This is a genomic window from Glutamicibacter protophormiae (genome assembly GCF_016894325.1).
GTDB classification, from domain to species: Bacteria; Actinomycetota; Actinomycetes; order Actinomycetales; family Micrococcaceae; genus Glutamicibacter; species Glutamicibacter protophormiae.
Map to the genome: position 1 here is coordinate 3,250,075 of NZ_CP069806.1, position 57,109 is coordinate 3,307,183.

Here is a 57,109-nt window from a genome sequence, read left to right on the forward strand (position 1 = left end):
TATCGGTTCGATACGACGGCCACTGCGCTTGAATTCATCGCGGTGATCGGGCTGGCCGCCGAACAGCTCAACCACCATCCGACCGTTGACTGGCGCTACGAGTCGGTCCACGTGGGAATCTCGCTGCGCAGCGTCCACGGGATCGCGGCGCGGGACTTCGAATTGGCCGCGCGGATTTCGGAGGAAGCTGCGAAGCTCGAAGGGCTGGCAGTAGAGGGTGACCCGCGCTGAGGCTCTGGCTTACAGGCGGGTGCTGCGCAGTTCGTCGATGCGGACCAGCACCACTCCGCCGACAATCAGCAAACCGCCGAGCAGCTGCACCGGGCCGGGAAGCTCGGAGAGCAGCAGCCAGGCCCACAGCACCGCGAAGAGCACCTCGGTCAGCGAGATGAAGCTGGCGACCTTCGAGCCCAGGGCCCGTGCGGCCATCACGCCGGTGGTGTAGGAGAAGACCGTGGAGATCAGGATCAGCCCGATGAGCGCGAGCCACCACGGGGTTTCATAACCTGCGAAGGAGCCGGAGCCGGTGGAGAATTCCATGGGCAGGATGCCGAAGGCGGCCACCGCCACCATCGACAGGGCGCCGATCGCCATGCCGCCGGCGGAGAGCATGATCGGCGGCAGCGCACCGTCCACGCGGGCGCTGATGAAGAAGTACACGGTCAGGCCGATGGCGGCTCCCAGCCCCCACAGGACGCCGATCGGGTCGATGTCCGAGGCACCGGTCAAGTCCAGCACCGCAACGAGGCCGCCGAGGGCCAGCAGCGTGCCGGCGATCGTGGCCACCGACGGGCGTTTCTTGTGCCGCACCCACAGCACCAGCACGATCAGCACCGGCGCCAGGTACTCCAGCAGCAGCGCCACACCGACATCCAACCGCTGCACCGCCAGGAAGTAGCACAGCTGGCAGGCGCCGACCCCGAAAAGGCCGAACAGCAGGATCGATACCCAGTTGGTGCGCAGCAGCGTCCAGCGCCCGCGCATGGCGAGCATGGCCGGGATTGCCAGCACCAGGGCCGCGCCCGCCATCCGCGCGGTCACCGCGGCGACCGGGGACCAACCGGCCTCGAAGAGCCCTCGGGCGAAGGTGCCGGAAATGCCGAAGGCCGCCGAGGACGCCAGCGCGATCCATATTCCCCGGGCGGAGTTGGACATGCGCGGCGCAGCGGCGGTCTGGGCAGGTGAATCCAGCGGATCCGGGGTGTGCGTCATAAAGTATGCGATACCTTCAAAGAGCTTCCGCCGGGTCAACGGCGACCCGGCGGAGATGGAACATCTGATCCAGACGATACGGTTAGGCTTGAAGCACAGTCAATCCGCTAGCTCGTTCAGGACTGAATTATGACTTTTGCGCCAGATATCGAAGCCTCGTTGAAGGTCATCGTGAACCTTTTGAACACCGAGGTGCAGATCGTCGATATGCTCTCCACCGTGGCGGATCTGGACGAATTCCTGGATTCCCAGCACTTCACCGCAGACCGGGCCCACAACCAGGCCGAGCTGCGATCCATCCGCCAGCTGCGCTCGCAGCTCAAGAGCATCTGGACCGCTTCGGAGGAAGACGCGGTGTTCCGCGTCAACCAGATCCTGCGTACCGCCAATGCCCAGCCACAGCTGATCAAGTCCGCGAAGCACGGCTACAAGCTGCATGCGACCACCACGAGCAGCCCGCTCTACGACCGGTTCGCGGTGAACGCCGCCATGGCCCTGGCCGAGGTCGTGCTGTCCGGAGGGCTGGATCGCCTGCGCATCTGCGCTTCCACCGACTGCAGCAACGCCTTGCTGGATCTCTCGCGGAACCGTTCCAAGCTGTACTGCGACGCGGGCAACTGCGCCAACCGGGAGCACGTGCGGGCCTACCGCGCCCGCAAGGCCTCCGGCGGCAGGTAACTTTGAAATATTGGGGGCGCACCTATTCGCCTTTGACGATGCCGAACCCTAAGATGAAGACATACCCGGCACGCCGAGTGTCATCTCGAAAGGACAGGTCATGACCGAAGAAACACATGCATCCTCCGGTTACGAGGCACGTTTGGAAGCCGTTAAGACCGGCCCTTTGCGTGCTGCCGGACGCTGGGTTGTGGCCCTGGCATCCGCGACCTTGGGCGACGCCGAATTCGAAGCCAACGAACCACAGGTCGTGGTGCATTCCCGCCTGGATGATTCGGTACTGCTCAGCCTGCACACCTCAAGCCTCGAAGAGGCCGAACGGCTGATTGTCCAGATCCGCGAGGACCTGGACTCGATGACCGTCGAGGAATTCAAGAACGAGTGGCTCCCGGCCAACGACGACCGCTGATCGCACCCGCCTCGTTTTAGTGCTGGACGAGGATTCCGTCGATGTCGGCGTAGACCATGGCTCCGGGACGGATTTTCACGTCCCCGATGCTGATGACTTCATCCACGGTGCCGTGCCCGCGCTTCACGGTCTTGCGCGGGTTGCTCCCGATCGCCTTGATGCCAAGCTGCAAGCTGGCCAGTTCCGCACGGTCGCGCACCGCCCCATGGATGATGATGCCCGCCCAGCCGTTCGTCTCGGCGTTCTTGGCAATCATGTCGCCCAGCAGCGCAAAGCGCAGCGACCCTCCGCCGTCCACCACGAGCACCGCGCCGTTGCCCGGGAAGCTCAAGGTTTCCTTGATGAGCCCGTTGTCCTCATGGCATTTAATGGTGCGGGCCGGGCCGTGGAACGACAGCCGGCCGCCGAAGTCCTGGAACTGGACCGAGATCGACTGCAGGTCATCCCCGTGCTCGTCGTAGAGGTCGGCGGTGCTGATTGGGTCTTGGTGCATGGGGTCCTCCCGGTCAAGGAATCGTTGGTTTCCGACACCACACAGCCTAGCTGGAGATGCGGAGAACCCCTGAGGCATCCGCTGAGTGTTACTTCAGGCTGTGCTCGGCCTTGTAGTGGACCTCGGCCAGTCCGCCGAGCCGTGAATGGCGGCGGCCGTAGGCCAGGTAAACCAGCGCACCGATCAGCATCCAGATGCCGAAGACCACCCAGGTGACGCCGGCCAGGTTGAACATGAGGTAGAGGCAGGCGGCGATGCCCAGCAGCGGCACGGCCGGATACAGCGGCACGCGGAAGGTGCGCGGGGCGTCGGGCTGGGTGCGGCGCAGGTAGATGACCGAGACGCCCACCAGCGCGAAGGCGAACAGGGTGCCGATGCTGGTGGCTTCGGCCAGCTGGCCCAGCGGGATCAGCGCCGCGGTCACCGCGACCACCGAACCGGTCACCAGGGTGCCGACCACCGGGGTGTGGGTTTCGCTGGAAACCTTGCCGAAGAAGCGGGGAATCAACCCGTCGCGGGCCATGGACAGCAGGATGCGGGTCTGGCCGTAGAGCACTGTCAACACCACCGAGACGATCGCGACCACCGAGGCGAGCGCGAAGAAGAACGCAAGCCATGGCTGGCCGGTGATCTCGGAAACGATCTGCACCAGGGCGGCCTCGGACTCGCCGAACCATTCCCAGTTGCGGGCGCCCACGGCGGCCACGGCCACCAGCACGTAAATCGCGGTCACCAGGGCCATGGCGATCAGGATGGCGCGCGGCAGGTCGCGCTGCGGGTTCTTGGCTTCCTCGCCTGCGGTGGAGGCGGCGTCGAAGCCGATGTAGGAGAAGAACACCATCGAAGCTGCGCCGCTGACGCCGGCGATGCCCATGGGCAGCAGCGGTTCGAAGTTGCCCGAGTCGAAGGCGGTGAAGGCGACGATCACGAAGAAGACCAGGATGGCGATCTTGATGATCACCATGACGGTGTTGGCCACTGCCGATTCACGGGCGCCGCGCACCAGCAGGAAGGTGGCGAGAATAACGACCAGCAGGGCCGGCAGGTTGACCAGCCCGCCGTCGGCCGCGCCGCTGGAAAGGTAGTCGGGCAGGGACAGCCCGAAGATTTCCAATGTCTGGTTGACGTAGGCTCCGGCGCCGACGGCGACCGCCGCGGCGGAGACCGCGTATTCGAGCACCAGGCACCAACCGCAGATCCAGGCGATGCCCTCGCCGAGTGTCACGTAGGAATAGGAGTAGCTGGATCCCGCGACGGGAACCATGCCGGCCATTTCGGCGTAGGACACCGCCGAGAGCAGCGCGGTGATGCCGGCGATGACGAACGCAATCCAGACGGCCGGGCCGGCCTTGGGCACTGCATCGCCCAGGATCACCAGGATGCCGGTGCCGAGGGTTGCGCCCACGGAGAGCATGACCAGCTGGAAGACTCCGAAGGTGCGTTTGAGCTGGCCCATGCCGGCGTTGTCCGCCGAGTCCCTGGCCATGGCGGCAATAGACTTCCGCCGCATTAGCTGGCGCCCAAGCGGGGTTCCGTCTACGGACGTACTCTTGCTGGTACTGCTCACTTGAATCCTTAGTTAGTGCACGGAATGTGCGCTGGGGCACGTTCGGCTCCACCAAACGACAAAGCGCCGGGACTTCCACTGACGGAGAGTCCCAGCGCGTCGCGACGCTTGGTCAAGTTTTATTATCAGTCTTTTTTGAACTTCTTGTCCGGGTTGGCCGAAGAGCGGTTCACTCCGGTGCCTTTGCCCAATTCCGGGTCATTTTCCTTTGACGCCATGGTCAAGACGGAAATCACCAGCAGACTGGCGACGAACGCGATGCCAAAGCAGGCAAATCCGACATCCAGTCGGACCTCGTTCTGCGATCCGCCGGTCGAGGTGATCATGCCGACGCCGCCTGCGACGAGGGCCAAAATCAAAGAGAAGCTCAGTGGGCCCTTGATGGACTGGCTCCACGGCTGCTTCTTCTTCGGGTTGTTTCCCACCGGGAACTCCGTTTCTACTTTTGCTGAGGTCGTCAAGGCTAGTTGGTCCCGTCGGTGCCGGGATTCGAGGTGCCGCCGGCTTCGAGACCGTCAGTGGCCGCGGTGGCCTTCATTTCATGTCGATGGCCGAAACCGGCAATCAGAACGAACACGGCGAGCACGATGGCGCCGCCGCCAATGACGCCGAACATTGCGTGGGCGTCCATATTAAATCCGAAGAGCGTCGCAGCGGCCAGGATCAGTCCGACAACGCTGGTGACCAGCTGGTTGCGGAACGGCGGGAACTGCGTGCGCAGGGTGAAGAAGACATACAGCTCGACCAGGCCGGTGACCAGGAAGGCGAAGGCCGCCAGGATGCCGATCCACATGGTGGTGGTGGCGAAAATGGTGGCGATGCCGGCAATCAGCATCAGGCCAGCGCCCAGCGCGTACGGGCCGCGCGACTTCTCAGGAGCGCTGTCCACGGTCACGTATTGCCACATGAACACGCCGGTGACCACGAGGAACGCCGCGGTGGAGTAGGACAGGACCTTCTCGTCGGCGCCCACCCAGAAGATGGACAGCAGCGCGTAGATCGCCGCGGTCAGGCCACGCAGCAATACGGGGCGGAAGACATCTTGGGCTTGAACTGGGGTGGTTTTTGGTGCTGGCACGCTTTCCATTCTACCGCCGATAGAACTATCCGCCACTTCGGCCGGGCTTAATCACACCGGCCCGCGGACCATCCCCCCAGGGGGAGGTCCGCGGGCCGGTGCCGCGGCGGCGATGCCTGCTAGAGCACGACGTTGCGCCGGCGAATCAGCGCGGGAGTCAACTCCTTGATACTGGCTGCCCCCATCAACTGCATGTTGACCTCAACTTCCTTGGCCAGCAACTCGATGGCGCGGGTGACGCCCTGCTCGCCGCCGGCCATCAGGCCGTACAGGTAGGCGCGTCCGATGAGCACAAAATCCGCCCCGGCGCACAGGCTGGCCACGATGTCGGCGCCGGACATGATGCCGGAATCCATGATGATTTCCATCTCCTCGCCGACTTCGGCACGCACCTCGCTCACGGCTTCGAAGGCGATCGGCGCGCGGTCCAGCTGGCGTCCGCCGTGGTTCGAGACGACCAGGCCGTCCGCGCCGGCGGCCTTCGCCTTGGCCGCATCCTCGGCGGTGAGCACCCCCTTGACGAAGAGCTTGCCCTTCCACAGCTCGCGGATCCATTTCAGGTCCTCGAAGTCCAGGGAGGAGTCGAACATCGAGTTGATGATGGTCGGCAGGTCCGCCGAGGTGTCGGACAGCGACGCGAATTTCAGCGAATCGGTGGTCAGGAAGTTGAACCACCACTCCGGCCGGTAGGAGGCGTCCAGCACGGTCTTCAGCGTCAGCTCGGGCGGGATCTTCATGCCGTTGCGGGTGTCGCGGAACCTCTGTCCCGCCACCGGGGTGTCCACGGTGACCAGCAGGGTGTCGAATCCTTCGGCCGCGGCGCGCTCAACCAGCGCCTTGGACTTCTCGCGGTCCTTCCACAGGTAGAGCTGGAACCACTTGCGCCCCTCGGGAGCCGCCTGCGCGACCTCCTCGATGGAGCGGGTGCCCATGGTGGAGAGGCTGAAGGGGATGCCTGCCTTCATCGCCGCGCGCGAGCCGCCGATTTCGCCTTCCGAGTGCATGAAGCGGGTGAAGCCGGTCGGGGCGATGCCGAAGGGCAGGGCCGAGTGCCCGCCGGCGATGGTGGTGGACAGGTCCGAGTGGGCGGTGCCGTGCAGGATGCGCGGCAGCAGCTCCACCGAGTCGAAGACCCGGCGGGCCCGGTCCGCGGTGATTTCGCGGCCGGCGGCGCCGTCCACGTAGTCGAAGGCGGCGGTGGGCGTCCGGCGCTTGGCGATCTTGCGCAGGTCCCAGAGGTCGGCAGCCGCGGCCAGGCGGACCGCGCGGCGGTCGGTGGATGGAACCTTGAACCTCATCAGGCTCACCAGTTCACCCAGATCCGGCAGTTGGCGCTTGAGGTTTCCCATGTCGTTGTTCCTTAGTATTCGTGGTTGTTGATAGTGACGCGGCGGGCGCGGCAAGCCTAGTACAGCTGGCGTTTGGTTGCGCGGGTTCCCAGGTAGATGGCGATCACCGAGGACAGGCAGCAGGCGGCCAGGTAGGTGGCGGGCAGGGTGATCGACCCGTTGCCCAGTTCCAGCAGCGCGGCGGCGATCAGCGGGGAAAGCCCGGCGACCAGTGCGCCGTTGAGTTCCCGGGCGATGGCGATACCGGAGAATCGCACCTTGACCGGGAATAGCTCGGTCAAGAACGCGCCCTGCGCCCCGGAGGTGCACGGGATGATCAAGGCGTAGCCGGCGGCCACGGCCAGCAGGCCGAACAGGAATTGGTCCGTGGCGAGCATCCAGAAGATCGGAAAGGCCAGCAGCACGCCGGAGACATTGCCTGCGGCCAGCACCCTGGACGCCCCGTAGCGGTCGGCCAGCCAGCCGCCCAGCGGGGTCAGCAGCACCGAGACCAGTGAGCCGAGGGTGACCGCCAGCAGCGCCGCGGAGCGGTCCATTCCGGAGGAGACCATCAGGCTGATGGAGAAGACGGCGATGATGTAGTTGACCGCGTTGTGCCCGGTGATGGCGAAGAATCCGAGGATGACCCGCGGGGTGTGGGATTCGAAGACCTCGCGCACCGGCAGCTTGGCGCCGTCGGCGTTGACCTTGGCCGCTTCCATGGTCTTGGCGTATTCCGGGGTTTCCTCCAGCTTGTTGCGGATGTAGATGGCCACGACGAACAGCAGGGCGGAGACCAGGAACGGGATGCGCCAGGCCCAGCCCAACAGCACCTCTTCACCGGGAAGCGAGACCAGGAAGAAGCAGATGGTGGCCAGCGCGATGCCCAGCGGCGGGGTCGAGAGCACCAGCGAAGTGTAGAAGCCGCGCTTCTTGGGTTCGGAGTACTCGGCGACCAGCGTCATGGCGCCGGTCAGCTCGGCACCGGCCCCGAAGCCCTGGACCAGGCGGAAGAGCACCAGAAGCCCCACCGACCAGGCGCCCCAGGACTGCGCCGTGGGCAGCAGCCCGATGCCCACGGTCGCAATCCCCATCAGGATGATCGACAGCAGCATCGCCGGGCGTCGCCCGTAGCGGTCGCCCAGGTGCCCGATCACGATGCCGCCCAGCGGCCTGGCGACGAAGCCCACGGCGAAGGTGGCGAAGGCCGCGATGGACGCGGCGGAGTCCCCCGCGCCGGAGAAGAAGAGGGGGCCGATCACCACGGAGGCGGCGGCGCCGTACAGCGCATAGTCGTACCACTCGATGGCGGTTCCGAAGACCGAAGCGACAAGCGCCCTGCGGCGGTTGCGCTGCGCTTGGGCGCTGCCAGCTTGCTGAAGTGTGGTCACGGAAGTGGTCTCCTTCGTCCGGATTTCAGATGTGAGATTCCTGAAATATATTTCAATCCAGACTAAGGTGTTCTCGGGAGCAGAAGTGAACTGGATCCCGAACATTACAAAAAGTTCCGGTCGCGAAGAGCACCGAGAAAACGGGGACTCATGGCCGGTTCTATCTCCGAGCGACTGACCGTCGCCTTGCGCGACCGCATCAACAGCGGCGTGCTGGCCCCCGGATCCATGCTCGTCGAACCGGCGCTGGCCCAGGAATTCAATGTCTCCAAGACCCCGGTGCGCGAGTCGCTGCGCCAGCTGACCAGCGAGGGACTGCTGCAGATCCTGCCCAAGAAGGGCTATCTGGTGCGTGCCATCTCCATGAACGACGTCTACGAGGTGCTGGAAATGCGCCTGTTGCTGGAACCATACGTGTGCAGCCAGGTGGCCCGGATGCACAGCGCGCAGCTGATCCAGACCCTGCAAGGCCATCTGGAGGACCAGGAACGGCTCGCGGTCAGCGATCCGATCGCCTCGATGCATGCAGCCCGGCTCTTCCACACCGAACTGAGCCACGCGGCGCGCAACTCGCGGATCGTGGCGGCGCTGGACAGCTGCTTCGCGCAGACCGCCCGCGCCCACTACGTGCTCCCGGCCATGCAGCCCTACATGTCGCAGTCGGATGAACTCGCCGAGCACCGCGCAATCCTCGACGCGCTGGCCCGGGCCGATGCCGACGGGGCCGCGCAGGCCATGCGCTCCCATCTGGCCTCGATCCGCTCCGCCATGCTGGGGCCAGCCCAGTTCTAGTCCCGCAGGATCAGGCGCCCAGGCGCATCCACGCCGTGCCGTGCGAACGCACGAACAGCGTGACGCCGCGCGAGGCCATGTAGCCCAGCGAGAAGGCGACCCAGATCCAGACCAGGGCGCTCTGCGGATCCTGCGCGAAGCGGTGCACCGCCCAGAGCATCGGGGCGTAGACCGCAAGGTTCAGCGCGCCCACCAGCCCCAGGTAGCGGGCGTCCCCCGCGCCGATCAGCACGCCGTCCAGCACGAAGACCAGCCCGCACAACGGCTGCGCCAGCGCCAGGACCCACAGCCCGATGGTGGTCAGCGAGCGGATCTGCTCATCGGTGGTGAAGACCATCGGGAACACCCACGAGGTGGCCAGCAGGAAAGCCCCGGTGGCGAGGCCGAAGTAGATCCCCCACCGGCTCATGATCCCGGTCAGCTGGCGCACCTGCTGCGCATCGCCGCGGCCCAGTTCCTTGCCGATCATCGCCTGGGCGGCAATGGCCAGCGCGTCCAGCGCGAAGGCCAGGAAGGAGAAGACCGTGAACACCAGCTGGTGGGCTGCCAGGGTCTGCTCCCCGGAGCTGGTCGCCACCACCACGGTGAGCAACAGGGCCGCGCGCATGGTCAGGTTGCGCAGCATCAGCCAGGAGCCGACCTGCCCGGTGGAGATGAACCCGGACCAGCTCGGGGCCAGCGACACCTTTTCCCGGCGGATGCGCGGCAGGATCATCCACAGGTACACCAGCGCCATGATCCACTGCGCGATGGAGGTGCCCAGCGCGGCCCCGGCCACCGACATCCCCGCGCCGTACACCAGCGCGAAATTCAGCAGGATATTCAGGCCGAAGCCAGCGGTGGCCACCACGAGCGGCGTTTTGGTGTCCTGCATGCCGCGCAGGATGCCGGTGGCCGCGAAGACCAGCAGCATGGCGGTCAGGCCCGGCAGCGAAAAGAGGATGTAGTCGACGGCGAACTGCGCGACCGCCCCCTCGGCGCCCATGCCCCGCACCACCGCATCGGCGCCGAAATACCCGGCGGCCGTGAGCAGCACACCCAGCGCTATCGCAAACCACAAGCCATCGCGCCCGGCGGCCATGGCGCGGGCCGGCTGCCCGGCCCCGAGCGCCCGCGCCACCGCGGGGGTGGTGGCATAGGCCAGGAAGATCATCAGGCCCACCGCCGTTTGCAGCACCGTGGTTCCCAGTGCGGCGCCAGCCAGCTCGGCGACGCCGAGGTGCCCCACGATGGCCGAGTCGGCAATCAGGAACAGCGGTTCGGCAATCAGCGCGCCAAGGGCAGGCACCGCCAGCGCCAGGATCTGGCGGGAAATGCTGCGGTTGGATTCAACGGGCATAGGTGAGCTCACGGTCTCAACTCTACGAAGCCCCACCCCCAATCGCTATTTGGCGCCGCGCCGCCGTGATTCCGGCCGCGGGCGGCGGGCCTGCGGGAAGGCTGCGGCCATGCTCTTCCGCCGCCGCGCACCGCTGGGCATACTGGGGAGCAGGAAACACACTGCTCCCCCGCGAAAGGCTCCACGGTGATCGGCGACAGTCCAGCTCCCGCTGCTTCGATGGATTCCGCGGCGCATTGGCAATGCGCCGGATGCGCCGTCGAGTTCCCGCCCGGCCCCGCCCCGTGCGGGGATTGCCCCATCTGCACGGACGAACGCCAGTACGTCCCCGGCGGAACCCAGCGCTGGGTGAGCACCGAGCAGCTCGTCGAGGCGGGCCGCGAACTGGAATTCGCCACCCTGGAACCGGGCCTGACCGCGCTGACCGCGCCGGGCGTGGGCATCGGGCAGAGCGGCCTGCTGCTTGAGACCGACGCCGGATCGCTGCTGTTCGATATCCCGGGCATCATCACGGACGAGCCGGTCCGGCGGATCCGGGAGCACGGCCCGCTGCGCGCCATTGTTGCCAGCCACCCGCACATGTACGGGGTGCAGCAGCAGTACAGCCAGGCCCTGGGCGGCCCGCCGATCTACGTGGCCCGCAAGGACGCCTCGTGGGTCCAGTATTCCTCGGCTGCGGTGATCGAATGGGAAGATCCCTTCGAGGTGCTTCCGGGCGTCTGGCTGCACCAGGTGGGCGGCCACTTCCCCGGAAGCACCGTGGCCCTGTGGACGGCCGGCGCAGAAGGCCGGGGCGTGTTGCTGGCCGGAGATGCAATCTTCCCCGTGGCCGACGGCAACGTGACGTTCCTGCGCAGCTATCCCAATCGCATCCCGCTCTCCGCCGCGGTGGTGCGCCGTGTGGCCGCCCGGGTCGGCGCGCTGGAATTCGACCGCCTCTACAACAATTTCGCGAGCGCAGTGCCCAGCGATGCCCACCGGATCGTCCAGTTTTCAGCCGAGCGCTATGCCCGCTGGGCCTCCGGGGACTTTGACCACCTGACCTGAACCGAGGACCGAAATTTCATATTCCATGCTCGGAATATAAGGTTTTGCTGCTGGTCAGCTGGTTTTGGCTGGTCTCAGGAACCAGGCCAAGAGCATTGCTGCCACCTGCAGGCCGCCGACGCACAGCACCACCACCGGCCAGCCATAGCCCATGAACGGGATGCCGATCAGCCACCCCAGCAGCGAGGAGCCGATGTAGTAGAAGAGGTTGTACAAGCTGGCGGCTTGCGCGCGGGCCTGCGAGGCCAAGACCGGAACCCATCCGCTGGCCACCGCGTGGGCGGCGAAGAAGCCCGCTGTGAAGATCAGAAGCCCGGCGATGATCAGGAGCAGGTTTTCGCTCAGCGTGATGGCCAGGCCGAGCGTGCTGGTAAGCGTGCTGCCCAGCAGGGTGTTTTTCCGGCCGAATCTGAGAACGAGCTTCCCGCTGGCGACCGAGGTGTAGGTGCCTGAGAGATAGGCCAGGAAAACCAGTGCGGCCAACGAGGTCGGGATCAGGAACGGCGGTGCTTCCAACCGGAAGGCCAGGTAGTTGTACACGGCGACGAAGCCGCCCATGAGCAGGAAACCCTGCGCGTAGACCAGCAGCATCCTCCCGCGCAGCGCTTGTCCGAACTTGGCGCCGATGGAACGCAGGTTCTGGTTGCGGATCGGAGTGAAGCCCTGCGCGGCGGGGGCCTTGGCGAGGAAAAACAGGGTTGCCAGTGCCGCCATGAGGCTGACCGCCGCGACGCCCCACCGCCAGCCGGCGGGTTCGCCCACGAAGCCGGCCAGCAGGCGCCCGGCCAGCCCGCCGAGCGTGGTGCCGGAGATATAGGTGCCGCTGGCCACCGCCACCGTGGTCGCACTCACCTCGTCGACAAGGTAGGCCAAGGCGCTGCCGGGCACCCCGGCCAGCGCGAGGCCTTCGAGGAAGCGGATGGCGACCAGCCATTCGAAGCTCGGCGCCGCGGAGCTGAGCAGTCCCAGGACCACCGAGGCGACCAGCGCGATGGCAATGACCTTGCGCCGTCCGATCCCGTCAGAAATGATCGCCCAGGGCGTGACTGCCAGCGCGAGGCCCAGGGTCGCAGCCGAAACGGTCAGCGCCGCATCCGAGGAGGACACCTCGAAGTATCCGGCGATGGCCGGAAGCAGCCCCTGCACCGCGTACAGCTGGGAGAAGGTGGCGACGCCGCCGGCGAAGAGCGCCAGCAGCATCCCCCGATAGGCCGGGGTCCCCTGTTCGTGGCCGCTGAACTCCAAAAGCTAGATCCCCTGTGGCAGCAGCGGGTAGACCAGGTAAACCATCAGCAGCGCGATGGCGTTGTTGATGACGTGGAGCATGTAGGCGTAGGCCATCGATTTTCCGGAGAGGATGTAGGCCACGGACATCATCACGCCCAGCATGAGATATGGAAGGATTTCGGTCCAGTTCCCGATGCCGGAACCGATGAAGTGGATGCTGGCGAAGGCCAGCACGGAGATGGCCGCGCACACCCAGACGTTGAGCTTGCGCGAGAGCTTGCCGATCAGCAGGTGCCTGAAGAGGTATTCCTCCACGAAGGGCCCGAAGAGGGCCGTCACCGCCAGCATGACCGGCAGCGGCACCGCGTTGGACATCTCTTCGAGCATGGCCTGGTTTTCGCTCGTGGCCACCTGCCCGACAAGCATCGAGATCACTGCGGTGGAGATGATGGTGACGAGCCAGCCGCCGGGCAGCATCAGCCATTTGGCCCAGGGGTAGTACCTCATGGTTTTGAACGAGTCGAAGAACTGCGGCCCGCACTGGATCATCGCCAGCACGAAGAATGAAACGTAGAGGATCAGGTTGATGCCGAAGAGCGCTTGCTGCTCGGTCTCGAAGGCGCCAACATAGCCGGGGATCAAGCCGATGAGCCCGGCTCCGCCGAGCACGAAGAACACGATGTAGGCTAAAACGGTGAACAGATCGCCGCGGGTGAACCGTCCGGCATCGAAAACACGCTGTCTGCGTCGTGGAACAACAGGATAGCTCGGGTACTCAGGCAGCTGGTGCATACTGCTTAGCCTATCTGGCGGCGCTGGGGATCCGCCGTGTTTGCGGGTCCGTAGATATTTCACCGGGTTTGCCGGGGTCCTGTCCCGCCCGGACGGTGCGGCTCCATGGCGCAGCTTCACAGTGGCTGGGTTCTTCGACGTGGCCCGCCGAATACATACCGCCTCGGAATTTGACGTTCAGTCGGAGGCAACTCGGCCGCCGGCGGCTTGGCCATAAGGCCCCGCGTACTGTTCCCGGGGCGGGAATACCGCTTTCTCATGATCCGATAGGCCTTGGCTAGTGCTCTGATGCCTGCGCTGCTTGGCTTGGATAGAATCTAGGAAGCCTGCGCCGCAGGAGAGATCACCGTTATCGAGGTCCATGAAAACCAACTCTTCCCGCTTTGAGATTTCGGTGCTTCTAGGCACCCAGACACTCTTCAATATCGGTTTCTATGCAGTTGTCCCTTTTCTCGCGGTTGTCCTTACGCAGGACTTCCTGCTGGCGTCCACGGCGGTTGGGCTGATCCTCGGAATCAGGACCTTCGCACAGCAGGGCCTCTTCCTGGCCGGCGGGAGCCTCGCCGACCGATTTGGCGCCCGGTTCATGATCCTGATCGGTTGCGCAGTGCGCGCTGCGGGCTTCCTCATGCTGGCGGCCTCGCTTTGGAGCGGGAGCCCAATGCTTTGGCTGTTCATCCTTGGAACCTTGTTCACCGGATTCGGCGGGGCGCTCTTTTCCCCGGGTCTTAACATCTTGGTAGCCGCCGCCCAGAGCGCCCGCGATCAGCAGCGAACCACCGAAGCCAAACGCGCTACGCTCTTTGCCTGGTTGAGCATCACCGGCGAGATCGGTGCCGTCACCGGACCGCTGGTCGGTGCCGTCCTGTGGGGTTGGGGATTTTCGACGGTCGCAGGTTTTGGGGCCGCCTTTTTCGTCGCCATCGGCATTTTCCTTGCACTGGCCCTGCGAAAGCCGGCGCCGGCAGGCCGGCAGCGCCGGCCCGCCGCGCACACATCCGCGGCACCACGCCGACCCGGCAGCTGGCGCCAGTGCCTGAAGGACCGGCGGTTTCTCGCATTCTGCGGGCTTCATGCAGCGGATCTTCTTGCATACAACCAGCTATACCTCGCTATTCCGCTGGAGCTTGAACGGTTGGATTACCCAGCTCAGTGGCTGGGAATGATCTTCGCGTGGATCTCCGTCCTGACCCTGACCCTGCAACTTCCGGTGTCGTGGATTGCGGCGCGGATCGGCGCTCGGGCCACGTTGCGCTGCGGCTATTTGCTCAGTGCGCTGGGGTTCGGAGTTTTTGCCTTCATTCCAGCCTCGCTCTTCGGACAGGACGCGGGAATGCCGCGAATTCTCTGTGCCATCACCCTGCTGACGCTGGGGCACATGAGCGTGCATCCCACGGCGCTTTCGCTGGTTCCCCAATTTGCCGGCGAGCGCCCGACCGGTTCATATTTCGGCCTGCTCTCCAGCTGCGGCGGCCTCGCCGTCCTGCTGGGAAATATCCTTATCGGCTGGCTGCTGGTTCAAGCAGGGCGGCAAGCTGTGCCCAGTTTCCTGCCGTGGCTTGTGCTGATCCTGCCCTTGTTGCTGGCTTCCTGGCGGGCGGCCGACGTTGTTCGCGGCTTGGGCACGGCAATACGCCGCTCGTGAACCGCGACACACTGTGCAGGTGGAGCGCAGAACCTCCAGATTCCATATCAACTTCGCACTACTCAATATGGTTTTCAAATGACCCCGGATCGACACTCGATCCGAGACCGGACGGTTCGCGGTAATGCGGCCCACCAATCGGGGTAATTAGGATAAGCTTACCAAGGCTCTATTGCATTAGAAGCCAATTCATCACGTAATGCCGAAGGACTTCCATGAAACTTGGACGACTGAGCGCAGCCGCAGCATTTGCGGCCTTTGCCCTCGCCTTGACTGCCTGCAGCTCTTCCCCCGCGAGCACCGATTCCGATCCGGTCGTGGACCACGAAGGCCGCGCGGTAGTAGCGAATTTCCGCGCCCCGGTCTCCAACTGGGCCTTGGAAAGCGACGACGCCTATGTGCTTTCCATCGCCGGATGCCTGGAAACTCTGGTCAAGTACGATTCGACCACGCAGAACATCGAGCCGATGCTCGCCGAGTCATGGAAGCAGTCCTCGGAAACCGCATGGGATTTCACGCTGCGCAAAAACGTCAAGTTCCAAGACGGCACCGCCCTTGATGCCAAGGCCGCGGCAGCCTCGCTTGACCACGTGCTCAAGGCGACCGCGCCGGCCCGCGCCGTCAACCCCAAAACCATCACCGAGGTGACTGCGGTTGATGCCAACACCGTACGAGTCACCACCCCTGCCGCCGATCCGCTGCTGCCCTACCGCATGGCCAGCGTAAACGCCGGCATTCTGGCCCCGGCGGCTTACACCTCCAAGGGCATTGATCCCTTCGGACACTGCACCGGCCCCTTCACCCCGGTCTCGGAAAAGGCCGGCCAGTCGCTGAGCTTGGACCGCAATGAGAGCTACTGGGGCGGGCAGGTCCAGCTTGCCGGCGGCGAAATCCGCTACATCACCGAAGGCCCAACCCGCGCCACCCAGGTGCAGACCGGCGAAGCCGACATCTCCATGTCCATTCCCGCCACCAGCCTGGCCGCCCTTGAAACCGACAGCTCGGTGACGGTGCTCAAGACCGACTCTCCGCGCACCGCGACCCTGTACCTGAACAATTCACGGGCGCCTTTCGACGACGTGAAACTGCGCCAGGCCGCGACCATGGCCCTGGATCTGCCGGCCATCGCCGCCAGCGTCTACGAGGGGGCCGCGCAGCCGGCCACCGGCCCCTTTGCGCCGAGCGAAAGCTGGGCCAACCCGGATCTTCAGGTGCCGCAGGTGAATCTCGAAGAGGCCAAGAAGCTGGTTGCCGACTCCGGCTACCAGCAGAACAAGCCGCTGGAAATCATCGCCATCACCGAACGTGCCGAGTTCGCAGGGGTGGGCGCCATCATCCAGGAGCAGTTCAAGCAGATCGGCCTGCAGGCCAATGTTGTCACTAAGTCCTACGGCTCGGTGGAGCCCGAGGTCCTGGCTGGCAACTATGACATGATCCTCAGCCAGCGCAACCGCATGATCGACATCGCAGACCCCATCGGTTTCCTGCAGTCCGACTACACCTGCGACGGCGGCTACAACCTGAGCCACTACTGCAGCAAGGACTACGACGCCCTGATCCAGAAGGCGTTGCCGGAAACCGACCAGGCCAAGCGCCATGACCTCTACCGTCAGGCGGGCGACATTCTGGCCGCGGATGCAGCCAATGTCTGGCTGGTCAACGAGCAGGCCATCGACGCACTGGGCAGCTCGGTCCAGGGGTACGTCCAGGATCCGCTGACCCGGTACGTGCTGACCAAGGACCTGGCGAAGACCAAGTAAATTGGTGCATTTCACCACCGCGCTGCGTCGAGTCCTCGGGCTCGGCGCAGCCGTGCTGCTTTCATCCTTCGCGGTCTTTTTGGTTCCCTTCGTCTCCCCCGGGGATCCGGTGCGTTCGCTGTTGCGCGCCCGTATGGACATCGGTACTGCCGACGAGGCAACCGTACAGGCCTATGCCGAGCAATTCGGGCTCCACGACCCCATGCTGCTGCAGTTCGGCCGCTGGCTCGGCCGCTTCTTCAGCGGAGACATGGGAATCTCCTACATCAGCGGCACTCCGGTAGCCGACCAGGTGCTGCCCGCCATCGGCATTACCCTCTCGCTAGCGGGATCCGCGTTGCTGGTGGCGGTGCTGGTTTCCATCGTCCTGGGAGTCATCGCCGCCCTGCGGGCCGAAAGATGGCAGGACCGGATGATTACTTCCGCCACCCATGCGCTAATCGCCATCCCGGAATACGCCTTGGCCCCGCTGCTGGTGCTGCTCTTCGCCGTGCGTCTCTCGTGGCTGCCCTCGGCAGGCTTCGACTCCCCCGCGTCCATGGTGCTGCCGGTAGTGGTTCTCTCGCTGCGCCCGATCAGCTTCTTCACCATTGCCGTGCGCTCGGGCATCTTGCAGGCGCTGGACTCCGAACATGTGCTGGCCGCCCGCGCCCGCGGGTTGAGCGCTAGGCGCACCCTGATCCGCCACGTCGTCCCGCACGGCCTGCTGCCGCTGTGGACCATGGTGGGCGTGTGGTTCGCCGGGCTGCTGGGCGGTTCGGTCATCATTGAAGTCATCTTTGCCATCCCGGGCATGGGCCGGCTGATCTTCGACGCCATCGTCGATGCAGACATCCCGGTGGCCCAGGGCGGCGTGGTGGTAGCGGTGGCCTGCGCGGTGCTGGCCACCGGAATCATCGATCTCCTGCACCGCCGCGGAGATCCAAGAGTACGGATAGGGGCTAGCCGTGGCTAGGAAAACGCTGCGTTCGATCTTTGTCAGCTGGCCAGCCGCCATCTTGCTGCTGGTGCTGCTCATGACGCTCCTGGCCCCGTGGATTTCGCCCTTCGACCCGGATGCCCAATCCCTGGCTGACCGGCTCCAGGCTCCCAGTTGGACGCACCTCATGGGCACCGATTCCCTCGGCCGCGACACCTTCAGCAGGGTCCTGCACGGCGGCCGCTTCTCCTTGTCGGTAGCACTCATCACCACACTGTTTTCGCTGCTGGTGGGCACCGTTCTCGGACTCCTCAGCGCGCTGCGCGGAGGCTGGCTGGACGAGTTGTTCCTGCGCGTCAACGACCTGTTGCTGGCCCTGCCGGAGATCGTGATTGCGTTGCTGGTCATCGCGGTGATGGGACCGGGATTTTCCACCATGGTGCTCTCCGTGGGAGTGGTGGCCTGGACGCCCATCGCCCGCCTGGTGCGCTCCATGGCGGCCCAGGCTCTGGCAACCCACCATGTCGAGGCCTCCAGGCATGCCGGGGCTTCGCGCTGGTTCATCCTGCGCCACCATGTGCTGCCCTACGTTGCCGGGCCGGTGCTGGCCCAGGTCGCCTTGCGATTCGGTCTGCTGCTGGTGTTGCTGGGTTCGCTGTCCTACCTGGGCATCGGGGTCCAGCCCCCGCAATCGGACTGGGGCTCCATGCTCGCCGAGGCGCAGCCGCACGCGCTGCGCGCTCCCTGGGGCTTGATCGCGCCCGGAGCTGCAATCTTCGTGGTGAGCTTCTGCGTCACCCTGCTGGGCAACCGCATCACTCGTTCGTTGAACGGGCAGGATGTGCTGGCCACCGAGACCAAGGCGGATGCCAATGACTGAATCGCTTGAGTTCTCCGAGTTGTCGGTGCGCGGCAGCGGGAAAACCCTGCTCACTGCCATGTCCGGAACGATCCGCGCCGGCGAATTGGTAGCTGTTGTGGGCCGCTCCGGCTCGGGAAAGACCTTGCTGACCAAGGCAATTCTTGGGTTGCTCCCGACGCAGCTGCACGCCGAGGGGCAGATACTGCTCAATGGTGGACGCATTGACCAGTTGGAAGGCAAGGCCATGGATGCGGTGCGCGGGCGGCGCATCGGCATGCTCTTCCAGCAGCCCAAGCGGGTGTTGAATCCGCGAATGAGCATTCGTGCACATCTCCTGGAAGCACTGGGAGTCTTCGGCCGGAGCAAGTCCAGGAAACACGAGGCCAAGGTCCTGTCACTGCTGGAAGAGGTCAGGCTCTTTCCCGCCGCCGGCATTGCAGGCAAGCGCCCGGACCAGCTCTCGGGCGGGATGGCCCAGCGGGCCATGCTTGCCATCGCCTTGGCCGCCGATCCTGAATTCATCCTGGCCGATGAGCCGACCTCCTCGCTGGACTCCATCCTGAAGGCGGAAACGCTGCAGCTGCTGCGCAGCAAACAGCTTGAACGCGGCCTGGGCGTCTTGCTGATCACCCACGACATTGCCAGCATTCAGCACATCGCCGACCGCGTTCTGGTAGTCAGCGATGGAGAGATTGTCGACCATTGCCTGACCTCCCAGCTTTTTGCCAAGGACAGCCACGCCAAGCGGCGTGAACTGATCGAGGCCTCGCTGCCGGCAGCGCACGAGCCGCGGGAGTTTGCGACCAGTCCGCTGCTCCAGGCCGTCGGCGTGGGAAAAAACTACTCCCGCAAGGCCAAGGGACCCGCCGCACTGCAGGCCACCACACTGAGCCTGCATGGCGGAGAGGTCCTGGGCGTCATCGGGCGTTCGGGCTCGGGGAAGAGCACCTTCGCCAGATTGCTCGCAGGCCTGGAAAAGCCCACGGAAGGACGGATCCTGGCTCCCGAGCACGACGGGAAAAGCACTGCAGTTCAGCTGATCGCGCAGGAACCCTATTCGTCCTTTGACCCGAGACTGCCGTTGCGCACCAGTTTGCTTGCAGCGGTGCACCGGCTGCCCGCCGACCGCGCCTCGCAGGAGATTGACGCAGCCCTCAACCAGGTCGGGCTGCAGGTCGAACTATTGGACCGCAAACCGGGTCAATGCTCCGGCGGCCAGCTGCAACGCGCAGCCATCGCCCGGGCCCTGCTGGCTGCGCCGCAGGTCCTTGTCTGCGATGAATCGACCTCGGCGTTGGATTCGGTGGCGCAGCGCCATGTTCTCGACCTCCTGTTGGGGCTGCGCGCCCAATTGGGCTTGTCCTTGGTAGTGATCTCCCATGACATGGGCGTGATCCGCTACGTCAGCGACAATGTCGCGGTGTTCTACGAGGGACAGCTGGTCGAACACCGCCGGCTCGACGATTTCATGTCCAGTCCGGAGCACCAGCACAGCAAGGATCTGGTGGCGGCGCTGGGCATTTCCGCGCCGGTAAAAGCCTGACCGGGCCGGGACTTTTCCGGTGCCATAAGATTCGAGGCCCGGCTGTCCGCAGCCATCTGCTGCCGTAAGGCCTGGCGCGTTGCCGTCCTCCGGAACGGTGCAGCGGCCGGCAGCCCCCTGCATGCCGTCTCGATTCTTGCAGCAGTCCGGGACGGGACCGCAGCACGAACGACGAAGGGCCTTGGAACCTTCACACACGGTGTGAAGGTTCCAAGGCCCTTGCGGTCTGCGGTACTACCGGCCTACTTCGGGTCGTAGCCCTCGCGGGTTGCGGCCTTCACCGAAGGCTCAAGCAGCTTGTAGGTGGCGCCGGCGATGATGGCGCCGATGATCGGAGCCACGAGGAACAGCCAGACCTGGCCCAGCGCCTCGCCTCCGGCGAACCATGCCACGCCCAGCGAGCGGGCAGGGTTGACCGAGGTGTTGGTGATCGGGATGGCCACCAGGTGGATCAGGGTCAGCGAGAGGCCGATGGCCAGCGGGGCGAAGCCCTTCGGAGCGCGGCGGTCGGTGGATCCCAGGATCACGTACAGGAAGATGGCGGTCAGCACGATCTCGGCGACCAGCGCGGCGGTCATCGAGTATCCGTCCGGGGAACGCTCGCCGTAGCCGTTGCTGGCGAAGCCGGATTCGACGGCGTTGAATCCGTCCTTGCCGCTGGCGATCCAATACAGCACCGCACCGGCGGCCGAAGCCGCGACAATCTGGGTGATGATGTAGGTCGGAACGTCTTTCCAAGCCGTGCGGCCCGCAACCGCGGTGCCCACGGTGACGGCCGGGTTGAAGTGTCCGCCGGAGATGTGGCCCACGGCGTACGCCATCACCAGCACGGTCAGGCCGAAGGCGAGGGCTACGCCCAGGAAGCCGATGCCCATGTTGACCGTTCCATCGGAAATCACCTTGGCCGCGAAAATCGCCGAGCCACAGCCGCCGAAGACGAGAACGAAAGTCCCCAGGAATTCGGCGGTAATCTTGGCGCCGGTACTCGGCGCAGACGTATCTGACATGTCTTGTTCCGTTTCTCAAAAGATGAAGCGAGTTGCACGACAGTATGAGCCGTGCCCCAAGGGTACTGGGAGAACTCTCGAATGAAAAGATATCTGACATTCATTTGGACGAATGTTTCATTGCGGTTCACGACATGGGAATTATTTGCCGACATATTCGAAGTGCCATGCTTCGGCGTAGGGGTTTCGGCTTCCGTCAGCGCGGAATTCTTCCAGGTTTTTCCGATGGATCCAGTTGTATTTTTTCGAGTTCGCCTTCAGCCATTTGTAGTACTTGCCCTTGAACGAGTAGTTGTAGCTCTCGGGCACGTCGATCGCCAGGCCCCAGCCGTGGTTCGAGGTCCCCGGCTTGGCCGCGATATAGGAGCCGAGCTCCTGGTAGAGGAATTTCTGCGTGTCCAGGGTCCGGTAGGCCAGATCGATCTCCAGGTTCTTCCCGAACTTCTTCCTGAAGGCCGCGTTCAACCGGCCCAGGTCCGCCGCGGCCGGCGCGGCGATGAGCGTCTTTTCCTTGTCCCAGCTCAGGGCCACCAGCATCGACTCGGGCAGCTTCCCGTTGGCCTGCTTCTGCACCTTGCTGCGGGTGGTCTTGGACGTGTTGCTGGTCTTGGCGCTGGTGCTGCGCTTCAATGCCGAAGCCTTCATCCAGCCGTCCGCCCCCTGGGTGCGGACGTAGTACCAGCCGGCAACCGGGCCGGCCTTCTTTTCCCACGCGGCGTCCCGATAGACGATCGAGTTCCGCGGAATGTCGCCGATACGCTTCTTGCCGTTCACCGAAGCATGCAGGTCGGCGCCGGCGGACTTGGTGAAGTAGCGGTCGGACAAGCCGGCGCGGTTGGTCGTATACGGGCCCGCGTCGATGGCGCAGCCCTTGGAGCAGGTGGTGACGTAGGCACCGGAGACCCACCCGGTCTTGCCTTGCGTGGAGATCTTGTACCAGCCGTTGGCGGCCTTGGACGTGGCGTAGGCAGGCTGTCCCTTGTTGATCTTCCCGACAACTGCGTGCCCGGTTCCGGCACCCTTGCGGATGTTCATCGTCGACTTCGGGGTAACCCACAGTTTCACGGTTTTCGCGCTGTTCGAGGCGCCCCCTGTAGTGGCGGTCTTGGAGACCTTGGTGTATTTGTTGGAAATCCACCCGGTCTTCTTGTTGTACGTGACCTGGTACCAGCCGTTGGAAGCCTGGGACTTGACCGGTACGGTCTTGTTTTTCGGGATGGTCAGGATGACGCGGGACTTGGTGCTGGAACTGGAACGCATGTTCAGGTTGCTGGTGGTCTTGACCTGCGTGACCCGCTTGGCGGCGGCCGGCGCCAGGGTTCCCGGTACCGCGGCGGACGCGGCCAACGCAGCGGACGGAAGCGTCTGCGCAGCGCCGGCAGGGGCCAGGCCTCCGATGGCCAGCGAACCGGCCAGCAGCACGCCGGCGGTTGAAACGGCGAAACGTCGAGTTGAACTTAAAGGTGTTTTCACGGCAGTGGATTCTTCCAAGAGGCGCGGGGCTTGACTGTTGTCCTGCGCAAAGCCGTTCCCGGTGCGAGCGAGATTCCCGATTCAACGCCTGACGTAGTTAATGATGCTACGTCCACGCCGAATTCCGGGTATCGTCAGCGAGGTCTTCGGTCGAAGAGCAACGCGCCGAGGATGCCGGCCAGCACCCCCAGGAGGTTTCCCGCGGCCCGCTCCCAGAGCACGTCCGCGTTCACGCTCGGGTCGGCGAGCTCCAGCATCAGCATGATCAGCGGGGTGAAGAAGCTCAGTGCCAGCCCGTAGTTGCGCGTCATGTAGCCCTCGGTGGGGAACATCAGCGCGATGATCACCAGGCCCAACGCCAGTTCAGGCAGCTGCAGGTAGTAGATGCCCAACAGCACGACCAGCCCCGCGACGGTGCCGGCCACGCGGTGCGCTCCCCTGCTCAGCCTGCCGCGGGCGTTGCCCGCCGCGAGCGGAACGACGGAGCCGGCCATGACCCATTGCAGGTGCTCCAGCTGCAAGCCGATGGCCAGCGCCCCGGCCAGCAGCACCACGCTGGCGTAGCAGGCGGCGCGGCGCAGTGCGTCGGGCCAGCTGACCGGGTCGTGCCCGGGAAACCCCCGGGTTGCGGTGCCGAAGCGTGCGGTCTGCCCCAAAACGATGCAGAACAGCGCCGTCAGCACGAAGGCCGCCAGTCCCGCCGTGGACGGCGACTGCCCGACGGGCAGGCAGGCCAGCGCGCCGAAGGCGAATACCGGGAAGAACGAGCCACCCGGTTTCAGCCCGTAGCGGTCTGCCGTCAGCGAGCTGGCGCAGGCCCAGAAGATGCCTCCGGCGAGCAGCGCCCACCCTTCAGGGCCCCAGGGGGCGATGACGATGCCGCTGACCCCGGCGCACAGCATCATGGCGCCGGCGAGCACCTGGTCCTTGAGCCGCTGCATTCGGTGCGGGCTGCGGCCGTACATCCCGACCACCGACCCGAAAACTGCGTACACCATGAGATCCACGTGGCCCAGGAGGATCAACGCGGCACCGGGGATCGCCAGGCCGAAGCCGACACGCAGGGCGGGCCGGATCTCGGGACTGTGGGACAACACGAGGCGCCGCCAGACGGCGACGGCCGGCGGCAGGGCGGGACGGTCGGCCTTCGGGGTGTCCGCCTGCTCGGTTGGCATCTGTGGATGGTTGCTCATGATCGCTCCTGTGGCATCGCGCAGCTTCCTGCGGCAAGGAACGGGTCTGCCTGTTCAGAGTTGCATCAATGCCTTGATCATGTCCAAGAATTATTTCTGATGGTTCAATCGAAGAAACCTATCAAACCAAGTCAAAGTCCTTTGTGACGGAGGGATATACGTCCCCTGTCGCAGAGAGTAATGCGCGTAACATCAGCGGCAGCGGCTGGTGCTCGGTGATCACCAGGCTGATCTGGCTGGTGATCACCGGGTTGACCAATGGCGTCTGGACCAGTCCGGCCAGCTCGCCCAAGGGCGCGAGCCACTGCGCCGGAACCACGCTCGCCCACCGGCCGGTGGCGACCTGGGCCAGCAGCGTGGTCATGGAGTCGCATTCGATGCGCGGCTCGGCGGTGCGCCCGTGGGAGGCCAGGACATCGTCCAGCAGCTGGCGGCCGCGCATGGACGAATCCAGCAGGCACAGCGGCAGCGAGAGCACCTCGTCCACCGCGGTCGGCTGCCCGGCGCCCTCGAACATGCCCTCCTTGGTGACGAGCACATGTTCCTCGCGGTACAGCGGCACCGCGAGCAGCCCGCCCAGCTCCGCAGGGTCCGCGTAGACCAGCCCGGCATCGAGCTCGAAGGAGCGCACCCGGGCAATGATGTCCGTGGAGCGCAGACTGCCCTGGATCTGGACGCCGGCCTTCGGGTTGGCGCGGGCGAAGGCATCGGACAGTCGCGCCACCGTGGAGGAGGCGGCGGGTACCACACCCAGGCGCAGCGTCCCGGTCAGCCCGGCCTGCAGCGCCGCCACTTCCTGGGCCAGCGCATCGCGGTCCGCCAGCAGGCGCTGCGCCCAGCGCAGCACCGCTTCGCCTTCCGGGGTCAGCCCCTGGAACGCGTGGCCGCGGCGCACCAGAGACACCCCGAGCCCGGCCTCCAGCTTCCGGATGGATTCGGACAGCGCCGGCTGGGAAATGCGGCATTCCTGGGCGGCCCGCGCGAAATGCCGTTCCCTGGCCAGCGCCACGAAGTACTCCAACTGCCTGATCATCACCAGTCCATTGCACCACGGGCACCCGCCCAGCGCCCCTGAACCAGAGCCGGGCATGCCGAAGCCGGCGCACCGCAGGTGAGTAATCCTGCGGTGCGCCGGCTTCGGCTATCGAGTTCTCCGTCCGGAGCGAAGTCCTATTTCGAGATCTTGCCCGACATTCCGGCCAGCGCCCGGATGACCACCGGCTTGCAGGCGAACCAGGCTCCGGCGGTGGCGGCCACGGCCACGGCGAACAGGATGACACCCATCCAGCCGTCGTCGCTGCGGGCGGCGAACATGTGGTTCAGGTTCGCCCGCGCACCGGTGAGCAGCACCAGCAGCACGTGCATCACCAGGAACCCGACGAAGAACAGCATGGCCGGGAAGTGCACCTTGCGGGCCGCTTCCATGGGCAGCGCCTTGTCCAGCTTGGCCGGCCAGGCCGGGGACATGCGCAGCCCGGTGATGGCGGAGACCGGCGCGGCCAGGAACACGATCGCGAAGTAGGCCAGGACCTGCAGCGCGTTGTAGTTCAGCCAGCCGTTCTCGCTCGGCCAGTCCAGCGACAGGTACTGCACGCCGGCGCTGAACGCGTTCGGAACGATGTCCCAGCTGGTCGGCACGATGCGCATCCACGCCCCGGTGGCGAACAGCAGCACCATGAACACCACGCCGTTCACGATCCACAGCACGTCCAGGCTCAGGTGCAGCCAGATTTCCAGGCTGATCTTCTTCGGCTTGGTTTTGGTCTTGAACAGCCCGGTGTTGTTCCGGGTCCAGTAGGCCTTCGGCCGCGCGGTGGTGCGGATCAGCCAGCCGGAGCGGATGATCAGCACCATGAAAAACGCGTTCAGGAAGTGCTGCCAGCCCAGCCAGGCCGGGATGCCGGTCGGCGCGTGCTCCGGCAGGGCCGAATGCCCCGGGTAGGCGGTGATGAACTGCTCCCCCGCCGCGGTTCCACGCCACCAGCGGGCGGCCAGCACCAGCAGGGCCAGGACAACCACCACGCCGGCGGTGATCCAGATCTTCTTCAGCGCCGGGTTGGCCGCGGTCTTGGCGGCGCCGCGGGCGCCGTCCTTGGTTGTCAGCGACATGGAAACGACCCCCTGATCTAGCCGGCGGTGACCGGCTGCTTGGCCCCCAGCAGCTCGGTGAGCTGCGGGAGGATCTCGAACAGGTCCCCGACTATGCCGAAGTCGGCGATGTCGAAGATCGGCGCGTCCTCGTCCTTGTTGATGGCCACGATGCGCTTGGCGGTCTGCATGCCGGCCAGGTGCTGGATGGCGCCGGAGATGCCCACGGCCAGGTACAGGTCCGGTGAGACGCTCACGCCGGTCTGCCCGACCTGGTGGCTCTGCGGGATGTAGCCGGAGTCCACCGCGGCGCGCGAGGCGCCCAGGCCAGCACCCAGCGAGTCGGCCAGCGCCTCGACCAGGGCGAAGTTCTCCTTGGAGGCCAGGCCGCGGCCGCCGGAGACCACGATCTTGGCGGCGCGCAGCTCCGGGCGGGAGGATGCGGCGGCCAGCGGGGTCACGGATTCGATTTCGGCGGAGGCGGCGGTGGCCACCTCGATGGCAGCTGACTGCAGCTGTGCGGCGGCGGCCGGCAGCGGCTCGGCGCCGCTGGAGGCCACGGTGACCAGCGGGATGCCGGAGCCCGCGGTGGATTCGGTGATGTAGGTGCCGCCGAAGACCGAGTGCGAGGCGATGATCCGGCCCTCGCGCTGTTCCAGCTCCACGGCTTCGAGCACGACCGGGTTGCCGGTGCGCGCCGACAGCCGGCCGATGACCTCGCGGCCCACGGCGCTGTTGGAGGCGAGCACGGCGGCCGGGGCATGGGCCTCGATGGCCGACTGCAGGGACGCGACGGCGCTGGCTGCAGGATGGGCGGCGGCCTGGGCGGTTTCGCCGATGAAGACCTGTTCGGCGCCCTGCGCGCCGATGGCGGCGGCGGCCTGTTCAGGGTCTGCGGCGGCCGCGACGGCCACCGGGGTGCCCAGCTGCGCGGCCAGGGCCAGCAGGTGCGCGCCGCCGGCGGTCGGGATGCCGTGCTCGGTCAGTTCGATGTGTACCAGGATGTTCGTCATGTCGTTCGTTCCTTAGATCAGCTTCTCGGCGGCCAGGTAGGCGGCAAGTTCCTGTGCGGCCTGTCCCTCGTCGATGATTTTCACGCCGGCGGTGCGGGCCGGGCGGGCGGCGGAGGCCAGCACCAGGTTGCCCGCGGCGTGGTCCGTTGCGCCCAGGCCCAGCTCGGCGGCGCCCTGCACGGCGACCGGCTTGCGCTTGGCGGCCAGGATGCCCTTGAACTTCGGGAAGCGGGCCTCGCCCATGGCCTCGGCCACGGAGATGACTGCCGGGGTGGACGCGCGCAGCGCGGTGGTGCCCGAGGCGTCGGCGCGCGAGCCACGCACGGTGCCGCCGGAGACCTCCAGCGTGCCCAGCGGGCCGAGGAACGGAAGATTCAACAGTTCGGCGATCATCGCCGGGACCACGCCGCCGCGGCCGTCCGTGGACTCGTTGCCGGCCACGATCAGATCGGCCTGGAGACCGGACAGCGTCTGGGCCAGCGCCCGGGCGGTGGCCAGGGCGTCGGATCCGGCCAGCGTGTCGTCCTGCACGTGCACGGCCTTGTCGGCGCCCATGCTCAGTGCCTTGCGCAGCGCTTCGTTGGCGGCGGCCGGGCCCATGGTCACCACGGTGATCTCCACCGACTTGTCCGCGTCCTTCTGCTTCAACGCGGCTTCCAGCGCGCGCTCGGTGATCTCGTCGATCACCCGGTCGCTGGCGTCGCGGTCCGCGCGTCCGTCGGAGGTGAGGTGGCGGCCTTCTTCGGTGTCCGGCACCTGCTTGATCAGCACTGCAATCTTCATGGTTTGCTCTTTTCTCGGTTCGGTTCCGCACCGTCCGGCTCCTCTGCCGGGTGGGGTGCGTTCACGGTGTGGCCGCGGGCTCTGCCCGTGCGCCAATGCCCTTGCGCGTGGCGCGGGTCACGTTTCTGAAATACTATAACTAGATTCTAGTTTTTGTCTAGGGGCGCGGCGCGTAAGGAGGGGGCCGTGCTTCCGCGCCCCGCCCCGTCCCTTGCGTCAGTCCTGCGGGGCCGGGCGCTGGCGCGGCGGCAGCCACAGCCCGCGGGCCTGGGCGACCACCTGGCCGCCGGCCTCGATCCGGCCCCTGACCCAGATCTTGCGTCCGTCGATTTCCTCGACCCAGGCGCTCAGCTCCAGCTCTTCGAACAGCGGAACCGCGTGGTCGTAGTCCACGGTCAGCGACCGGGTGAAGATCCACTGGTCCACGGTTCCGGCGGCGAATCCCATCAGGTGGTCCAGCAGCGTGGCCACCCACCCGCCGTGCACCCGGCCCGGAGGGCCCTGGTACGGCAGGCCCAGCCGGGTGGTGGTGCGCACGCCGTTCTGCCCGTCCATGCGCAGCACCACCGGAGGCGCCATCGGGTTCAGCACCCCGGAGACCGGCGAGCGGTCGAGGTAGTCGCCGGAACGGTCGCCGAACGGATCCGCGACCATCGCGCGCTCGTCGACGATTTCCCCGCGCAGCAGTTCCAGCACCCCGTCCAGGCGCTGGGTCAGCTCGGCGGCCGCCTCGGTGCGCACCGGCAGCCGGACCATGGCGTCCAGCAGCTCGCGCACCTGGCCGGCGGCCTGCAGCAGCTGCTCCCCGCCGGCCTTGCGGACCTTCGCCCCGCCGTCCGGCAGGGCCACCTGCCTAGTCATTGCCCAGGATCAATGCGCTGGTCGGGACGCCGGTGCCGGCGGTGACCAGCACGTTGCGCGCGTTTTCCACCTGGTTCACCGCGGTGCCGCGCAGCTGGCGCACGCCCTCGGCGATGCCGTTCATGCCGTGGATGTAGGCCTCGCCCAGCTGGCCGCCGTTGGTGTTGATCGGCAGGCGGCCGCCCAGCTCGATGGCGCCGTTCTTGATGAAGTCCTTCGCCTCGCCGCGGCCGCAGAAGCCGAATTCCTCCAGCTGGGCCAGCACGAACGGGGTGAAGTGGTCGTAGAGCACCGCGGTGTCGATGTCCTCCGGGCGCAGCCCGGTGTCGTTCCACAGCTGGCGGGCCACGTTGCCCATCTCCGGCAGCGCGCGGTCGCCGTCCTTGCGGTAGTAGCTGACCATGGTGTGCTGGTCGTAGGCGGCGCCCTGGGCGGCGGCGCGGATGGTCACTGCCTTGCCCGGCAGGTCCTTGGCGCGCTCCGGGGTGGTGATGACGAACGCCTGGCCGCCGTCCGACTCCTGGCAGCAGTCCAGCAGGTGCAGCGGATCGGCGATCCAGCGCGAGTTCTGGTGGTCTTCCAGGGTGATCGGCTTCTCGTAGAACCAGGCCTTCGGGTTGGTGGCAGCGTGCTTGCGGTCGGCCACTGCCACGCGGCCGAAGTCCTCGGACGTGGCGCCGGTCAGGTGCATGTAGCGCTGGGCGAACATGCCGACCCAGGAGGCAGGGGTCATCAGGCCGAAGGGCAGGGTCCAGGCGTAGGCGGCGGCGCGGGCGTCCGGGGCCATGCCCGCGGTGCTCATCGCCTGCCCGAAGCGGGCGCCGGAGCGCTCGTTGAAGGCGCGGTAGCAGACCACGGTCTTGGCCACGCCGGTGGCCACCGCCATGGCCGCGTGCAGGATGGTGCCGGCGGCGGCGCCTCCCCCGTAGTCCACGTGGCTGAAGAAGTTCAGCTCCTTGCAGCCCAGGCCGCGGGCCACCTCGATGGCCGGGTTGGTGTCCATGGAGTAGGTGACCATGCCGTCCACGTCATGCGGGTTCACCCCGGCGTCGCGGCAGGCGGCCAGCGAGGCCTCCTGGGCCAGCTGCAGCTCGGAGCGGCCGGAGTTCTTGGAGAACTCGGTGGCGCCGATGCCTACGATGACTGCCTTGTTCAGCAGGTTGCTCATGCCGATTCCCCTTTCGATGGGATCACGAGGGCTACGGTGCCCGTCACGTGCGGGCCCAGGGAGTTGGTGCCGACGACCTTCACCACGACGTTCTGGCCGTCCACGGAGTCGACGGTGCCGGTGAAGACCATTTCGTCGCCCGGGAAGTTGGTGGCGCCCAGGCGGATGTTGATGCGGCCCACGCGGGCGGCCGGGCCGGCCCATTCGCCCACGTAGCGGTTGACCAGCGCGTTGGTGGTCAGGATGTTCATGAAGACGTTCGGGGTGCCGGCGGCCTGGGCGACGTCCTTGTCGTGGTGGACCTTCTGGAAGTCGCGGGTGGCGATGGCCCCGGTGACGATCAGCGTCGCGGTGATCGGGATGCGCAGCTCGGGCAGCTGGGTCCCGGCGGCGATGCCGGTGCGGGCGGCGGTGTCGACGGTGCTCATGCCGCGCCCCCTGCCGGACGGGCCACCGGGAGGACCAGGTCGGCGTCCATGCGCTCGGCGGTGACGTGCAGCGGCATGCCGATCTGCACTTCCTCGCGGGCGACGCCCTCCAGGTTCATGACCACGCGGGCGCCCTCCTCCAGCTGGACCACCGCCACGATGTAGCCCGGCTCGAACGGCGGGACGATCGGGTGGTACATGACCACGTAGCTGTGCAGGACGCCGCGGCCGGACATGGTCTTCGGGGACCAGTGCAGCGAGTGGCATTCCGGGCACATCGGCACCGGCGGGTGGCGCAGCTCGTTGCAGTCGTCGCAGTTCTGGATGCTCAGTTCGCCGCGTTCGTTCAGGGACTCGAAGAAGAAGGCGTTGTCCAGGTTGATGGCCGGGCGGGGACGCAGGGCCTGGCTCTTGGCCGTGGCCTGGGTCTCGGTCAGCGTTTCGCTCATTACGAGTTCCTCTTTTCAGGGTTGTACCACAGGGTGCGGAAGCGCATGGTGCCCACGCGTTCGCCCTGCTGATCGGTGTAGGTGGTCAGGGTGGTGATGAAGTAGCCCTCGCCCAGGCCCGTCTGCTTCGGGCCGACGAAGGACTCGACCTTCTCGCTGGCGGTCAGCAGGTCGCCGGGGACCAGGTAGCGGTCGTATTCCTGGTCGCAGTTCACTGCCACCACCTTCGGGTAGCCGCAGTCGGACAGGTGGGCGTAGGCGCGGTCCACGTCGGACTCGATCACCGGGTCCGAGGGGTTGATCATGTTCCAGACCTGCAGCGCCGAGGGCGGGGCCACGATGTCCGGGTGCCCGGCGGCGCGGGCGGCTTCCGGATCCAGGTAGATCGGGTTGGTTTCCTCCATCGCATCGCACAGGTGGTGGATCATGGGCCGGTTGACCTCGTCGCGGGCGACGCTGATCCTCTCGTTGCCGGCGGCGATCATCTCGCCGATCAGGACATTGGGATCCTGGCTCATACTGTCTCCTTAATGGGGGTTTCGGCTGGCTTCAGCGGCAGCAGGTGGGCGCGCCCGTTCTGCTCGAACAGGGCCTCCAGGCGCGCCAGGGCGTTGTCGTCCAGCACCTCGAAGGCGATCTCCCGTCCGGGGCGGTGGAACACGTTCTCGTTCAGCAGCCAGGCCTCGCGGCGCAGGCTGGGCTTGTTGATCTTCTGGGTGGCGGTCACCGGCACGTCGGAAACCACCGCCAGGAAGCGCGGGGCCCACTTGGTGCCCAAATCCGGCTGGGATTCCAGGAAGGCGGCGAAGTCCTGCGGGTCGAAGCTCTCCGGGTCCTCGAACTGCAGCGTGGCCATCACCTGGTCGCCGGTGCGGGCATCGGGCACCGGGTAGACGGCGGCCAGCGTGACCCCCGGGTAGCGCGAGAGCACGCGTTCCACCGGGGCGGCGGAGAAGTTCTCGCTGTCCACGCGCAGCCTATCCGAGGTGCGCCCGGCGAAGTAGAAGAAGCCTGCCTCGTCGCGGTAGGCCAGGTCCCCGGTGAGGAACGCGGTGCCGCGCAGGCGCTCGGCCACCGCCTCGGGGTTCTTGTAGTAGCCCTCGAACAGGGCGGCGCCGGTGAGGTTCACCAGCTCGCCGATGGCGTCCTCGGCGTTCAGGATGCGCCCGTTCTCGGAGAAGATCGCCGGCGGGCACTGCTCCATGGTGTCCGGGTCGACCACCGCGGCGTCCATGCCGGCGGGGGCCGTGCCCAGCGCGCCGGCCGGGCTGTCGTCGGTGCGCTTCAGGGTCAGCCCGCCCTCGGAGGCGCCGTAGCTTTCGGTCGGCCACACGCCGAAGCGGCGGTGGAACTCGGCCAGGTCGAACTCGCTGGCCTCGGTGCCGAAGCAGGAGCGCAGGTAGGTGTCGGCCTCGACGGCCTTCTCCGGCTGGGCCAGCACGTAGGACAGCGAACGGCCCACGTAGTTGAAGTAGGTGGCCTTGTAGCGCATCAAATCCGGCAGGAACCCGGAGGCGGAGAACTTGCGGGCCAGGGCGAAGGTGCCGCCGGTGTACAGCGGGTTGGCCCAGCAGGCGAAGATGCCGTTGCCGTGGAACAGCGGCATGGAATTGTAGCTGACGTCCTGGCGGCCCAGGCCCATGTGCTGGAATTCCGCGGTGCGGTACAGCCGACCGGTGGTGCAGATGACCGCCTTGGGATCCCCGGTGGAGCCGGAGGTGAACAGCAGCAGCAGCGTGGTGTTCGGGTCCCCGGCGGCCTCGGCGTCCGGGCGCGGCAGGTGGCGCAGCGAGTCCAGCTCGCGGGCGTATTCCGCGGTCTCGATGTAGCGGGTCTGCGCGGCCGGCACCCCGGAGTCCACCGAGTTGAAGTAGCCTTCCAGCTCGCGGGTGGTCAGCAGGATCTCCACGTCGGTGTACGCGATGTCGCGGGCCAGCTCCTCGCCGCGGCGGGTGAGGTTGATGCCCACCACGGTGGCGCCGGCGTAGGCCGCGCCGCCGATGGCGAAGATGTACTCCGGGTCGTTTTCCAGCATCACACCCACGTGGAAGGGCTTGCCTTCTTCGTGCAGCGAGAGCATCAGGTGGGCGCGGACCTTGCATTCTGCCACGACTTCCGCCCAGGTCCAGATGCGCCCCTCGAAGAGCAGGCCGGGGTGGTGGTCCTCGGCTCGCAGGTCAAGTAGATCTCTGGTAGTTTGAAGTTTCGTTTCGAGAACGGTGTTCATTGCTAATCCTTAAGGGTGAGGTTGGAGACCTGTGGCTTGCCGCCGACTGCGCCTGGCTGCTTCGTCGCTGGAATGAAAAGGACCACGACGATGGTCAGCAGGCAGGTGGCGATGAGTACGCCCACGACCAGCAGGAAGCCGGTCATCGAGACGAACGTGTTCTCGCCTGCTGCAACAGGCGAGAACACGAGCAACAGGCCCACGACCGAGGCGGCAACCGCCTGGAAGGCCGTACGGGTCACTGCATTGACGCCCGTGGCGGTGCTGGTCTGCTCGGGCAGCACGCATTCGACGATCACGGTCGGCATTCCTGAGTAGAGGAAGCCGGTTCCGAAGATCACCACGACCATGCCGGTGATGACCACCGCGATGCTGGTCGGGTCGATGCAGATGACCAGCAGGCCGATGATGGTCAGCAGCGAACCGATCATCAGGCCCATGCGGGCCCCGAAGCGGCTGGAGATCCGGCCGATCAGCGGGGAGATCGCGAAGGCCGCGGCGGCGGTGATGAATCCCAGCAGGCCGGTCATGGTGGCGCTCAGCCCCAGGCCCACCGGCAGCTCCATGATGCTGCCGTCCGCCAGCGGGATGCTGTTCGGATTGCGGTAGATGGTCACGGTGAGGATATTCGTGGTGCCGATCGGGCCGATAGCGATCAGCGCGGTGGCCAGCATGCCCAGGGCGAACTTGCGCTGGGTGAACATACGCACGTCGATCATCGGCTCGCGGGTGCGCAGCTCCCAGCGGACCCACAGCGCCAGCAGCACCAGTCCGCCAATCAGGAAGAGCAGCACCTTCGGGCTGGTGAAGCCCAGGCCCTTGCTCAGGGTCAGGCCGTACAGGGCGCCGGCGATGCCCAGGCCGAACATCAATCCGCCGACCCAGTCCACGTGCACCGCGGAGGCCAGCGAGGCCTTCGGCTCGCGGGCGATGCCGAAGTGCATCAGCAGCGCGGCCACGCAGGCGAAGATCGCTGCGGTCCAGAAGATCCAGTGCCAGGTGGCGTAGTCGAGGAACAACCCGCCGCCGAGCATGCCGCCCGCGCCGGCGATCAGCGCGGAGGTGGAGACCACCGCGATGCCGGTGCCGATCTTGCGCTCGGGGAAGGTGGAGCGGACCATGCCGATGGCCAGCGGCAGCACCGCGCCGGACACGCCCTGCAAGGCGCGGCCGGCAACCAGGATGCCGAAGCTCGGGGCCACGGCGCTGATGACCGAGCCCAGGGCGGAGAGCAGCAGCACCCAGACCAGGATCTTGCGCCGGCCGAACTGGTCGCCCAGGCGTCCGACGAAGCTGGTGGCCAGTGCCGCGACCAGCGAGTAGGAGGTGACGACCCAGACCAGCTGGGAGAGGTCGGAGGTGAAGAATTCGCCCGGCGTGTACAGCAGCTGCACCGCCATGGAGGTTTCGAAGGCCGCGACGACCTCCGCGACCACCAGGATCGCCAGCACGGCGGCCACGCTCTGTCCGGCGTGGGTGCGGGCCTTGCCCGCGACGGCTGGTGCGCTCATGCCTTGTCTCCGTCCAGGATGACTGCTGCGAGTTCTTCGGAGACCTGGCCTGCGGTGCCCCAGAGCACGTCAAGTTCGCGCATCCACACGAAGAAGCGGTGGATGTGGTTGTCCAGGTCGGCGCCCATGCCGCCATGCAGGTGCTGGGTCGTGTGCACCACGCGGAAGCCGGCCTCGCGGGCCAACCAGGAGGCGCCGAACGCGGCTTCCGCCCCGTCGCCGTCGTGGTCCAGCTGCCAGGCGGCGTCGATGGTGGACAGCCAGGTGGTCTCGGTGTCGATGAACGCGTCCGCCGCACGCAGGGCCACACCCTGGTTGGTGGCGATGGCGCGTCCGAACTGCTTGCGTTCGTTGGTGTAGGCGGCGGTGCGGCGCAGCGCCTCGGCGCCCACGCCGGACATCAGCGCGGCCGCCGCGGTGAGCAGGCGCGGACGGATCCAGGCGGAGACCGCGCCGGCCGGCTGGTCCGCGCCGATCAGGTCAGCCGCGGCGACCTGGACGCCGCTGAAGCCCAGCTCGGCGTGCTGCTGGCGCGACAGGCCGCGGTATTCCTCCAGCGCGATGCCTGCGCGGTCCGCCTCGATGAGCGCGGTCAGCTGGCCGGCTTCGGTGTGGAACTGCACCATCAGGTGGGTGGCCGAAGGGACAAGGTAGCCCAGCTCGATGGCGCCGTCCAGCACCCAGCCGGAGCCGTTGGCGGTGCCGTTGACGCGGCGGCGGACCTCCGGCTGCAGCGCTGCGATGCGCACCGAGCCGGCGGAGATGCCTTCGAGCAGCTGCTCGTGGCCGCCGAATTCGGCGATGGCCAGGGCGGCGACGGCGGTGGTGATGAACGGGATGCGGCCCAGGGTCCGGCCCTGTTCGCGGGCGACGAGCGCCAGCCCGGCCATGCCCAGCCCCGGCTCGTCCTCGTCCATCGGCAGCAGCGCGTCGATCAGCCCCGATTCCACGACCTGGCCCCAGAGGGCTTCGTCGTAAGCGGCGCCGGCCTGTTCCCCGGCGGCGTACAGCTCGTCGGTGCTCAGCGAGGAGAAGATCTGCGCGGCCAGGTCGGTCAGGCCCGCCTGCTCCTCGTCGAGGGAGAACTCCATGCTTGGAGCCTCGATGGTGCTATTAATGCTCACGGTGCTCAACGTGCGCTCCTTGCCATGCCGAGGGTGGTCCAGGCGACGATTTCGCGCTGGATTTCGGCGACTCCCCCGCCGAAGGTATTGATCTGGGCGCTCAGGTTCATCAGCGCCAGGCGTCCGGTGTCGAAGTTCCACGGGGCGTCCGAGATGCGGGTGGCGTTGCCGCCCACGATCTCCAGCAGCGAGCGGTACACATCGATCACGGTTTCGGTGGCGAAGACCTTGGCCGCGGAGGCCGACCCCGGATCCAGCGATCCCTGGGCGGTGGTCTCCACGAGCTTCCAGTTCATCAACCGCATGGCGCGCAGCCGGGCGGTGGAGGTGGCCAGCAGCGAGCGGACCCAGGCCTCGTCGGCCAGCGGGGTGCCGTCGGCCGTGACCTGGTCCTTGAGCCATTCGCGCACGTCGTCCAGCTGGCCTTCGCAGATGCCGCTGAAGGCCGCCAGGCCCACACGCTCATGGTTCAGCTGGGTGGTGATCAGCTTCCAGCCCTCGTTTTCCTTGCCCACGACATTGGTGACCGGCACGCGGATGTTGTCGTAGTAGGTGGCGGTGGTGCTGAAGCCGCCCACGGTGTGGATCGGGGTGGCGGAGAAGCCCGGGTCGGTGGTCGGCACCAGGATCAGCGAGATGCCCTTGTGCTTCGGGGCATCCGGATCAGTGCGGGCGGCCAGCCAGATCCAGTCGGCGCCATCGCCGCCGGAGGTGAAGACCTTCGAGCCGTTGATGACGTACTCGTCGCCGTCGCGCACCGCGCGGGTGGTCAGCGAGGCCAGGTCGGTGCCGGCCTCCGCTTCGGTGTAGCCGATGGATACGACCAGTTCGCCGGCGAGGATCTTGGGAAGGAAGTAGTCCTTCTGTTCCTGGCTGCCGTGGCTCATCAGGGTCGGACCCACGGTGGTCATGGTGATCATCGGGATGGGTGCATCGGCGCGGTAGGCCTCGTCGTAGAAGACGAACTGCGCGGCCGGGCCGCGGCCTTGGCCGCCGTACTCGACGGGCCATCCGATGCCGAGCCATCCGTCCTGGCCCATCTGTCGTTGCACTGCGGAGTGGACCGGACCGCCGGCCTCACCTTCTTGCTTCAAGCCCGCGCGCACCTCATCGGTGAGAAGCGCTGCGAAATAGGAGCGAAGCTCCTCGCGGAGAGACTGGATCTCCGAGGAAGAACGTAAATGCATTACGTTGCCTTTCGTCTTTGACTAGGCGTTGACCGTTGGAAACGGTGGAGTGTGATTCAGATTACTTACCGGCCGGCAAGTAGTCAACGTCTTGTTTTACGACTCTTCTTCGGCTACCCGGACCCGCCGCAGCGGCGGAAAAATTTCTTCCCGGAACGGAACACGCGCACAGATAATCACTGATTGGCGAAGAGGAATTGCAGTTCTTTCCACGCGCCCCCGACTGGACCATGAGCACAGAATCCCGCGCGGCCTCCAATCCGGCGCTTCCGGAGGGTCCGCGCAATGGCGTCAATGAAACGAAAACTAGATTCCTGTTACAGTTCAGGCGCGAAAATACGGCCACTGCGCCGTGGATACGCCCCCGAGCGCCGAACGAATCCCGCGCCCGCAATGGCAGCTCTCCAGACAGGCCCGAACCATGGCCGCCGGGGTGCCGCGGGAACAAAGAATTGACGATCTTTCAGCGGCCCCACGGCGCAAATATCCCGCGCAGCCCTGCGGGGAGCACGGGCCGGAGCGCCGCAGTCCCGACCACCGGGACGAAAAATCCCCCGGAAATTTTTCCGGGGGAAGATCGGTGGCAGAAAACTGCCGAAACCAAAACAATCGACGGCGTTCTCCTCGTAACAAACCCGTCGATTCGAGCTTTCGGAAGGTGGTCCGTGTTGCTCCTCGGGCGTACGCCTTCCGGCGGCTCCCGCTGGCCGTCAAGCGCGGTGCCCTGGACTACTCGTTCGCGCGCACCGGCCAGCGGTTCGGCAGTTTCTTTTGCGCTCGGCCAAGCGCCGTGGTCCGTTGCTCAGCGACCGGCAGCGGTGGACTCCAGGGCCTCGCGGATGAAGTCATAGACGATTTCACGGCGGCGCTCGGGCTTCATCCCGGGGACCACCATGCGGTCATCGGTGAAGACGATCTCGCGGTGCAGCATGTCCATGATCACGATGGCCTTCACCTGGTCCTCATCGCTCATGTCCGGCAGCATGGCCAGTTCTATGGTGCGGTGGCGGTGGTACTCGATCCGTTCCTTGATCTCGTCCGGCAGCCACGTATTGCTGCTGTTGATCGCCAGCACCTCGACGGCCCGTGAATGCGAGAGCAAGACCTGGGAGTAGTTGTAGAGGAATTCCCAGCGCTGCTGCGCGTCCGGGAAACGCTCGGGAGCCTGCTCCAGCAGCTCGTCAATGGTGTCCAGCAGGGGCGAGAGGATCCCGGAGAGGATATCGGCCTTGCTCTTGAAGTGGTAGTACAGCGCGGCCTTGGTGAAATCCAGCTGGGCGGCAATCGCACTGAGCGGGGTTCCCGTATAGCCGTGCTCGACGAACAGGTCGGTGGCGACATCGAGGATTTTTTCGCGGCTGCTCTGCTTGTCGCCGGCCTGCCTGGTGGTGCGTTGCTCAGTCTTCACGTTCATGATTCCTATGCTGTGGACTCTGAACCCGATCATAACCGGTGCAGGGGAATGTCACTGATTCATCATTCGCTTGCAAAATAATTCGCCGCACCCGGCTTGCCCTCAAGGCGGCCGGGTGCGGCGCATGGTGCGATCGGCTGCCGGCTACTTCGCGGCAGCGTCCTGGAGCTCGGCGGCGTCTTCCGCAACGGCGGCGGCCGTGGCGACTCCGCGGTCCAGCACGATCTTCCCGTCGGCGAGCACCTGGAACAGCGCGCCGTCTGCGGTGTTCCAGATGCGGGTTTCCAGCACCTGCCCCGGGAAGACGGGAGCGGCGAAGCGGGCGTTGATCGCGCCCAGGCCGCGTTCGGCCAGCAGCTGGGAATTGCGCACCAGCGCGAGGGCCGCCATGCCGTAGGTGCACAGGCCGTGCAGCACCGGGCGCGGGAAACCGACCTTGCTGGCCATCACCGGGTCCGAATGCAGCGGGTTGCGGTCGCCGTTCAGGCGGTACAGCAGCGCCTGGTCGACGCTGGTCGCTTGCTCGAAGACGACGTCGGGCTCGGTGGCCGGGTCGCTCCAGCCACCGGCGCCGTCCGGGCGCGGGCCATAACCGGTTTCGCCGCGGATGATCATGGAGATCACGGTCGTGGCGACAGGTTCGCCTTCGGGGTCCACCAGTTCGGTGGTCAGTTCGATGATGGCGTTCTTGCCCTGGTCGTAGACGGCGCTCATGTAGCTGCGCGGGGTCACGGTCCCCTTGGGGGCGAGTTCCCGATGCAGGACGAGCGATTGGCCGCCGTGCAGGATCTGGTGCAGCTTGAAGTCTCCGAGATCGTCCATGGAACCGCCGCTGCCGCCAAGGACCACAGGGAAGGTCGGGAAGACCTTTTGGCGCACGCCGAAGGAGTTCTCGGTCGTGTATTCGATGCCCTCGGTCGCGTCGGGGCGCCCGGCTCCGATGCTCAGCGCATAGAGCAGCGCAGCATCACGATCCCAGGTGACAGGTTCCCCTACGCTGACCTTGCCGATATTCTCAGTAAAAATTGCCATGCCCTTGCCCTTCCAGCCCGGCCGCCTATGACGCGGGTCACTCATTCCTACCAAGACTATAACTAGATTCTAGTTTTCGTCTATGGGTTGAGTGGAATTCAGCTGCATTGGAATCGCAGGGGATGCCGACGACGCTCCCCGCGGACTCCGCCCGCCCTCGCGCAGCATGAATGCGCCCGAAAGCCGGGACTGCCGCAGTGAGCACAGGCCTCAGCGAAGCGCGCCTGAGCTCCCGCTCCTGCCGTAGACGATTGCCAGCGCCATCCACGACAGCACGGGGGCGGCCGCAAGCTGCGCCGCGACGGGCATCGGAAGCGGCGCACCCGCCATGCTCACCGCCGACGCCGCAAACAGGGTCATGGTGCATGCTGCGATACCCACCAGGAATCCAGCCGAGTTCGGACCGCGGCTCACCTGCGCGGTGGCCACGGTGCCGATAGCTACCGCTGCGCCGGCCGCGATCCACGATGCGATGCCTGCCCCGAAGGTACCCAACGCTACTGCACCGGCAGCCAGGACCGCCGCCATCACGATCTTCGTCATCACCGACACGTTCGTCGCCCCTCTTTCCGCATGCTTCATCAATGTGTCCTCTTGATGCATCCACGGAGATCCTGCTCCCTGGATGCACCCTTCCTTTCCAACGTATCTAACTTGTTTTGTTTATTCCAGAGCATTTCAACTACGATTTCTGGATCACCCTCATACTTAAGTAGGGTCGCGCAGACGCCGGGAATTTGATAGGTCCGCACCAGGCGGCACCCCGCCGGCAACGGCAAGACCGCGCCGAATTCCCCGGGAAGCCTGTCGGCTGCGACTCCCCTCCGCCTCCTGCGCACGGCAAAGGCCGGCCCAGCCCCGTCGTAAAACGGAGCTGGGCCGGCCTGATCCGGTGTTGCAGCAGTCCTGGAGGCGGCTAGACCAGATCACCTGCCGGTTCGGACTTCTCAGGCAGCTTCATGGCGGCATCCTGCGGCACCCAGACCTTCGGGGTGCGGCTGAGCATGAATGCGATCACCAGCGCGGCGAGGCCGAAGACCGCCACGAAGCCGAAGGCCTCGAAAACGCCCTGCTCCCCCACCGCGGTGGTGACGGGATCCTGGTGGCGGGCCAGCAGGTAGGCGCCGACGGCGGTGGCTACGGACTGGCCGATGTTGCGCACCATGGTGTTGGTGCCGGCGCTTTCCGAGGTATGCGATTCGGGGACCGCCTCGATCAGCACGTTCGGCAGGGCACCGAAGGTCAGTGCGATACCCACCGCATTGACCGACATGGCCACCAGGAAGACCATCATGTTACCCAGGGTGAACATGATCGTGGCGACCGCGAGGACCATCAGCAGCAGGCCGATGATGAAGACGAAGCGGGCGTTGAACTTCTGGGCGAGCTTGCCGCCCAGCGGGGAGAAGAAGTAGCCCAGCAGCGCGGTGCCGCCGCTGAACAGGCCTGCGGCCGACGCGGAGAATCCGAGCCCGAAGCCCATTTCCACCGGGTACTGCAGCACGTACTGGCTTGGCACCGACATGCCGCCGATGGGTCCCACGGCCGCGAGGAAGGTCGCGGTCATGACCAGGGCGATCTGGCGGTTCTTGAACATTTTCAGGTTCACGATCGGGCGCTGGGAATGCAGCTCCCACCAGACCCACACCGCAACGATCACCAGGCCAGCGAGGAGCAGCCCGCCACCGGCAAGCGAACCCCAACCGGCCTTCGCGCTGTTGGACAGGCCCAACAGGATGCCGGAGGCGCCCAACGGCAGCAGCAGTGCGCCGGCGATATCCATGCGGCCCATCGAGGTCCCGTGCGGCTTGTCCTTCGGAAGCACCACGAGCACCGCAATCACCGCCAGTACCGCCAGCACGCCGGCGAACAGGAAGATTCCGTGCCAGGAGAAGGAGTCGATCATCAGCCCGGCGATCAGTGCGCCGCCGGCGCCTGCGATCAGCGCGGAGGCGCCGATCATCGAGACGCCCACGGGCAGGCGCTTTTCCTCGAGGTGTTCCCGAGCCAGGCCGAAGGCCAGGCCCATGACCGCGCCGGCGGCCCCCTGGATGCCGCGACCCAGGATGATCATTTCAAGGCTGTTGCCGACCAGCGAGATCAGCGAGCCGGCGGCCGCCAGCGTCAGCACGACCACCATGACCCGGCGTCGTCCGTACAGGTCGCCGAAGCGGCCGCCCAGCAGCGCCGCCGAGGCGGAGACAAGCAGGTAAATGGTGACGACCCAGGCCACGGCGTTCGCATCCACCTGGAAGTCGGCCATGAGCGTTGGGAGGGTTACGTACATCATTGAAAGCTCGAACGCTGCAACAATCTCTGTGAGCACCAAGACCGCGACTACCGCCACGAATCCCGGACTCGATGCACGCATCGCACTCAGCTTTGGGGGTCTAGCCTGAGACATCTTTGTCCTGCCTTATCCGCGCCGGTTGGGCGCTTTGAGGGGTCACCTAGGCACCCTCCGGACAGGACGCCCGGGCAAGGCCATGCGGTGATGTTCTTGCCCGAGCGGGCAGCTGTTTAGCGGATTGCGATACCCACCGACTTGGTCCAGAAGAACTCTTCCAGACCTTCAAGTCCGCCTTCGTTGCCGATGCCGGAGTGGCCGATGCCGCCGAAGGGGCGTTCGGCCGTGGCATTGAAGGCGCCGTTGACTGCGATCTCGCCGGTCTCCATTGACTCGGCCAGGCGCAGCCCCCTTCCCAGATCCGAGGTCCAGATGTACCCCGAAAGTCCGTAGTCCGTGCCGTTGGCGATCTGAAGCGCATGCGCTTCGTCGCGGAACGGGATCACCGCCAGCACCGGGCCGAATACCTCGTTCTGCGCCAGCGCCCCGTTCGGATCCACATCCGCCACGATGGTCGGCGGATAGTAGAAGCCCTCGGCGAGTTCCCCGCCAAGGCGCTGGCCGCCGGTGACCAGTCGTCCGCCTTCTTCCAGCGCGGCACCGAGCATCGAGTCGATGCGGTCGATGGCGGCCTGGTTGATGACCGGTCCGCACATGGTGTATTCGCCGGCCGGGTCGCCGATGGGGAACTGCGCCGCGGCCGCGGCGACCTTCTCGATGAACTGCTCGTACACCGATTCCTGCACCAGCAGGCGGGTCGGCAGCGCGCAGGCCTGGCCGCTCATCATGCCGAAGGCGAAGAATGCTGCGTGGCCTGCGGCCTTGTCCAGGTCGGCGTCCTCGAAGACCAGGTTGGCGGACTTGCCGCCCAGTTCCAGAATCATCGGCTTGAAGGTCTTGGCGCAGGAGGCGGCGATCGCCTGCGCGGTGGCAGGCCCGCCGGTGAAAGTGACCTTCTTGACCAGGCGGTGCTCCACCAGCGCCGCTCCCGCGGCCGGGCCGCCGGGCACGATGTTGATCACGCCGTCCGGGATCCCCGCCTCGCGGGCCAGGTCCGCGAAGACCGTCGGGGTGAAGGGGGTCAGCTCGCTGGGCTTGATGACCACGGTGTTGCCCGCGGCCAGCGCGGCCGGGACCTTCATGGCCAGGGACATCAGCGGCGCGTTCCAGGTGATGATCGCGCCGATGACGCCGTAGGGCTGGCGCAGCGTGTGGCCGAAGGAGCCGCCGGCCCCGCCGTTGCTGGTGATGCGGCCCAGCGGCAGCTTGTCCGCCCAGCCGGCGTAGTAGCGGGTCCATTCCACCGCGGCGCCGACCATGTTGCCGGCGGTGATGCGCGGGGCGCCGTTGTCCGCCATGCCGGCGGCGGCCAGCAGCTCGGTGTTCTCTTCCATGAGCTCGGCCAGCTTCATCAGCTTGCGGGCGCGCTGCCCGGCGGGCAGCGCGCTCCAGACCAAGAAGGCCTCGTGGGCCACCTGCACGGCCTGGTCGACCTGCGCGGTCGAGGCCATCGGCACCAGGCCGTTGACCTTCCCGGTAGCGGGATCGATGTGCTCGTGGGTGCTTTCGCCGTCCAGGAGTTCCTGCGCGCCGATACGCAGGGACGGTGCGGGCAGCTGAATTCCAGTTTCGATGCTCATGAGTTGGTCTCCGGTTCGTAGCGCAGCATGGTGATGTCTCCCTCGGGGTGGTCGCAGAAGACCGGGCGGACCCGCATGCCGATCTTCAGCTGTTCCGGGTCGGCGTTGATGATTTCGGTGGAGAACTTCGGTCCTTCGTCCCACTGGACGATGGCCAGAATCATTTCCCCGGCCGAGGCGAAGTGCGCCGCCGGCGGGCGGGTGGCAACGGTGTAGGTGTAGAGCGTGCCGGCACCGGAGATCTCCCGCCATTCCAGGTCGTCGGCCAGGGTGCGGGGGGCCAGCGGCCGCGGGTAGAAGACGTACTCCCCCAGCGAGGGCGAGTACTGGATGCGGATCTTGCGTTCGGCGAGCGCGTCCCAGAAGGGGCGGGTCAGCGGGGTCGGAACCGGCAGCGGCCGGGTCAGCGTTTCGGGGGTGTAGGTAGTCATTTTCTCTTCTTCCCTTTCTAGTCGCCCTGCAGGATCAGCGCGGTCTGCTCGCTCATGATGCCGCCGTTGCCGCTGACGAACGCGCGGTGGCAGTCGGCCACCTGGGCGGCGTTGGCGCGGCCCATGATCTGCCGGGCCCCGTCGATGACGTGGTGCATGCCTCCGGCAACGCCCGCCTGCCCGAAGGACAGCTGGCCGCCGGCGGTGTTCATCGGGAAGTCCCCGCGGAAGGTCAAATCGCGGTTGGCCACGAAATCCATGCCCTTGCCCTTTTCTGCGAAGCCCGCATCCTCCAGGCTCATCAGCACGGTGATGGAATAGCAGTCGTAGATCGAGACCATGTCCACCTCGGAGCGGGTGATCCCGGCCATGGAGAACGCCTGCTCGGCGGCGTGCACCATCGGAGAGGTCATCAGGTCGCGGGCATAGGTCGGGGTCTTGTACGGCACGCGTTCGCCGAAGCCGGTGATCCACACCGGGCGGTTCTTGGACTTGCGGGCCAGATCCGCATTGCCCACGACCACCGCGGCGCCGCCCTGGCAGGGCATGACGATTTCCAGCATGTGCAGCGGATCGGCGATCATCGGCGAGTTCAGCACATCGGCCACGGTGATCGGCTGGCCGTGGAACACCGCCTCCGGGGTGGCGCAGGCGTTGGTGCGCTGGTCCACCGCGATCTTCGCCATGGCGCGTTCGTCGTAGCCGAACTCGTAACCGTAGCGCTTGGCGATCTGCCCATAGGGGCCGTTCTGCCCCAGGTTGCCGTAGGGGATCTCGAACTCGGCCTGCGGGGAGCCGAAGGCGTTGGAGGAGGCGCCGAAGTGCATCTTGTCGTCCATGACGAACGGCTTGCGGTCGTCCATCGGGAAGTGGTGGGTGCCTGGGAAGGTCACCAGCACCGCGTCGCACAGGCCCAGCTCCACGGCGGCCGCGGCGCGCCAGATGCCGGCGGCGGATCCCGCGCCGCCCAGGTCCACGATCTCCGCGAAGTTCGCGTCGATGCCCAGGTATTCGGTGACGGTGGACGGAACGAACATGTCCGCCTCGCCGATCAGCGGGGTGATGACGCCGTTGACGTCGGTGGCGGACAGTCCGGCGTCGTCCAGCGCGGCCTTTGACAGCCGGGCCCACTGCTCCAGGTTGAACGACGGTTCGCGGGTGAGCTTTCGCTGCGGTGGAAGTTCGCAGTAGCCGAGGATGGCTGCTTCGCCTCTCAGTCCCATGGGGTGACTCCTTAGTGCTAATTCTTGCGTAGTTGAAGTTCGTGTATCAGCCGGCGTGAGCCGGGTGTCCGGTGAGGATGTCCAGGCCCAGTGCCTCGAATCTGCGCCCGGAGCCGCGCAGCGCCTTCAGATACCCGCCGTCCATGATCGGCGCGGGCAGGGCGGGGTCGGTGAAGGACAGCGCCTGCAGGCCGGGCTCGGCGTGCTCGTCGGTTTGCAGCACCAGGCTGGAACCCAGCGGCCAGGAGAACACGAGGGTCCGCGGGTCGTCTTCCAGGCTCATGGACTGCCCGCCGAGCACCGTGCTCAGGACCAGCCGGGCCTGGGCCGCGTCGCGGATGCGGCCGGCGATGAAGTCCAGCCGCTGCGGCGGATTTTCCGCCGGGGGCTGCTCGTCCCAGGGGCAGGCGACCGCGCCGGGGGCGGTGATCTCGTCATTGCCGTCCAGCGTCAGCTCGGTCTGCACCAGCTGCACCAGGAACCCCAGTCCGGTGTCCTTGGGATGCAGGAACAGCTCCTTCCACCACTGGTTGTCGAGGTTTTCAAGGATGGTGCGCACCCCGGCGGCGCGGGCGAGGGTCATCGAGGCATGGATGTCAGCCACCTTGAAGGTGATGTGGTGCGGGTTGGCCCCGCCATTGCTGCGCTCCAGATGCTCGGCGATGAATCCGCCGCCCTGGGCCGGAGGCGCCAGCAGTTCCAGGCGCATGCCCTCGGCCAGCTCCAGCTGGCAGGGGCTGAAGGAGCCCTGGTGGAATCCCGAGACCCAGCGGGCGCCGAGCGTGCGGTGCACGCTGTCCCCGGCGGAACGCCAGGAAGGCACGGCGAAGGCCACATGGTCCAGTTCGTGGGCGCTCATGGGGCACCCCCGAGGCCGGAGGCGGAAAGGGAAGGGTAAGGGCTGAGGCCTAGGCTTCGGCCTGCTCCAGACGGTGCTGGATCAACGCCACGAAGCGGTCCAGCACCCCGTAGGCCTGTTCCATGGTCATGTTCTGCAGGAGCACCCGCGAGACGACATCCAGCAGCAGCGCCCACACCATCACGGTGATGTCCGCGGCTTCCGCGTCGTCCAGCACGCTCATGTCCTCGCGGATCGGGGCTTCCAGCACCTCGCTGAGCCTCGCCATGACCGGGGCGACGTCCTCCGCGGTGCTGCTGCGCAGCTGCAGGATCGCCTTGTAGAAGTACGGGTGCTTCTCGAAGCTGCTCAAGGCGTTGCGCAGCCTGCGGGAAATCACTTCCGTGGTGCCCAGCCCGGCCTCCGGCGCGATGGTCCGCTGGGCGAAGGGCATCGCCCAGTCGTAGACGACGTTCGCGTACAGGTGTTCCTTGGAGTTGAAGTACCGGTACAGCGTGCCCAGCGCGACGTTCGCTTCCGAGGCCACGTCGCGGATCTGGATCGAGTCGTAGTCCTGCGCCCGCAACAGGTCCTTGCCCGCGTCGATGATGCGCTGGCGCCTGACGACCTGGTAGGCCGGAAGCTCTACCTGCTCCGTGGAAATGGTTCCTGCCATGATCTGCCTCGTAAGTGGTGTGTTCCGTGAATTCCCACGGTATCACCAAGTTTTGGGCGAGTTGCCTATCACCGGTATGCATTTACCGGTCCTTCCAGCGGATCAGGGCGTCCAGCGCCTCGATCTGGTTTCCGGCAACCCGCAGCGGATTGATTTCAAGTTCTTCAAGGTCCTCCCCCAGTCCCAAGGCCACCTGCGTGATCTGGAAGATCACCTGGGCCAGCTCGTCAAGGTCCGTGGCTTCGCTGCCGCGGAAACCTGTCAGCAGGTCGATGCCGCGCAGCGAGTCCAGCATGCGGCGAATCTCCTGCGGGCTGACCGGCAGCAGGCGCAGCGCGGAGTCCTTCAGGATCTCCACCAGCACCCCGCCGAAGCCGACGGCCAGCACCTTGCCCCACTGCGGGTCGGTGATGATGCCGACCAGCAGCTCGTTGCCAGCCGGGCGCATCGGCGAGACCGCCACGCCCTGGACGCGGGCTTCAGGAGCCAGCTTGGCCACGGAATCGACGATGAATTCATGGGCTTCGGACACCTCGGCGGCGTCCTTGAGCATCAGGCGCACGCCGCCGACCTCGGTCTTGTGGGCGATGTCCTCGCTGGCGACCTTCAGCACCACCGGGTAGCCGATCTCCTGTGCGGTGGCGACGGCCTGGGCGGCGGAAGCGACCACACGTCCCGGCACGTAGGGAACCCCGTGCTCGCGCAGGAAGTCGCCGGTTTCGATCTCGGTCCAGCCTTCGGCGCCTTCGAGCTTGGCAATCCGGGCCGGCGCGCCAAGCTGCGGCTCGGCGGCCAGCTGCGCGGTGCGCTGCCCCCACCAGACGCTGTGCCCGGCGGCCTCGATGCCGCGGTCGAAGGAATCCGAGGCGTGCGGCAGGGAATGCTCGGCGGCGAAGTTGCGGGCGAATTCGTTGACTTCGGTGGGCAGGAAGCTCATGGCCACCACGGGTTTGGCCGAAGCCGTCAGCTGGCGGTGCAGCCCCTCCTGGGTCGGCTTGCCCAGATCCGCCATGAACTGGTTGGTCGGCCAGGAAGTATTCAGCACCACGAAGTCGAAGTTCTCGTCATTGATGAACGCGTCCCCGGCCTTGGTGAGAATCGAGGGATCCACGGAGATGTAGCCGGTGGTGTCCATCGGGTTGTTCACCGCGGCGAATTCCGGCAGGCCGTCCTCGCGCAGCTGGCGCACGGTGGCCTCGGCGGGGCTCGGCAGCTGCAGGCCGGAAGCCTCGGCCTTGTCTGCGACCAGCGCGCACATGGCGCCGGAAGCGGTGACCACGCCAAAGCGCGGGCCGGGCAGCGCTCCATAGGATTCCAGGATGCCGGCGGTGGCGACCAGGTCCTCGATGTTCGCCACGCGGATCACCCCGAACTGCCGGCAGACCGCGTCGAAGATCTTGTCGTCGCCGGCCAGCGAGCCGGTGTGCGCGGCGGCGGCCTTGGCCGAGGCCTCGGAGGCGCCGGCCTTGAACACGACGATCGGCTTGCCGGCTTCGCGGGCCCGGCGGGCCACGTCCAGGAACTGCGCGGTGTCGGTGACCTGTTCCAGGTAGGCGGCGATGACCTTGGTATCCTCATCCTCCACCAGCAGCGACATGACGTCGATGGCGGAGATCATGGCCTCGTTGCCCACGGTCACGCAGAGCGAGGCGCCCACCCCGCGGCTGGCCATGTACGGCAGCAGGTAGATGGTCAGGGCGCCGGACTGGCTGGCGATGCCCACCCCGCCGGCCACCAGCGGCAGCTGCGTCATGTGGGCGAAGGCGGCGACCTTGGAGTGGAAGTTGATGAAGCCCAAGTTGTTCGGGCCCAGGATCAGCTGGTCGGCTTCGCGGGCGCGATCCACCAGCTGCTGCTGCAGGGCCTGGCCTTCTTCCCCTGCTTCGCCCAGCCCGGAGGCCAGCACGATCAGGTTGCGGATGCCCTTGGCGATGCACTGCTCCTGGATCTGAGGCAGCGAGTTGGTGCCGGTGAGCACGATGGCCAGCTCAGGGGCTTCGGGAAGCTCGGCGATGCTCGCGTAGGAGGCCTGTCCGTGGCATTCCTCGGCCCGGCGGTTGACCAGGTACAGCTCGCCGGTGAAGCCGGCGGCCAGGAGATTCGAGTGGGCGAAGTGGGACCAGGTGGACTTGCTGTTCGCCCCGATAATCACGATGGAGCGGGGTTCGAGCAGTTCGCGCAGGCGCTCGGTGCCGACGGAGCTTTCGGTACGGAATTCATTGGTCACAGCGGTCATGCCTAAGTTGTCCTTTCACGGCGCGCCCGCCGCCATTGGCGGGCGCGGTCCGGGCCCTGGGCCCGGAGGAATACTGGAGGGTCGAGCTCTGGAAGTGGTACGTGGGCGGGCCGCGCCTAGCTGCGCGGCAGCCCCAGGATCCGCTCGGCAATCACGTTGAGCTGGATTTCAATGGTGCCTCCGCCGATCAGCGCCGCCGGAACGGAGAGCTGGGAGTTGACGGCGGCGGCCGGAGCGTGGGCGAAGAGCGCGGCCGGACCGGCGAGCTTCAGCAGGTCGCCTGCGGTCTGCCGGGCCAGGCGGCCGTGGGCCACCTTGGCCAGCGAGGAGCCGGAGCCCGGCTGCAGCCCGTTGACCTGGCGCAGCGTTTCGCGCAGGTTCATCGCCCCGATGGCGGTGCTGATGGCGGCGGCGCGGCCCAGCACTTCCAGCGCGTGCTCGCGGGTTCCGACGAAGTTCTCGCCGGTGATCAGTTCGCGCAGCCCGTCCTCGGTGCCGACCGAGACCCCGGAGGAAATCTGGGTGCGCTCGTTCTGCAAGGTGGTGGCGGTGATGCGCCAGCCCTGGCCTGGTTCGCCCAGCAGGTAGTCGTCCGCGACGAAGACCTCGTCCAGGAAGACCTCGTTGAATTCTGCTTCGCCGTTGGACTGGCGCAGCGGGCGCACATCCAGTCCGGGAGCGGACATGTCCACCAGGAAGTAGCTCAGGCCCTTGTGCTTGGCGACCTCGGCGTCGGTGCGGGCCAGGCAGATGCCCCAGTGGGCTTCGTGGGCTCCGGAGGTCCAGACCTTCTGGCCGGTCAGCTTCCAGCCGCCGTCGACCTTGACGGCGCGGGTGGAAAGGCCTGCCAGGTCGCTGCCGGCTCCGGGCTCGGAGAACAGCTGGCACCAGATCAGTTCGCCCTTCAGCGTGGGCAGCGCGAACTGCTCCTTGATCTTCTCGGAGCCGAAGGCCAGGATCGTGGGCATGGCCCACTCGCCGATGACCGAGGATGGCTGCAGCAGGTCGCGGCGGGCGTACTCCTGGGAGATGATGACCTGTTCGGCCGGGCTGGCGCCCAGTCCGTAGGGGGCCGGCCAGTGCGGCGCGGCCAGGCCGTGCTCGGCCAGGAAGCTGCGCCGCGAGCCGCGGGAGTACCAGCGTCCGGCTTCGTGCTCGTTGCGCAGGGACGCGGCGGTGTCCAGCAGGGCGGCGATGCGGGCGCGGAAGCCCGGATCCTGCTCATCCAGCTCCACCTCGATCTTGCGTTCGGTGTGCAGCGCGGCTTCGCCGGCCGCGGCCAGCTCGCCGGACAGCGGGGCGTTCAGCGCGTTCAGGCTGATGGCGCGGCGCCAGTACAGGTGGGCGTCGTGCTCCCAGGTGAAGCCGATGCCGCCGAGGATCGTGATGGCCTCGGTGACTGCTTCGATGGATGGGGCAATCGCCGCTTCCAGCGCGCCGGCGGCGGCCAGGTGCTGCTGGGCTTCGTCCTGCCCGACCGATACGACCGCGGACCAGGCCGCGGAGGTGGCCATTTCGGCGGCGATCGCCAGGTTGGCGCACTTGTGCTTGATGGCCTGGAAGGAGCCGATCGGCACGGAGAACTGTTCGCGGATCTTGGCGTATTCGGTGCTTTCCTCGCTGGCCCAGCGCATGATGCCGGCGGCCTCCGAGCCGGTGAGCCCGGCGTGCAGCGCCGCGATCTGGCTGGCGGTGACGTTGCCCAGCACCGCGTCGGACGGGATGACCACGTGGTCCAGCACCAGGGTGGCGGCGTCGCGGCCCAGGTCGGTGCCTTCGGCGGGGACCAGGGATACCCCGGCGGCCGCGGCCTCGATGACCGCATAGCGGGTGGCGCCTGCGGCGGTGAAGCCCAGCACCAGGTACTTGGCGGCGAGCGCGCCGATGACCTGGATCTGGCCGGCGACGGCCCAGCCTTCGGCGATCTGGACGACCTTGAGCTGCTCGGTGGCCAGCATCAGGGTGCCGGTGGCGCCGTCGGCGAAGTCTTCCAGGATCGGCTGGTTGCAGGAGTTCGGCTCGGCCAGGGTGACGGCCGCGCTGGCCAGCACGGTGGGCAGGAAGGGCCCGGAGACGTAGCGGTGGCCGAATGCCTCGATGACGATGGCGGTTTCCACCAGCGTTCCGCCCTGGCCGCCGAGCTCCTCCGGGATGTGCAGCGCGTGCAGTCCGGTTTCCAGCATTTCGGTCCAGAAGCTTGGAAGTGCACCGGTGGCCAGCTTCTCGTGCTCGTCCCGAGTGGTCATCGTGTCTACGCTGCGGCGGGTGAAGTCAACCACCGCCGAAGCGAGATCAATCTGTTCCTCGGTCAACGATAAGGCCATGTCCGGTGCTCCAATCAGGGAACTGCGCAACCCCTGGATCAGTGTGATCGGGATTACCTATAGCTAATAACTGAAACTAGACTCTAGTTTACGTTTGTTACCTAGGCAACACCTTTTTCGAAGAAAAAATTGCTTGACAATTGAGCGGAATCGAGGGGACTTGGCAAGGCCGTCTTCACTAGTTCATTCGCCGCGACGGTACGCTAGCGCGGCCTGCAGATGCCAGCGGATTTCGGAGGAATCGTCGATCCTGAACTTGGCGAATTCGCCGCCTATATGGGTTCCCGCGGTGCGCAGCGAGACGCTGCGGGTGGTGCAGTTAGCAGGGCCCGAACACCCCGGGCCAGTGGCTCCCTGGTGATCGGAGTTCTCCCTCCCGAGGGGATTCCCAGCACCGGGGGTGGATACGGCAAAGGGCAGCGAAACCCTGGAACTACTTTCCAGCGGTTTCGCTGCCCTTCGCCGAAACAGCGTCAACAACTAATCCCTACTCGGGTAGATCCCCTCGAGGGCAATGACGTACCTCATCGCAAGAAATGGCGACCTGTTCTCGGCAGGCTGCCCTCCTCCGACAGCCGAGGTCGGAGACCCCTCGCCAGACGCAGGCCCATAGGAGCCTCCGGGTGCAGGATATACATCAGGGCCCGGCCGGTCGGTAGTTTGCTCTTTAGCGTATTTGGTTCCATGCACATGCTGTGGCAGATTACCCGAAGTGAGTGTCACGCTCTCTGAACCGCCAGATTCGCCAAGAGTATAGCTACTGAGCCCAGGGCCGTACCCAACATGGATCGGCGCCCGGCCACGCAGATCCGGCAAGGCGAAGGTAGTCCTTCCGTCGCCGCCATACGTCGTACCGAGCAAGGAGAAGAGTGCCTGATTTTGCATGATGGGGAGCAGCTGCCCGTCGCAGGCAGCCCATCCCCGAGGAACAAATGTGAAGCCAACGAGCATGATCTGACCTAGTATCGGGTCCATTATTTTCCTTCGGTGGATGAGTTGAAAGTGAAGATTGCCGTATTACCGTGGACAGTTCCAAAAAGGTTCACTGTGCCGATCTTTTGATGGGATACCTGCATCAGCCGCTCCGAAAGTCCGGAAGCCTCGACCATGACGTGGAACGCGCTCCCATAGCCAGCGTCTACCGAACGCACGAGGTGAGGCGTACCGTCAATCTGTAGGTATTCACCTGTCAGGGAGCGCCAGGTGGTGATGGAATAGGCATCGGCGTGCGAGGTCGCCTGCGTCGGCATTCCGAATGCGATGGTTGCCCCGACAGCCCCGCCAAGTCCGAGCATGGCCCGGCGGGATACCCGCGGTGACTTCAGGTTCATGGCGTGTTCTCGAATCCCAAGGCGAAGCGCAGATTCTTCACTGCCTTGCCCCCGCTGGCCTCATAGGCGAAAACGATCGGCTGGCCGCTCTGCACTTCGACAGCTTCCCCGCCAAGTTCGCATTCCGGATCCGCACTGGTGATCTTGCATGTCAGCGATGTGGGCTCTCCATCCACCAGCAAGCTCAACTCAGCAGATGAAGCTGATCCCAGGTCCGCGGTGACGCTTAGGCCGCTCAACGTGGTGTCCCTGGGAACGCTGATCTGTGCGCTCAGCTCACGGGCAACAACCTTGGTTCCCGATAGGCCCAGGTAGCCCTTGGAGTCTTGCGCATCAATAAAGTCGACGAATCCGAACTGAATCGGTGGCGCGCCTGCAACGCCGCGATCACCTTGCGCTCCTTGTTGGCCTTGCGCGCCCTGCATGCCTCGTTCGCCTGCAGCACCGTCTTGTCCAGCGGCTCCGGTCTGCCCGGTTTCCCCGCGTTGGCCAGTTTCACCCTGGATTCCCTGCTGACCTCGGGGGCCTTCCGGTCCGATGGGACCCTGGGGTCCGATCAAGCTTTGGGATTCAGTTGGCCACTGGCCTTCGGCTTTTGGACCGTAGATCTGAAAAGTCTGGGTATCCATATAGAAGTCGCCATCCTTGCCTACGCCACCTGTCGGCATTCCCGTGGAATTCAGAATGCTGTTTCCATCAGCGCCAGGCAACCCGGTGGCTCCGGTTTCGCCCTTCTCACCGGTTGCCCCGGTAGCGCCGGTAGCGCCGGTAGCGCCGGTTTCACCCTTCTCGCCCTTCTCACCGGCAGCACCAGTAGCCCCAGTTTCGCCCTTCTCACCGGTTGCCCCGGTAGCGCCGGTTGCGCCGGTAGCGCCGGTAGCGCCGGTAGCGCCGGTAGCGCCGGTAGCGCCGGTAGCGCCGGTAGCGCCGGTTTCACCCTTCTCGCCCTTCTCACCGGCAGCACCAGTAGCCCCAGTTTCGCCCTTCTCACCGGTTGCCCCGGTAGCGCCGGTAACGCCGGTAGCGCCGGTTTCACCCTTCTCGCCCTTCTCACCGGCAGCACCAGTAGCCCCAGTTTCGCCCTTCACACCGGCTGCCCCGGTAGCGCCGGTTTCACCCTTCTCGCCCTTCTCACCGATTGCCCCGGTAGCGCCGGTAGCGCCGGTTTCACCCTTCTCACCGGTAGCACCGGTAGCGCCGGTAGCGCCGGTTTCACCCTTCTCGCCCTTCTCACCGATTGCCCCGGTAGCGCCGGTTTCACCCTTCTCACCGGTAGCACCGGTAGCGCCGGTAGCGCCGGTTTCACCCTTCTCACCGGCAGCGCCGGTAGAGCCCTTCTCGCCCTTCTCACCGATTGCCCCGGTAGCGCCGGTTTCACCCCTCTCACCGGCAGCGCCGGTAGAGCCCTTCTCACCGGTTGCCCCGGTAGCGCCGGTTTCACCCCTCTCACCGGCAGCGCCGGTAGAGCCCTTCTCACCGGTTGCCCCGGTAGCGCCGGTTTCACCCTTCTCACCGGTTGCCCCGGTAGCGCCAGCCTCGCCCTTCTCACCGGCAGTCCCGGTATCACCAGTCGCCCCGGTTTCGCCTTTGTCGCCCTTCTCGCCTGGTTCCCCCTGTTCGGCAGCTAGTCCTTGACCAGCCGAGCCTGCATCTTCAACTGCCCTCAGTCCACTGCTGGGAGCGCCTTCGGCCGCCCACGAAACGGCAAGTTGGCTATTGCCACACTGCAAGTCACTAGAGCCGTCCACCAGCTGGATTTCGGTGAATTTCAACGTTTCCGTGTCTATGCATGCAGCAAATGACTGGGCCGCAGCTGCCTGCGGCGTTGAACAAGCAGAAAGCCCAAGCGGAATAAGTAAGACCAGAGCCAAGGCGCGCGAACGCCGGGAAACTGCAGGAAGGCTGCGCAAATTACCCTCTTTAATTGTGTATCGGTGCAATGAGTGAAGCTTGTGAGATACATCGACACTATTCAAAAGACCTGTCGGTCCCAGTGATGTCAGCGTCTGTGCAAGCGTTTTTTAGTTTATGTGGCGATTTGCTAGCACAGCGTCAGGAATCAGAAATATTGCTACGTATATTTCGAGTATCAATACCTGTTTTTCCGCCCATCTGGCCTCCTTGCAATCTGCTGCGTTCCAACCACAGGTTCAAACAAAACAACGGCCGCGGTCGCGGAAGGAAAATCCTCCGCAGCCGCGGCCGTGGTTCACACCCGGAACTCTACGAGTCGAGCGCCCGTCCTGTCTCCGGCGCAGGTGCGCCGACCACCGGGACCCCGCCGGTGGCGGGAATCATCGAGGTATCCTCAGTGGCGTCGACGTCCTCGGCCGGACCGGAGAACTGCGACTGGTACAGGTTGTAGTACGCGCCCTTGGCGGCCAGCAGCTGCTCGTGGTTGCCCTGCTCCACGATGCGGCCGGCTTCCATCACCAGGATGGTGTCGGCATCGCGAATCGTGGACAGTCGGTGCGCGATCACGAAGCTGGTGCGGTCGCTGCGCAGCGCGGCCATGGCCTGCTGCACCAGCAGCTCGGTACGCGTATCCACCGACGAGGTCGCCTCGTCTAGGATCAGCAGCGAAGGGTTGGCCACGAACGCACGGGCGATCGTGATCAGCTGCTTCTCGCCGGCCGAGACATTGGTGCCTTCCTCGTCGATGACGGTGTCATACCCCTCGGGCAGCGCCCTCACAAAGCGGTCGACGAAGGTCGCCTTGGCGGCTTCGACGACTTCCTCGTCCGTGGCGTCCAGCCGGCCGTAGCGGATGTTCTCCATGATGGACCCGCCGAACAGCCACGCGTCCTGGAGCACCATGCCGACCTTTGAGCGCAGGTCCGCCCGGGAAAGGTCGGTCACGTCGATGTCGTCCAGCAGGATGCGCCCGGAGTTCAGCTCGTAGAAGCGCATCACCAGGTTCACCAGCGTGGTCTTGCCCGCGCCGGTCGGCCCCACGATGGCCACCGTATGCCCCGGGTCGGCCTCGAAGGACAGGTTCTCGATCAGCGGCTTCTCCGGGGTGTAGGAGAAGGTCACGTTCTCGAACGCCACATGGCCGTCGGTGCGCTCGGGCAGGGCAGTTGCGGCTTCGTCGGGATCCTGCTCCTCTGCATCGAGCAGCTCGAAGGTGCGCTCGGCCGAGGCGACGCCGGACTGCAGCATGTTCGCCACCCCGGCGATCTGGCCCAGCGGCTGGGTGAACTCGCGCGAGTACTGGATGAACGCGGTGGCGTCACCCAGGCTCATGGTGCCCGATGCCACCCGCAAGCCGCCCACCACGGCAATGCCGACGTAGGCCAGGTAGGACACGAAGTTCATGACCGGCATGATCATGCCGGAGACGAACTGGGCGCCGAAGCTTGCCTTGTACAGTTCCTCGTTGCGCGCGGTGAAGCGCTCCACCATGTCGTCTTCGCGGCCGAAGACCTTCATCAGCTCGTGGCCGGAGAAGGACTCCTCGATCTGGCCGTTCAGCGCACCGGTGTTCTTCCACTGCGCGGTGAACAGCTTCTGCGCCCGGGTGCCGATGATGCCGGCGGCCGCCGCGGACAACGGCAGCGCCACCAGTGCGATCAGCGCCATCTGCCAGGAGACCACGAACATCATGACCACGATGCCAATCACCGTCATGACCGACTGCACCAGTTGGCTCAGCGCCTGCTGCAAGGCGTTCTGGATGTTGTCCACGTCGTTGGTGACGCGGGAGAGCAGGTCGCCGCGCTGGCGGGTATCGAAGTAGTTCAACGGCAGGCGGTTGAGCTTGTCCTCGACATCCTTGCGCAGCTTGTAGACCACGCGCATCACCAGGCGGTTCAGCAGCCAGCCCGAAGCCCAGGAGAAGACCGAGGCGATGAAGTACATGGACAGCACGATCAGGATGTACTGCGACAGCTGCGTGAAGTCGATACCCTGGCCGGGCACGAAGTCCACCTTCGACAACATGTCCGCCTGCGTTCCCTGGCCGGAATCTCGCAGCTGCTGGATGATCACGTCGGTTGGCGTGCCCGCTGGAATATTCTTGCCGATCATGCCGGCGAAGATCACGTCCATGGCCTTGCCGAGGATTCTCGGCGCAATCACTGACAGCACGACATACACGGTGATCAGCGCGAACACGATCACCATGCCGAGCTTGTACGGAGACATCAGCCCGATCAGGCGTTTGGCCGAAGGCCAGAAATGCTGCGCCTTGCGGACCGGGGCGCCGCCGCTCCAGTCATCTGCACCGGCCGCCGCGTCGAATTCATCCACGGCCGCCAGCTCGGCATCCAGTTCGGCTTCCACGCCGGTGTTCGGTGACGGCGCGTTGTTCTTCGAGTGCTTTTTCGCCATTTAGGCCACCTCCTCCACGCTGAGCTGGGACGTCACGATTTCCTGGTAGGTTTCCGAGGATTCGAGCAGCTCCTCGTGGGTTCCCCTGGCCACGATCTCGCCGTGGTCGAGCACCAGGATCTGGTCGGCATTGGTAATGGTGGAGACGCGCTGGGCAACGATGATGACCGCCGCGTCCCGGGTAGGTTCAACCAGTGCCGCGCGCAGCTTGGCATCGGTGTTGACGTCCAGCGCGGAGAACGAGTCGTCGAAGAGATAGGTCTTCGGCTTGGCCGCCAAGGCGCGGGCGATGCACAGCCGCTGGCGCTGGCCGCCGGACACGTTCGTGCCGCCCTGGGACACGCCGGATTCCAGTTGGCCGTCGCGGTCAAGCACGAAGTCCTCGGCTTGGGCGACACGCAGCGCCTCCCACAATTCCTCCTCGCTGGCGTCCTGGGCCCCGAAGCGCAGGTTGCTGGCGATGGTTCCGGAGAACAGGTACGGACGCTGCGGCACCGCGGAAATGTTCCTGGAAATGGTCTCGCGGCCCAGCTGCTTCAGCGGCATGCCGCCCACCAGGATCTCCCCCTCGGTGGTGTCGTACAGCCGCGGGATCAAATTCAGCAGGGTGGTTTTGCCAGAGCCGGTGGACCCGATGATCGCGGTGGTCTGCCCCGGCTTCGCGGTGAAGGAGATGTTCGACAGCACCGGC

General features: G+C 65.9%; 52 protein-coding genes (2 of these 52 running past the window's edge). 10 read left to right on the forward strand and 42 right to left on the reverse strand.

The genetic code is table 11. The features are described from left to right. Positions 1-231, forward strand: the 3' portion of a protein-coding gene (locus JQN66_RS15230) for a 4a-hydroxytetrahydrobiopterin dehydratase (protein WP_188947087.1). It extends 96 nt beyond the left edge of the window; 231 of the gene's 327 nt are visible here — the last part of the coding sequence; the start codon falls outside the window, past its left edge; its stop codon occupies positions 229-231. A 9-nt stretch (positions 232-240) separates the two neighbouring features. Here JQN66_RS15230 and JQN66_RS15235 read toward each other — a convergent pair whose 3' ends face one another. Next, positions 241-1,212, reverse strand: a complete 972-nt coding sequence (locus JQN66_RS15235) for an EamA family transporter (RefSeq protein ID WP_204675779.1) — start codon at positions 1,210-1,212, stop codon at positions 241-243. A gap of 129 nt (positions 1,213-1,341) precedes the next feature. On the opposite strand from JQN66_RS15235, the gene JQN66_RS15240 reads away from it, so the two are divergent. Both JQN66_RS15240 and JQN66_RS15245 read left to right on the forward strand, forming a co-directional pair. After that, positions 1,342-1,890, forward strand: coding sequence for a CGNR zinc finger domain-containing protein (locus tag JQN66_RS15240; RefSeq protein WP_188947084.1), 549 nt, complete (start codon positions 1,342-1,344; stop codon positions 1,888-1,890). A 100-nt stretch (positions 1,891-1,990) separates the two neighbouring features. Next, positions 1,991-2,299: a hypothetical protein gene (locus tag JQN66_RS15245; protein WP_188947082.1), complete on the forward strand. Its 309-nt coding sequence runs from the start codon at positions 1,991-1,993 to the stop codon at positions 2,297-2,299. Between the two features lie 16 nt (positions 2,300-2,315). On the opposite strand, the gene rraA is transcribed toward JQN66_RS15245, so the two are convergent. The 6 genes from rraA to JQN66_RS15275 form a co-directional block, all read right to left on the reverse strand. Continuing rightward, entirely contained in the window at positions 2,316-2,792 is a 477-nt protein-coding gene (gene rraA, locus JQN66_RS15250; RefSeq protein ID WP_188947080.1) for a ribonuclease E activity regulator RraA, read from the reverse strand. Positions 2,793-2,880: 88 nt separating this feature from the next. Further along, a complete protein-coding gene (locus JQN66_RS15255) occupies positions 2,881-4,302 on the reverse strand; it encodes an amino acid permease (protein WP_204675780.1) in 1,422 nt (473 codons plus the stop codon). 182 nt (positions 4,303-4,484) lie between these two features. Continuing rightward, the gene (locus tag JQN66_RS15260; protein ID WP_239464040.1) at positions 4,485-4,784 is read right to left on the reverse strand and encodes a hypothetical protein; all 300 of its coding nucleotides are present in this window, start codon (positions 4,782-4,784) and stop codon (positions 4,485-4,487) included. A 38-nt stretch (positions 4,785-4,822) separates the two neighbouring features. Beyond that, positions 4,823-5,437, reverse strand: a complete 615-nt coding sequence (locus JQN66_RS15265; RefSeq protein WP_204675781.1) for an HdeD family acid-resistance protein — start codon at positions 5,435-5,437, stop codon at positions 4,823-4,825. A gap of 119 nt (positions 5,438-5,556) precedes the next feature. Continuing rightward, positions 5,557-6,786 carry an alpha-hydroxy acid oxidase gene (locus tag JQN66_RS15270; protein WP_204675782.1) on the reverse strand — a complete coding sequence of 410 codons (1,230 nt, stop codon included), beginning with the start codon at positions 6,784-6,786 and terminating at the stop codon, positions 5,557-5,559. Between the two features lie 56 nt (positions 6,787-6,842). Continuing rightward, entirely contained in the window at positions 6,843-8,156 is a 1,314-nt protein-coding gene (locus JQN66_RS15275) for an MFS transporter (protein ID WP_239464041.1), read from the reverse strand. A 150-nt stretch (positions 8,157-8,306) separates the two neighbouring features. Here JQN66_RS15275 and JQN66_RS15280 point away from each other — a divergent pair, with 150 nt between their 5' ends. After that, a complete protein-coding gene (locus JQN66_RS15280; protein WP_204675784.1) occupies positions 8,307-8,948 on the forward strand; it encodes a GntR family transcriptional regulator in 642 nt (213 codons plus the stop codon). Positions 8,949-8,958: 10 nt separating this feature from the next. On the opposite strand, the gene JQN66_RS15285 is transcribed toward JQN66_RS15280, so the two are convergent. Then, positions 8,959-10,287: an MATE family efflux transporter gene (locus JQN66_RS15285; RefSeq protein ID WP_204677635.1), complete on the reverse strand. Its 1,329-nt coding sequence runs from the start codon at positions 10,285-10,287 to the stop codon at positions 8,959-8,961. A 186-nt stretch (positions 10,288-10,473) separates the two neighbouring features. Between JQN66_RS15285 and JQN66_RS15290 the strand changes: the two genes are divergently transcribed. Further along, a complete protein-coding gene (locus JQN66_RS15290; protein WP_239464042.1) occupies positions 10,474-11,334 on the forward strand; it encodes an MBL fold metallo-hydrolase in 861 nt (286 codons plus the stop codon). Between the two features lie 54 nt (positions 11,335-11,388). Here JQN66_RS15290 and JQN66_RS15295 read toward each other — a convergent pair whose 3' ends face one another. Continuing rightward, positions 11,389-12,579 (reverse strand): MFS transporter, encoded by a 1,191-nt coding sequence (locus JQN66_RS15295; protein ID WP_204675785.1) that lies wholly within the window; start codon positions 12,577-12,579, stop codon positions 11,389-11,391. Positions 12,580-12,582: 3 nt separating this feature from the next. Continuing rightward, on the reverse strand, positions 12,583-13,353 hold the full coding sequence (locus JQN66_RS15300; RefSeq protein WP_188947070.1) for a CPBP family intramembrane glutamic endopeptidase: 771 nt from the start codon (positions 13,351-13,353) through the stop codon (positions 12,583-12,585). A 361-nt stretch (positions 13,354-13,714) separates the two neighbouring features. Between JQN66_RS15300 and JQN66_RS15305 the strand changes: the two genes are divergently transcribed. The 5 genes from JQN66_RS15305 to JQN66_RS15325 all read left to right on the forward strand — a co-directional run bounded on the left by JQN66_RS15305 (position 13,715) and on the right by JQN66_RS15325 (position 20,082). Beyond that, positions 13,715-14,998 (forward strand): MFS transporter, encoded by a 1,284-nt coding sequence (locus JQN66_RS15305; protein WP_204675786.1) that lies wholly within the window; start codon positions 13,715-13,717, stop codon positions 14,996-14,998. Positions 14,999-15,213: 215 nt separating this feature from the next. After that, on the forward strand, positions 15,214-16,758 hold the full coding sequence (locus JQN66_RS15310; protein ID WP_204675787.1) for an ABC transporter substrate-binding protein: 1,545 nt from the start codon (positions 15,214-15,216) through the stop codon (positions 16,756-16,758). A gap of 4 nt (positions 16,759-16,762) precedes the next feature. Further along, positions 16,763-17,713 carry an ABC transporter permease gene (locus JQN66_RS15315; protein WP_239464043.1) on the forward strand — a complete coding sequence of 317 codons (951 nt, stop codon included), beginning with the start codon at positions 16,763-16,765 and terminating at the stop codon, positions 17,711-17,713. Next, entirely contained in the window at positions 17,706-18,557 is an 852-nt protein-coding gene (locus JQN66_RS15320) for an ABC transporter permease (RefSeq protein WP_239464044.1), read from the forward strand. Before JQN66_RS15315 ends, JQN66_RS15320 begins: the two co-directional genes overlap by 8 nt. Further along, positions 18,550-20,082: an ABC transporter ATP-binding protein gene (locus JQN66_RS15325; RefSeq protein ID WP_204675789.1), complete on the forward strand. Its 1,533-nt coding sequence runs from the start codon at positions 18,550-18,552 to the stop codon at positions 20,080-20,082. The genes JQN66_RS15320 and JQN66_RS15325 overlap by 8 nt, the downstream gene beginning before the upstream one ends. 242 nt (positions 20,083-20,324) lie before the next feature. Here the strand turns inward: JQN66_RS15325 and aqpZ are convergent, their stop codons facing one another. The 32 genes from aqpZ to JQN66_RS15485 all read right to left on the reverse strand — a co-directional run. After that, positions 20,325-21,089 carry an aquaporin Z gene (gene aqpZ / locus JQN66_RS15330; protein ID WP_204675790.1) on the reverse strand — a complete coding sequence of 255 codons (765 nt, stop codon included), beginning with the start codon at positions 21,087-21,089 and terminating at the stop codon, positions 20,325-20,327. Positions 21,090-21,230: 141 nt separating this feature from the next. Next, on the reverse strand, positions 21,231-22,562 hold the full coding sequence (locus JQN66_RS15335) for an SH3 domain-containing protein (protein WP_204675791.1): 1,332 nt from the start codon (positions 22,560-22,562) through the stop codon (positions 21,231-21,233). A 134-nt stretch (positions 22,563-22,696) separates the two neighbouring features. Next, positions 22,697-23,755 carry an FUSC family protein gene (locus tag JQN66_RS15340; RefSeq protein ID WP_204675792.1) on the reverse strand — a complete coding sequence of 353 codons (1,059 nt, stop codon included), beginning with the start codon at positions 23,753-23,755 and terminating at the stop codon, positions 22,697-22,699. Between the two features lie 121 nt (positions 23,756-23,876). After that, positions 23,877-24,788 carry a LysR family transcriptional regulator gene (locus JQN66_RS15345; RefSeq protein WP_204675793.1) on the reverse strand — a complete coding sequence of 304 codons (912 nt, stop codon included), beginning with the start codon at positions 24,786-24,788 and terminating at the stop codon, positions 23,877-23,879. A gap of 137 nt (positions 24,789-24,925) precedes the next feature. Beyond that, a complete protein-coding gene (locus JQN66_RS15350) occupies positions 24,926-25,864 on the reverse strand; it encodes a cytochrome b/b6 domain-containing protein (RefSeq protein WP_204675794.1) in 939 nt (312 codons plus the stop codon). A 17-nt stretch (positions 25,865-25,881) separates the two neighbouring features. Then, positions 25,882-26,856: an electron transfer flavoprotein subunit alpha/FixB family protein gene (locus JQN66_RS15355; RefSeq protein WP_204675795.1), complete on the reverse strand. Its 975-nt coding sequence runs from the start codon at positions 26,854-26,856 to the stop codon at positions 25,882-25,884. A gap of 12 nt (positions 26,857-26,868) precedes the next feature. Further along, complete coding sequence (locus tag JQN66_RS15360; RefSeq protein ID WP_204675796.1) at positions 26,869-27,639, reverse strand: electron transfer flavoprotein subunit beta/FixA family protein; 771 nt, start codon at positions 27,637-27,639, stop codon at positions 26,869-26,871. 216 nt (positions 27,640-27,855) lie between these two features. Then, positions 27,856-28,500 carry a PaaI family thioesterase gene (locus tag JQN66_RS15365; protein ID WP_204675797.1) on the reverse strand — a complete coding sequence of 215 codons (645 nt, stop codon included), beginning with the start codon at positions 28,498-28,500 and terminating at the stop codon, positions 27,856-27,858. Further along, entirely contained in the window at positions 28,493-29,668 is a 1,176-nt protein-coding gene (locus JQN66_RS15370) for a lipid-transfer protein (protein WP_204675798.1), read from the reverse strand. Before JQN66_RS15370 ends, JQN66_RS15365 begins: the two co-directional genes overlap by 8 nt. Next, positions 29,665-30,096, reverse strand: coding sequence for a MaoC/PaaZ C-terminal domain-containing protein (locus tag JQN66_RS15375; RefSeq protein WP_204675799.1), 432 nt, complete (start codon positions 30,094-30,096; stop codon positions 29,665-29,667). Before JQN66_RS15375 ends, JQN66_RS15370 begins: the two co-directional genes overlap by 4 nt. Further along, entirely contained in the window at positions 30,093-30,545 is a 453-nt protein-coding gene (locus JQN66_RS15380; protein WP_204675800.1) for a Zn-ribbon domain-containing OB-fold protein, read from the reverse strand. Before JQN66_RS15380 ends, JQN66_RS15375 begins: the two co-directional genes overlap by 4 nt. Beyond that, the gene (locus tag JQN66_RS15385; protein ID WP_204675801.1) at positions 30,545-31,063 is read right to left on the reverse strand and encodes an FAS1-like dehydratase domain-containing protein; all 519 of its coding nucleotides are present in this window, start codon (positions 31,061-31,063) and stop codon (positions 30,545-30,547) included. The genes JQN66_RS15380 and JQN66_RS15385 overlap by 1 nt, the downstream gene beginning before the upstream one ends. Further along, positions 31,060-32,772 (reverse strand): AMP-binding protein, encoded by a 1,713-nt coding sequence (locus JQN66_RS15390; protein ID WP_204675802.1) that lies wholly within the window; start codon positions 32,770-32,772, stop codon positions 31,060-31,062. Before JQN66_RS15390 ends, JQN66_RS15385 begins: the two co-directional genes overlap by 4 nt. Positions 32,773-32,774: 2 nt before the next feature. Continuing rightward, positions 32,775-34,283: an MFS transporter gene (locus JQN66_RS15395; RefSeq protein WP_204675803.1), complete on the reverse strand. Its 1,509-nt coding sequence runs from the start codon at positions 34,281-34,283 to the stop codon at positions 32,775-32,777. Then, positions 34,280-35,407 carry an acyl-CoA dehydrogenase family protein gene (locus JQN66_RS15400; protein ID WP_239464244.1) on the reverse strand — a complete coding sequence of 376 codons (1,128 nt, stop codon included), beginning with the start codon at positions 35,405-35,407 and terminating at the stop codon, positions 34,280-34,282. Before JQN66_RS15400 ends, JQN66_RS15395 begins: the two co-directional genes overlap by 4 nt. Before the next feature lie 5 nt (positions 35,408-35,412). Then, the gene (locus tag JQN66_RS15405) at positions 35,413-36,594 is read right to left on the reverse strand and encodes an acyl-CoA dehydrogenase family protein (protein ID WP_204675805.1); all 1,182 of its coding nucleotides are present in this window, start codon (positions 36,592-36,594) and stop codon (positions 35,413-35,415) included. Positions 36,595-37,396: 802 nt separating this feature from the next. Continuing rightward, entirely contained in the window at positions 37,397-38,008 is a 612-nt protein-coding gene (locus JQN66_RS15410; RefSeq protein WP_204675806.1) for a TetR/AcrR family transcriptional regulator, read from the reverse strand. 144 nt (positions 38,009-38,152) lie between these two features. After that, positions 38,153-39,040, reverse strand: coding sequence for a MaoC family dehydratase (locus JQN66_RS15415; RefSeq protein WP_204675807.1), 888 nt, complete (start codon positions 39,038-39,040; stop codon positions 38,153-38,155). Positions 39,041-39,250: 210 nt separating this feature from the next. Next, positions 39,251-39,592 carry a hypothetical protein gene (locus tag JQN66_RS15420; RefSeq protein ID WP_204675808.1) on the reverse strand — a complete coding sequence of 114 codons (342 nt, stop codon included), beginning with the start codon at positions 39,590-39,592 and terminating at the stop codon, positions 39,251-39,253. Between the two features lie 364 nt (positions 39,593-39,956). Further along, positions 39,957-41,444 (reverse strand): MFS transporter, encoded by a 1,488-nt coding sequence (locus JQN66_RS15425; protein WP_338029211.1) that lies wholly within the window; start codon positions 41,442-41,444, stop codon positions 39,957-39,959. 116 nt (positions 41,445-41,560) lie between these two features. Beyond that, positions 41,561-43,027: an aldehyde dehydrogenase family protein gene (locus JQN66_RS15430; RefSeq protein WP_204675810.1), complete on the reverse strand. Its 1,467-nt coding sequence runs from the start codon at positions 43,025-43,027 to the stop codon at positions 41,561-41,563. Then, complete coding sequence (locus JQN66_RS15435) at positions 43,024-43,458, reverse strand: Zn-ribbon domain-containing OB-fold protein (protein WP_188947046.1); 435 nt, start codon at positions 43,456-43,458, stop codon at positions 43,024-43,026. Before JQN66_RS15435 ends, JQN66_RS15430 begins: the two co-directional genes overlap by 4 nt. Positions 43,459-43,475: 17 nt before the next feature. Continuing rightward, positions 43,476-44,681, reverse strand: coding sequence for a thiolase family protein (locus tag JQN66_RS15440; protein WP_204675811.1), 1,206 nt, complete (start codon positions 44,679-44,681; stop codon positions 43,476-43,478). A gap of 46 nt (positions 44,682-44,727) precedes the next feature. Then, complete coding sequence (locus tag JQN66_RS15445; protein ID WP_204675812.1) at positions 44,728-45,540, reverse strand: VOC family protein; 813 nt, start codon at positions 45,538-45,540, stop codon at positions 44,728-44,730. Between the two features lie 49 nt (positions 45,541-45,589). Beyond that, positions 45,590-46,195, reverse strand: coding sequence for a TetR/AcrR family transcriptional regulator (locus JQN66_RS15450; RefSeq protein ID WP_204675813.1), 606 nt, complete (start codon positions 46,193-46,195; stop codon positions 45,590-45,592). A gap of 82 nt (positions 46,196-46,277) precedes the next feature. After that, complete coding sequence (locus JQN66_RS15455) at positions 46,278-48,431, reverse strand: acetate--CoA ligase family protein (protein WP_204675814.1); 2,154 nt, start codon at positions 48,429-48,431, stop codon at positions 46,278-46,280. A 116-nt stretch (positions 48,432-48,547) separates the two neighbouring features. Further along, positions 48,548-50,755 carry an acyl-CoA dehydrogenase family protein gene (locus tag JQN66_RS15460; RefSeq protein WP_204675815.1) on the reverse strand — a complete coding sequence of 736 codons (2,208 nt, stop codon included), beginning with the start codon at positions 50,753-50,755 and terminating at the stop codon, positions 48,548-48,550. Between the two features lie 480 nt (positions 50,756-51,235). Beyond that, positions 51,236-51,730 (reverse strand): phage tail protein, encoded by a 495-nt coding sequence (locus tag JQN66_RS15465; protein ID WP_320963850.1) that lies wholly within the window; start codon positions 51,728-51,730, stop codon positions 51,236-51,238. After that, positions 51,730-52,086, reverse strand: a complete 357-nt coding sequence (locus JQN66_RS15470) for a hypothetical protein (protein ID WP_204675816.1) — start codon at positions 52,084-52,086, stop codon at positions 51,730-51,732. The genes JQN66_RS15465 and JQN66_RS15470 overlap by 1 nt, the downstream gene beginning before the upstream one ends. After that, complete coding sequence (locus JQN66_RS15475) at positions 52,083-53,858, reverse strand: exosporium protein (RefSeq protein WP_204675817.1); 1,776 nt, start codon at positions 53,856-53,858, stop codon at positions 52,083-52,085. Before JQN66_RS15475 ends, JQN66_RS15470 begins: the two co-directional genes overlap by 4 nt. A 451-nt stretch (positions 53,859-54,309) precedes the next feature. Continuing rightward, on the reverse strand, positions 54,310-56,418 hold the full coding sequence (locus JQN66_RS15480; RefSeq protein WP_204675818.1) for an ABC transporter ATP-binding protein: 2,109 nt from the start codon (positions 56,416-56,418) through the stop codon (positions 54,310-54,312). Continuing rightward, positions 56,419-57,109: the final stretch of an ABC transporter ATP-binding protein gene (locus JQN66_RS15485; RefSeq protein ID WP_204675819.1), read on the reverse strand. It continues 1,043 nt past the right edge of the window; 691 of the gene's 1,734 nt are visible here — the last part of the coding sequence; its start codon lies off the right edge, out of view; its stop codon occupies positions 56,419-56,421.

What these genes read in the sequence shown, in the direction of transcription:
- JQN66_RS15375 (WP_204675799.1), bottom strand. Translation starts at nt 30,096, where the DNA reads ATGAGCACCGTCGACACCGCCGCCCGCACCGGCATCGCCGCCGGGACC.
- JQN66_RS15285 (WP_204677635.1), bottom strand. Translation starts at nt 10,287, where the DNA reads ATGCCCGTTGAATCCAACCGCAGCATTTCCCGCCAGATCCTGGCGCTG.
- JQN66_RS15415 (WP_204675807.1), bottom strand. Translation starts at nt 39,040, where the DNA reads ATGGCAATTTTTACTGAGAATATCGGCAAGGTCAGCGTAGGGGAACCT.
- rraA (WP_188947080.1), bottom strand. Translation starts at nt 2,792, where the DNA reads ATGCACCAAGACCCAATCAGCACCGCCGACCTCTACGACGAGCACGGG.
- JQN66_RS15305 (WP_204675786.1), top strand. Translation starts at nt 13,715, where the DNA reads ATGAAAACCAACTCTTCCCGCTTTGAGATTTCGGTGCTTCTAGGCACC.
- JQN66_RS15300 (WP_188947070.1), bottom strand. Translation starts at nt 13,353, where the DNA reads ATGCACCAGCTGCCTGAGTACCCGAGCTATCCTGTTGTTCCACGACGC.
- JQN66_RS15355 (WP_204675795.1), bottom strand. Translation starts at nt 26,856, where the DNA reads ATGACGAACATCCTGGTACACATCGAACTGACCGAGCACGGCATCCCG.
- JQN66_RS15405 (WP_204675805.1), bottom strand. Translation starts at nt 36,594, where the DNA reads ATGCATTTACGTTCTTCCTCGGAGATCCAGTCTCTCCGCGAGGAGCTT.
- JQN66_RS15435 (WP_188947046.1), bottom strand. Translation starts at nt 43,458, where the DNA reads ATGACTACCTACACCCCCGAAACGCTGACCCGGCCGCTGCCGGTTCCG.
- JQN66_RS15340 (WP_204675792.1), bottom strand. Translation starts at nt 23,755, where the DNA reads ATGAGCAACCATCCACAGATGCCAACCGAGCAGGCGGACACCCCGAAG.
- JQN66_RS15390 (WP_204675802.1), bottom strand. Translation starts at nt 32,772, where the DNA reads ATGAACACCGTTCTCGAAACGAAACTTCAAACTACCAGAGATCTACTT.
- JQN66_RS15425 (WP_338029211.1), bottom strand. Translation starts at nt 41,444, where the DNA reads ATGTCTCAGGCTAGACCCCCAAAGCTGAGTGCGATGCGTGCATCGAGT.
- JQN66_RS15445 (WP_204675812.1), bottom strand. Translation starts at nt 45,540, where the DNA reads ATGAGCGCCCACGAACTGGACCATGTGGCCTTCGCCGTGCCTTCCTGG.
- JQN66_RS15360 (WP_204675796.1), bottom strand. Translation starts at nt 27,639, where the DNA reads ATGAAGATTGCAGTGCTGATCAAGCAGGTGCCGGACACCGAAGAAGGC.
- JQN66_RS15325 (WP_204675789.1), top strand. Translation starts at nt 18,550, where the DNA reads ATGACTGAATCGCTTGAGTTCTCCGAGTTGTCGGTGCGCGGCAGCGGG.
- JQN66_RS15455 (WP_204675814.1), bottom strand. Translation starts at nt 48,431, where the DNA reads ATGACCGCTGTGACCAATGAATTCCGTACCGAAAGCTCCGTCGGCACC.
- JQN66_RS15480 (WP_204675818.1), bottom strand. Translation starts at nt 56,418, where the DNA reads ATGGCGAAAAAGCACTCGAAGAACAACGCGCCGTCACCGAACACCGGC.
- JQN66_RS15350 (WP_204675794.1), bottom strand. Translation starts at nt 25,864, where the DNA reads ATGTCGCTGACAACCAAGGACGGCGCCCGCGGCGCCGCCAAGACCGCG.
- JQN66_RS15380 (WP_204675800.1), bottom strand. Translation starts at nt 30,545, where the DNA reads ATGAGCGAAACGCTGACCGAGACCCAGGCCACGGCCAAGAGCCAGGCC.
- JQN66_RS15440 (WP_204675811.1), bottom strand. Translation starts at nt 44,681, where the DNA reads ATGGGACTGAGAGGCGAAGCAGCCATCCTCGGCTACTGCGAACTTCCA.
- JQN66_RS15270 (WP_204675782.1), bottom strand. Translation starts at nt 6,786, where the DNA reads ATGGGAAACCTCAAGCGCCAACTGCCGGATCTGGGTGAACTGGTGAGC.
- JQN66_RS15280 (WP_204675784.1), top strand. Translation starts at nt 8,307, where the DNA reads ATGGCCGGTTCTATCTCCGAGCGACTGACCGTCGCCTTGCGCGACCGC.
- JQN66_RS15450 (WP_204675813.1), bottom strand. Translation starts at nt 46,195, where the DNA reads ATGGCAGGAACCATTTCCACGGAGCAGGTAGAGCTTCCGGCCTACCAG.
- JQN66_RS15310 (WP_204675787.1), top strand. Translation starts at nt 15,214, where the DNA reads ATGAAACTTGGACGACTGAGCGCAGCCGCAGCATTTGCGGCCTTTGCC.
- JQN66_RS15395 (WP_204675803.1), bottom strand. Translation starts at nt 34,283, where the DNA reads ATGAGCGCACCAGCCGTCGCGGGCAAGGCCCGCACCCACGCCGGACAG.
- JQN66_RS15460 (WP_204675815.1), bottom strand. Translation starts at nt 50,755, where the DNA reads ATGGCCTTATCGTTGACCGAGGAACAGATTGATCTCGCTTCGGCGGTG.
- JQN66_RS15240 (WP_188947084.1), top strand. Translation starts at nt 1,342, where the DNA reads ATGACTTTTGCGCCAGATATCGAAGCCTCGTTGAAGGTCATCGTGAAC.
- JQN66_RS15370 (WP_204675798.1), bottom strand. Translation starts at nt 29,668, where the DNA reads ATGAGCAACCTGCTGAACAAGGCAGTCATCGTAGGCATCGGCGCCACC.
- aqpZ (WP_204675790.1), bottom strand. Translation starts at nt 21,089, where the DNA reads ATGTCAGATACGTCTGCGCCGAGTACCGGCGCCAAGATTACCGCCGAA.
- JQN66_RS15345 (WP_204675793.1), bottom strand. Translation starts at nt 24,788, where the DNA reads ATGATCAGGCAGTTGGAGTACTTCGTGGCGCTGGCCAGGGAACGGCAT.
- JQN66_RS15365 (WP_204675797.1), bottom strand. Translation starts at nt 28,500, where the DNA reads ATGACTAGGCAGGTGGCCCTGCCGGACGGCGGGGCGAAGGTCCGCAAG.
- JQN66_RS15410 (WP_204675806.1), bottom strand. Translation starts at nt 38,008, where the DNA reads ATGAACGTGAAGACTGAGCAACGCACCACCAGGCAGGCCGGCGACAAG.
- JQN66_RS15235 (WP_204675779.1), bottom strand. Translation starts at nt 1,212, where the DNA reads ATGACGCACACCCCGGATCCGCTGGATTCACCTGCCCAGACCGCCGCT.
- JQN66_RS15470 (WP_204675816.1), bottom strand. Translation starts at nt 52,086, where the DNA reads ATGAACCTGAAGTCACCGCGGGTATCCCGCCGGGCCATGCTCGGACTT.
- JQN66_RS15255 (WP_204675780.1), bottom strand. Translation starts at nt 4,302, where the DNA reads ATGCGGCGGAAGTCTATTGCCGCCATGGCCAGGGACTCGGCGGACAAC.
- JQN66_RS15245 (WP_188947082.1), top strand. Translation starts at nt 1,991, where the DNA reads ATGACCGAAGAAACACATGCATCCTCCGGTTACGAGGCACGTTTGGAA.
- JQN66_RS15465 (WP_320963850.1), bottom strand. Translation starts at nt 51,730, where the DNA reads ATGGACCCGATACTAGGTCAGATCATGCTCGTTGGCTTCACATTTGTT.
- JQN66_RS15385 (WP_204675801.1), bottom strand. Translation starts at nt 31,063, where the DNA reads ATGAGCCAGGATCCCAATGTCCTGATCGGCGAGATGATCGCCGCCGGC.
- JQN66_RS15430 (WP_204675810.1), bottom strand. Translation starts at nt 43,027, where the DNA reads ATGAGCATCGAAACTGGAATTCAGCTGCCCGCACCGTCCCTGCGTATC.